This window comes from Bacillus sp. SD075 (genome assembly GCF_017355165.1).
In the GTDB taxonomy this organism is placed as follows: Bacteria; Bacillota; Bacilli; order Bacillales; family DSM-1321; genus Peribacillus.
Genome location: NZ_JADILK010000003.1, coordinates 57,672 through 115,342 on the forward strand (window position 1 = coordinate 57,672; position 57,671 = coordinate 115,342).

Genomic DNA, 57,671 nt, shown 5'->3' on the forward strand with positions numbered 1-57,671 from the left:
TGGAGGTGCGAACCATTTCATTTTCAAACCTGTCACCGCTTCAATGACTTCGTTCGTTTTTCGAATTTCCTCACGTGTAGCTTGGGCGGATATGTTTTTCATATCGGGATGTGAATAGGAATGATTTCCAATTTCATGCCCGCCACCCTTAATCATCTTGGCCAAATCAGGGTTTTTTTTGGTCCAATTACCTTCAAGGAAAAAAGTGGCCTTGACATTATTCTTTTTTAACACAGCCAACATATCTTGTAAGTATTCATTCCCCCAGGCCACATTGATTAAAAATGAAACCACTGGCTTTTCGGGATGGGCCCGGTAAATCGGAGCCGGATCCAGATCCTCCATATGTATCTTTGCAGGTACTTGCTGAAATACCAGTTTATCCTTATCGAATACGCCCTCCTTCTTCATGGCTTTATACGAATCATCAATATTTACCTTCAGGCCGTTATACGCAGGAACGGTTTTCCAAACAGAGTCTATTCGTGCATCCTGTGGTGCAATCTCATATTTTTTTGTTGAATCTTTTATTTGTAAAAGAAGCTCGTCTTCTTGCTTCATTGAAGCAACTGAATCATCGATTAATTGGGTCAAATAAATTTGTGTATATGGATTTTGCACTAATAACCATGATATACCTGCAATGGCACTTATCGCAACTATCTGCTTCCATTTATTATTCATTTTTTACGCCCCCTTCATACCAAAATGTATGAAGAAAACGGACAAGGTAGAACATGACATCCTTTTAATGCCATTCACACTATGGTTATTCCAATACTTAAAACAAAAAAAGCATGCAGATTCACAAGGAATCGCATGCCGGAATTTCATTTTTATTACGATTGAGAAGGATTAGCTGCCTCTTTTTGCTCTTTCAGGACCGCTTTACGAGAAAGGTTTACCCTTCCTTGCTTATCAATCTCAGTAACTTTGACCAATAATTCATCGCCAAGTGAAACGACATCTTCCACTTTTCCAACTCTTTCTTCAGCCAGTTCAGAAATATGTACCAAACCGTCTTTACCATTGAAGATTTCAACGAAGGCACCGAACTTTTCAATACGTTTAACTTTACCTAAGTATAGTTCGCCCACCACGACTTCACGTACGATATCCTCAATGATTTTCTTCGCTTTTTGAATCATTGGTTCGTCAGTGGAAGATATGAATACCGTTCCATCTTGTTCAATGTCAATTTTCACGCCAGTTTCTTCAATGATCTTGTTGATATGTTTTCCGCTCGGTCCAATGACATCACGGATCTTATCCGGATTTATGGACATTGTAACGATTTTTGGAGCATATTGGGATAACTGCTCACGCGGTTGATTGATTGTTGACATCATTGATTCCAAAATATGCATCCGGCCATGTTTGGCTTGAAGTAATGCTTCTTCAAGAATCTCTCTAGAAAGACCCTCAATCTTAATATCCATTTGCAGGGCAGTAACTCCTTTTGAAGTACCTGCGACTTTAAAGTCCATGTCTCCCAGATGATCTTCCATACCTTGAATATCCGTTAAGATCGTATAGTGCTCACCTGTTTTGACAAGACCCATAGCAATACCTGCAACTGGAGCTTTCAATGGAACACCGGCATCCATCATTGCCAAAGTGCTTGCACAGATACTTGCTTGTGATGTTGAACCGTTTGATTCAAGCACTTCAGAAACAAGCCTGATTGTATATGGGAAGTCCTTATCGTTAGGAATGACAGGCTCCAGTGCTCTTTCACCGAGTGCACCATGACCGATTTCACGACGTCCTGCTCCACGGATAGGGCCAGTTTCCCCAACACTGAAATGCGGGAAATTATAGTGGTGCATAAAACGTTTTGACTCTTCGGTTCCAAGTCCATCCAGAATCTGCACATCACCGAGTGCACCCAATGTACAGATGGATAGCGCTTGGGTTTGACCGCGCGTGAACAAACCGGAACCATGTGTACGGGGCAAAATGGTAACTTCTGATGATAATGGTCTGATTTCGTCAGGATTACGGCCATCCGGACGCACTTTTTCTTCAGTGATTAAACGGCGGACTTCGGATTTGACCAATTTATTCAGGATTTCTTTGATTTGCTTTAATTTTTCTTCATCCGTCTCTTCTTCATAATGAACCAACACACGATCTTTTACTTCTTTGATCGCGTCTTCACGAGCATGCTTTTCCTGAACTTGTACAGCTTTGTTCAAGTCTGCTCCACATAGGCCTTTCACTTCTGCTTCCAGTTCAGCATCCACTTGATATAAAGTGACCTGCATTTTTTGCTTGCCGATTTCAGCAACGATTTTCTCTTGGAAGGCAATGATCTTCTTGATTTCATCATGTCCAAACATGATTGCTTCAAGCATGGTTTCCTCTGGTACTTCATTGGCCCCTGCTTCAACCATGTTGATAGCATCTTTAGTGCCGGCAACCGTCAGATTGATGTCACTTTCAGCTAGTTGGTCAACAGTAGGGTTAATAATGAATTCATTATTGATTCTCCCCACTACAACACCAGCAATTGGACCTTCGAAAGGTATATCGGAAACTGAAAGTGCAAGGGAAGAGCCTAGCATAGCTGCCATTTCCGTAGAACAATCTTGATCGACACTCATGACCATGCTGATGATCTGAACATCGTTCCTGAAGCCATCGGCGAAAAGCGGACGGATTGGACGATCAATTAAACGGCTTGCAAGAATGGCCCTTTCACTTGGCCGGCCTTCACGTTTGATGAAGCCTCCCGGAATTTTACCGACTGCGTAAAGTCTTTCTTCGTAGTTCACTGTCAAAGGGAAGAAGTCGACATTTCTAGGTTCCTTCGAAGCTGTTGCTGTACTTAATACGGCAGTTTCTCCATAACGGACTAAAACTGCTCCGTTTGCTTGTTTGGCCAATTGCCCTATCTCTACCGTTACATTACGGCCGGCCCAGTCAAATGAATACGTATGTTTTTCCTGTCCCATTTATTAAACCCCTCTCTGAATCTTCACTTAGAGGCTTAGTTTACCTAAACCTGTATTGGATTAAATCATTTATATGTGAAAGTAACTGAACTCGAGTTAAAACCAAACTATTCCTATTATGCACGAAAAAAACAAGCATTAACAGTAAAATGAATAAAAATTTCATTCATTTGATTATGTATATCCTGATCATTTATAAACGGAAAAGGACCCGGCTCCTGCCGAGTCCCAAGGACGAAGGCTCAGCCTTATGTAGAATACGTCCAAATCATTTGATTAACATCAAAAAAGCGGGAAATTTCCCGCCTTCCTGAAAAAATTATCTACGTAGACCTAATTTGTTAATTAGTGTACGGTAACGAGTAACGTCTTTGTTACGTAGGTAAGTCAAAAGATTACGACGTTTACCTACCATTTTAAGAAGACCGCGACGTGAATGGTGGTCTTTTTTGTGTGTACGTAAGTGACCGTTCAAGTTGTTGATTTCTTCTGTTAATACTGCGATTTGAACTTCTGGAGACCCAGTGTCAGTATCGTGAGTTCTGAACTCAGCGATAAGTTCGTTTTTGCGTACTTGTGTAATTGCCATGTTATTATTCCTCCTAAAATTCTGTAAAATCACCTATTACCGAGCCAGCGTCGGAGTCTCGACTAGCCAAGCAATGGTTATTTTCATACATACAATAGAATACATGTTTTTTATTAAAATTGCAAGTCTTGTCTTTTATGCTTCAAGCTTTTCAAAATAGGCGATTGCATGTTGCTTATCCGTTTCAATCTGGGCGACCAATGCTTCAAGACCGGAAAATTTCTGCTCACTCCTCAGTCTTGTATGCCACTCTACCGAAACCTGGCTGCCATATATATCTCCCGAGAACTCCAAGGCATGAACCTCTACAGTGGGATATTTAGGTTTTTCTTCGTGGAACGTAGGTTTGTAACCGACATTGCAAACTCCATTATACCATTTACCTCTTATTTTGATCCTGACGGCATATACGCCTGCAGCAGGAAAGATATAATCGTCACTTACTTCAATATTAGCAGTGGGGAATCCCAACTTCCTGCCCCGTTTTTCACCGTGAATGACATGACCTTTCGTTAAAAAACGTCTGCCGGCCAAATGATAAAAGTCGGAAAAGTTACCATTACCGAGAGTTTCCCTGATTCTGGTCGAGCTAACCTTTTCATCTTCAAGTGTCTGTTTTGCAACGACTGTCTGCGAAAACCTGCCCTTTGCGTAAATAGGCAAATCTTCCATCGATCCTTGACCATAGCGACCGTATGAATAATCAAAGCCTGCAACTACGTGGCGGACATTCAGCCCGGCAATGTACTCGTCAACGAATTGTTCCGGCAGCACAGAAGCGAATTCCTTGCTGAAATTGACAATGAATAAATAATCTATCTCCATCGCCCCTATGATATCCACCTTATCTTCAAGTGGAGTGATATAGCGGATATTTTCCGTTTTCCTACCCAGTACTGCAGATGGATGCGGATCAAATGTCATGACTGCTGACTTAAGATTCATTTCACCGGCTTTTTGCTTGGCTGTTTGGATAACAATCTGATGACCTTTATGTATTCCATCAAAAAATCCAAGCGCCATTACAAGCTCGGGAAAATCCTCCGAATTAAATTGATGAGGATGCTCTATTGCGATCACTTTCACCTTTCAATCTCCTCTTTCCGGCGGTAAAACAGTCTATAATTCTTGTGCCAATACTTTTACAGGTTTAATTAATCCCTCTTTTGTCGGATGTATTTGATAGATGGCAATAGCCTTATCTGTTGGGTCGACCATCACAAAAGGCTTCCCTTTTTCAACAACAACATCCTTTGTTTGTTCCAATACCGCACCGTTAAGTACTTTCTTTGCTACTTTATCACTAATCTGAAATTTGGGCAAATGAAATAATCCCCGCTCCAAAGGCAACAGAAATTCATCCGTTTGTCCACTTTCCATGAACTCTTCCACTTCAGAAAATGTGAAACAGTCCTCCTGCTTAAAACCTGCTGATTCAATGCGAGTCAAATCAGACATATGGGCAGGAAACCCCAGTTCTTCACCCATCATGACTGCAAGCGTCCGAATGTATGTTCCTTTGCTGCATTTGACTCGAAAACGGAATGAAATGGTTTCCCCTTTAAATTCAGAACGATCATCGAGAAGGGTAATATCATAGATGGTGATCTCTCTCGTCGGCCTCTCCACTTCTATCCCTGCACGGGCATATTCATATAACTTCTTTCCGTTTACCTTTACCGCTGAAAACATCGGCGGCGTCTGTTCGATTTTTCCAGTCAATGATTCCAACACTTCCAGAATCCGTTCACGCTGAATAACTTGATCAATCTTTTTCTCTTCCACTTTTTCACCGCTTGCGTCTTCAGTTGTCGTTGAAAAACCAAGGGTCACTTCCCCTTCATACGCTTTGCCGGCTTCTGTCAAATATTCGGCTATCTTAGTTGCCCTGCCAATACAAATAGGTAAGACCCCTGTTACATCAGGATCTAAAGTACCTGTGTGCCCTACTTTTTTTGTCTTTAAAATCTTTCTTAATTTAAAAACACAATCATGGGATGTCAATCCCTTGGGTTTCCATAATGGAAGAATACCGTTCACGCTTTCACCTCATCATTTATAAAACACCTAAACTACTCTCATAAAGCAAAATGAATTTCAATTCCGAAAGGTGTTTTTCGTTTTTTTACATATTCTTTTTTCAAAAAAAAAGAGACCGACTTCAAGAAGTGCAAAGCACTTATTGAGTCGGCCTCCTTTTACTGCTTGCTTATTCCTCGTCTTTTTCAGCCGGTTTATCCTCTGAATTGATTTGGGAAATCAACGACTCGATACGATTACCATAATCGACCGATTCATCAAATTCAAAAAACAGTTCAGGAGTTTTACGCAGGCGGATTCGCTGCCCAATTTCTGAACGCATGAATCCTTTCGCCTTAGCTAGACCTTGAAGGGTTTTCTCCCTTTGTTCCTGGTCACCCAAAACGGAAATATAAACTGTTGCCTGTTGTAAATCGCCTGTAACCGCGACATCAGTCACTGTAACAAACCCGATTCTTGGATCTTTAATTTTTCGGCCGATAATTTCACTCAGCTCTTTTTTCATTTGTTCGCCAACACGATTTGAACGAAGGCTCATAATATCACCTCGATAGCCTAAAGCCAGTCTATATCTGTTATTGTTCGCTCTAGTTCCGGAAAAGAATCTAGAAATTTAAGGGCATTTTGAAGTTCCCGTTCAGTAGCCTTCCTTGAGGATGTTACAGTTACGATAGTAATTTTTGTCCGCTGCCATAAATCCTGAAAATCGGTCTCTGCTACAGAAATATTGAACTTTTGCTTAAGCCGTGTCATGACACGCTGAAGCACGGCCCTTTTTTCTTTCAAAGAATGGGTGTCATGGATGATGCATTCACATTGGACAGAGCCAACGATCATTTACGCTCGATCTCTTCCATTACATACGCTTCAATTACATCGCCTTCTTTAAGGTCGTTGTAATTTTTAATCGTAATACCGCACTCATAGTTCGTTGCCACTTCTTTTACATCATCTTTAAAACGTTTCAATGCATCAATTTCACCTTCGTAAATGACGACACCTTCACGAATTAAGCGAATTCCGCTATCACGTGTAATTTTTCCTTCTGTAACGTAAGAACCGGCAATCGTACCTACCTTGGATACTTTGAAAGTCGTACGAACTTCAGCCTGACCGATAATTTTTTCTTCGAATTCAGGGTCAAGCATCCCTTTCATTGCCGACTCGATCTCTTCGATCGCTTTATAGATGATGCGGTGAAGGCGGACATCAACATTTTCTGATTCAGCTGCACGCTTTGCATTCACGTCAGGACGGACGTTAAATCCGATGACGATTGCATTAGAAGCTGTAGCAAGGATGATATCAGACTCTGTAATGGCACCGACGCCAATGTGTATGATTTTCACTTTAGCGCCTTCCACTTCTATTTTATTCAGGGAGGCGGCTACTGCTTCCGCAGAACCTTGAACATCAGCTTTTAAAATGATGTTCAATTCTTTAATTTCCCCTTCTTTCATTTGCTCGAACAATGTATCCAGGGTTACACGGGATTTTTCATTACGTTGTGAAGCAAGTTGTCTCTGTGCACGCACTTCCCCAACTTGACGAGCTGTTTTCTCATCTTCAAAGACGATGAAACGATCACCGGCCTGTGGCACTTCGTTCAATCCAGTGATTTCAACCGGTGTTGAAGGACCTGCATCCTTAACACGGCGTCCAAGATCGTTAACCATAGCACGAACACGTCCGAATGTATTACCGATAACAATCGGATCACCGATTTTCAACGTTCCGTTTTGAACAAGCAAAGTGGCAACCGATCCGCGCCCTTTATCCAAACGTGCTTCGATAACCGTTCCATTCGCTTTACGAGTTGGATTCGCTTTATACTCCTCCACTTCACTGACAAGAAGTATCATTTCAAGCAAGCTATCGATACCCTCACCGTTTTTAGCTGAAATTGGTACGAAAATTGTGTCTCCGCCCCATGCTTCAGAAACTAAACCATGTTCTGTCAATTCTTGCATGACACGATCCGGATTGGCAGCTTCTTTATCCATCTTATTGACAGCGACGATAATTGGAACTTCTGCCGCTTTAGCATGGTTGATCGCTTCAATCGTTTGAGGCATAACGCCATCATCCGCAGCGACGACTAGAATGGTGATATCGGTAACTTGTGCACCGCGGGCACGCATTGTTGTAAACGCAGCATGGCCTGGTGTATCCAGGAATGTTATTTTCTTATCATTAACTTTAACTTGATAAGCGCCGATATGCTGCGTGATTCCACCCGCTTCGCCTTCAGTAACTTTTGTATGGCGTATAGAATCAAGCAATGTCGTTTTACCATGGTCAACGTGTCCCATGATCGTCACGACAGCCGGACGTTCAATCAAATCTTCAGAAGCGTCCTCAGTGACAAGTGATTCAAGGTCTGTTAGGTCGACACGAATCTCTTCTTCAGCCACTACACCGTATTCCGCACAAATCAATTCAATTGCATCTTTATCCAAAGTCTGGTTGATTGTTGCCATAACACCAAGCATAAAGAGCTTTTTAATGATTTCAGAAGGTTCACGGTGAAGTTTTTTTCCAAGTTCCATAACCGTCAAAGACTCATAAAACGTAATTTTCTCTGGAAGTTCTCTTTCTTTACGTTTTGTAACAGGTGCCTGAGGCGCTTGTTGTCTTTGTTTATTATTTTTATTCTTGTTATTGCGACCCTTGTTGAACTGACCTGTTGGTTTTTTTGTCCCTACAGGTTTAACTGGTGGTTTCTTCTTCAGTTTTTCTTTATTGACTGTGCTCTTTTCATCCGCTTCCGCTTCGTACTTCGCGACCGTAGCGTTAGCTTTTGGTTCAGTAGCTTGGCTTTTATCTTCGTTTTTAGGTTTGATTGAATCGTTTAATTTATTTACAGTTGAATCGTCTAATGCTGTCATATGGTTTGTTACCTCTATATTCATTTCTTTAAGTTTATTTATTACATCCTTGCTTGAAACGTTCTTCTGTTTTGCATATTCATATACACGCAATTTTGTCATACGTTCACCCCCGTAAAATTTAATCGAGCAGCGTTCGGAGTTTTTGTGCAAAACCTTCATCCAGAACTGCGACGGCAACTCTAGCATCCTTACCTATCGCATGGCCGAGCATTGACCTGCTTTCGACTCTTTTTAAAGGAACCTGATAAAATGCGCACTTATCAGATATTTTTTTTTCAGTGTTTTTTGAAGCGTCCGCGGATAAAATAACAACTTTGGCATTACCGCTTCTAATCTCTTTAACCACTAATTCTTCACCCGAAATTAGCTTGCGTGCTCGATTGGCCAAACCTAATAGAGACATCCATTGTTGTTGTTGGGTCATGTTGTTAGTTTTTCTCCTTATTCACTAATTCAAGCAATTGTTCATAAAGGGAAGAGTCGATTTGGGTACTAAGGTGATTAGCCAGCACATTTTTCTTTTTGGCCAGCTCGATAACATCCCGATCAAGAGTCAAATAAGCTCCCCTTCCCGATTTCTTTCCGGTCGGATCAAGGCTGACTTCCCCTTCTTTAGATCGAACGATGCGAATGAGTTCTTTCTTCGGCTTCATCTCGCCTGTTGCCACACATTTACGCATCGGGATTTTTTTTCGGCTATTCATCTTTTTTCACCTCGAATTACTCGTTATCCTCTTCGAATTCTGCTTCCTCTTCAGTAACATAACTATCTCTGCTCAAAAGGAATTCCTGTTCTTCCACAGGATAAATACCAGCTTCGCGGGCTTCCGTTTCACTCTTGATATCAATTTTCCAGCCTGTAAGCTTGGCAGCTAAACGGGCATTTTGTCCACGCTTACCAATTGCCAGGGAAAGTTGATAATCCGGAACGATTACAGTCGTCGCCTTTTCTTCTTCTTTTACAATAACTTCAAGTACTTTGGAAGGGCTTAAAGCATTCGCAACGAAAATGACCGGATTCTCCGACCATTTAACGATATCGATCTTTTCACCTTTCAATTCATTGACGATGGCCTGAACACGCTGTCCTTTTTGGCCTACACAGGAACCGACAGGATCTACTTCTTCGTTATCGGAGTGCACTGAGATTTTTGAACGGTCGCCTGCTTCGCGGGCAACTGACTTAATTTCCACTGTTCCATCAAAAATTTCAGGCACTTCAATTTCGAATAAACGTTTTAAAAGGCCAGGATGTGAACGAGATACAAAAATTTGCGGGCCCTTGGAAGTCTTTTCAACTTTAGTGATGAAAACTTTAATGCGGTCATGAGGTTTATACTGTTCATTCGGCATTTGCTCATTCACCGGGAGCAAAGCTTCAATTTTACCTAGGCTCACATAAATGAATCGGGAATCCTGACGTTGAACGATACCAGTCATGATATCCTCTTCACGATCGATGAATTCGGCATAAATGATGCCTCGTTCCGCTTCACGCACCCTTTGAGTCACGACTTGTTTTGCTGTTTGTGCAGCAATGCGGCCGAAATCCTTAGGTGTTACTTCCATTTCGACAATATCCTCTAACTGATAGTTGGGATCAATTGCTCTTGCTTCTTCAACAGAAATTTCCAGACGCGAATCGAATACTTCGTCAACGACGTCTTTTCTGGCAAATACACGCATTGTTCCTTTACCAAGATTCAAGTCGATACGTACATTTTGTGCTTGGTTAAAGTTACGGCGATATGCCGATATAAGGGCAGATTCAATCGCATCGATCAAAACCTCCCTGGAAATTCCTTTTTCGTTTTCTAAAATATAGAGAGCATCCAATAACTCATTGCCCATGGTGATCCCCCTTACGGATATTTAAATTAATGATTTGCTTGACTTAAGAGAAGGTAATCGCCAATCTTGCTTTGGCTACCTTTTCGAATGGTATGACAATCGTTTTCTTTCTTGTCTTGATTCTGACTTCGAGTGTCACTTCTTCACCATCGAAACTGGTTAGGATACCTTCGAATTCTTTTTCATCTAAAATGGGCTCGTATGTTTTTATGTAAACATTTTTACCGATAGCATTAAGGAAATCCTTCTCTTTTTTCAGAGGCCTTTCAGCTCCGGGTGATGAAACTTCGAGAAAATAATTTTGTGGAATCGGATCAACCTCATCAAGCTTTTCACTGAGTTTTTCACTCACATTTCCGCAATCATCAATATCTACGCCTGTTTCTTTATCAATGTACACTCGAAGGAACCAGCTTTTACCTTCCTTCACATACTCCACTTCGACTAATTCAAGCTGCAATTCTTCAAGAATTGGTAGTGCTAATTCCTCTACGACTTCCGTTACCTTTTTACTCATTTGTTTCCTCCATACGTGCGTTGTATGCGCTTGGTTTCGGATTCAAAATTAAATGGTCAATACAACACGAAAGAGTGGGTTTCCCCACTCTTGCCATTGGTTCCTCTTAGTATTTCCAATAAAAATATACCATAATCAAGATTTTTATGCAAATACCATGTCTGTTTCTTCCTTTTTGAAATCAGTTTCTTCTTTAAAATAAAGATAACTGATTTTGTTCAGGCAATGACTCCAGACAGCCTTGTTTATCAAGGTATTCAAGGATGGTCTTCGAAACTTTCCCCCGTTGTTGAAGATCTTCTTTGGAGAGGAATTCACCATTTTTCCGCGCGTTAACAATATTGATCGCTGCATTCGTTCCTAGCCCAGGTATCGAATTGAAAGGCGGTATCAACGTATTTCCTTCAATCAAGAATTGATCTGCACTGGATTTGTACAAGTCCACTTTAGCGAATGCATATCCGCGTTCACACATTTCCAAAGCTAGTTCAAGAACCGTCAATGTATTCTTTTCCTTTGTGGATGCATCCAATCCCTTTACCATGATTTCTTCCATTTTTGATTTGATCGCTTGCGATCCCCGAGTCATTGCGTCGATTTCAAAGTCATCGGCACGTACTGTGAAATAGGCTGCATAATACAATAAAGGCAGATGCACTTTAAAATAAGCAATCCGGACAGCCATCAAGACGTAAGCTGCAGCATGGGCTTTCGGGAACATGTATTTAATCTTCTTACACGAATCGATATACCATTCCGGAACCTCATTCTTCCTCATTTCCTCTTCGAATTCCTCCGAGAGCCCTTTCCCTTTACGTACAGATTCCATAATTTTAAATGCTAGGGAAGGATCGAGGCCTTGATAAATCAGATAGACCATAATATCATCCCGACAGCCTATAACCTCACTTAGTGTACATATCCGGTTGTGGATCAGTTCCTGTGCATTGCTCAGCCATACATCCGTACCGTGAGAAAGCCCTGAGATCTGAACAAGCTCCGAAAATGTCGTAGGTTTCGTATCTTCAAGCATCTGCCGGACAAAACGAGTACCAAATTCCGGGATGCCAAGCGTACCCGTTTTACACATGATCTGTTCTTCGGTAACACCTAAGGATTCAGTACTGCTGAATATTTTCATCACTTCAGGATCATCGGTAGGAACGGTCTTAGGATCGATGCCACTTAAGTCTTGAAGCATCCGGATAACAGTCGGATCATCGTGTCCAAGTATATCAAGTTTCAAAATATTATCGTGAATGGAATGGAAATCAAAGTGAGTTGTTTTCCACTCGGAATTCCTGTCATCCGCTGGGAACTGAATAGGTGTGAAATCATAGATATCCATATAATCCGGAACAACGATGATTCCGCCCGGATGCTGTCCTGTCGTCCGTTTCACACCAGTACAACCGGCAACAAGGCGATCAGTCTCAGCTCCACGCATATGGATATTATTATCAGAGGAATACCCTTTAACATATCCATAAGCCGTTTTTTCCGCGACCGTACCAATCGTTCCGGCACGATATACATATTCTTCACCGAATAAGACCTTCGTATAGTTATGGGCCTTCGGCTGATATTCACCGGAGAAGTTCAAGTCGATATCGGGAACCTTATCCCCTTTAAATCCAAGGAAAGTTTCAAACGGGATATCATGCCCGTCTTTTGTATACGCAATGCCACAATCGGGACAGTCTTTATCGGGCAGGTCAAAACCGGAACCTACAGAACCGTCATTGAAGAATTCGGATTTCTTGCATTCCGGACATACATAATGCGGCGGAAGCGGATTCACCTCTGTAATTTCAGTCATGGTGGCAACGAAAGATGACCCAACCGATCCCCTTGAGCCAACCAAGTAACCATCATTCAATGATTTTTTAACAAGTTTGTGTGAAATTAAATAAATAACGGCAAAACCGTGCCCTATGATGCTTTTCAATTCTTTCTCAAGACGTGCTTCCACGATTTCCGGCAGGTTCTCTCCATAAATCTTCCTTGCCATGCCATAACTCATTTCACGCATCTCTTCTTCTGCACCTTCAATTTTAGGTGTGTATAACTCATCCTTGATTGGCTTGATTTCTTCAATCATATCAGCGATTTTATTCGTGTTGGTTACCACGACCTCCTTGGCTTTCTCAGATCCGAGGAAGGAGAATTCCCGTAGCATTTCATCAGTTGTCCGAAAATGCACATCAGGAAGTTTATGACGATTCAGCGGATTTGCACCACCTTGTGAATTCACAAGGATTTTACGGTAAATTTTATCATTCGGATCCAAATAATGCACATTTCCCGTGGCTACGACTGGCTTATCCAATTTTTCACCAAGCTTGACGATATTGGAGATGATCGTTTCCAATGATTTATCATCCCGTACATATTCAAGCTCAACCAAATGCTGATACACTTCCTTCGGATGGATTTCAAGATAATCGTAGAATTCGGCAATATCGACGACTTCCTCAAAACCCTTCTGCATCATCCCTTCAAACACTTCCCCTTTATCGCATCCCGATCCGACCAAAATTCCTTCACGATACTTTTTAAGTTGTGAGCGCGGTAATCGGGGCACACGATAGTAATAATCGATGTGTGCTATTGAAATTAATTTGAAAAGGTTTTTTAAGCCAGCCTGTGTTTGCGCGATCAACGTACAATGGGAGGGCCGGGAACGCTGATAAGCATTTCCTTTACCCATATTGTCATTAAGTTGATCATGATGGGTAATCTCCTTTTCCATTGCATCCTTCAGCATCTTCAGCATAAGGTAACCTGTGGCTTCTGCGTCATAGATGGCCCTATGATGCTGGGTCAAATCAATATCGAACTTTTTACATAATGTATTTAACCGGTGATTTTTAAACTCCGGATATAAGAAACGGGCAAGTTCCAATGTATCTAGAACTGGATTGGAAGCTTTAGGATAACCCATGTTTTTATAACCTATATTCAAAAAGCCCATATCGAAGGCTGCGTTGTGGGCAACCAGAATCGCATCGCCCGCCCAGTCCTTGAACTTTTCTAGTACTTCCGAGACTTCTGGAGCATTTTCAACAAGATCATCAGTTATTCCAGTCAACTCTATCGTCGTATTGGATAGTGGGTGATGCGGATTCGCAAATGACTCGAATCGATCAATGATGTCACCGTCACGAATTTTCACTGCAGCAAATTCAATGATCGTATCATAAACGGCTGACAGGCCTGTCGTCTCTACGTCAAACACAACATAGGTGGCATCTGACAAAGCGATATGCGCCTCATTATAAACAATTGGTACACCATCATCTACAAGATTCACTTCTACGCCATAAAGGATCTTGATACCATTCTTTTTCCCGGCACTATAAGCTTCAGGGAATGATTGTGCTCCCGCATGATCTGTAATGGCCACAGCTTTATGTCCCCACTTTGCAGCCTGGGCAACAAGCGCGGAAGTAGGTGTCACTGCATCCATCTGGCTCATTGGGGTATGCATATGCAGTTCGACACGCTTTTCCCCTTCTGGAGCCTTATCCTGCCGTCCTTGTTTAGAAATTTCATTTATATCATTTGCGATCATCACAAGGTCACGTACGAATGTATCATTTTGGATGCTGCCTTGGGCACGTACCCACATCCCTTTTTTCACTCGGGCAAGTATGGCAGCATCTTCTTTATCACGCGAAAACATTTTGACCAAGATCGAGCTGGTATAATCGGTGACTTTAAAAGTCAACAGGCTTCGTCCGCTGCGCAGCTCACGCACTTCTGCATCAAAAACGAAGCCTTCGATAGCAATCCTGCGCTCTTCATCGATAATCTGTTCAATTCTGCGGAAATCCGCATCTTCTTTAATCGTATAGCCAATTTTAACCGGTCCTTCGTAGACGCCGTCATCGCTGCCTTTTTCCGATTCTTTTTTCTGCATTTCCACTAGGGCAGCAAGTCCCTTTTCTGCGTCTTCCTTTTGTTTCTCTTCTAAAAACTTCTGGTAATCAGGATTCGAAACCGTTTCCTTCACTTCCGCTTCAAGAGTCAGTGGAGGAAAACCGAATGTTTGGTAGATATTCGAAATGATGCCGGAGTATTTTCGTTTCAACTGACCAGCCTCCGTATCATTACGGGCGCTTACGATAAGCTTATATCCATTCACCGCTGGCACTTGTTCATTCAGAAGTGATAACAGTGCTGGAGACATGCCTTCAAGCTCGCCAATGCAATTTTTCCAATATTCCTTCACCAATTGTTCGGTCACTTGCGGATTGGCCACATTCAAGTTGAATGTAACCTTTGCAATATGGGAAAACGTACTTGCTAGATGAGTAGCAAGTCTTGTATGAACACTGCAAGGAATTAATGCAGGTATATTAAAGGCAAAATGCCATGTTTTGGACTCCCTCTCGATTGAGAGTTTATCAATTTCGGCGCCTATGAAATAATTCACAAAGGCATCCTCAGTCAAGTCCATTTGCTGGAGCAAGAGTTGAAATCTCTCTCTACCGCTATTTGGTTTTTGATCCATTCCCTCTCTCCCCTATCTACTATCTTTTTAGATATTATTCACTATCATTTTCTTTTTGATATCAGAGGCTATTATAACATATCATGAATGTTTCACTAGTATCCAGATCCATGAAAAGGAAAGGCATCATCCAATTGAATGATGCCTGATTCCCCTATTTTATATTACCCAATTGTTTCGTGAAGCTTTTGAATCAGTTCAGCTCTTTCAATTTCAAGAACCTCACCCGTTTTACGAATTTTCACTTCGACAATTCCGTCGGATGCCTTTTTACCTACAGTCACCCTGACAGGAAGACCGATCAAGTCAGAGTCTGCGAATTTTACGCCAGCACGTTCTTGTCGATCATCCATAAGAACTTCCATGCCCTGTGCCTTTAAATCATTATATAAATCTTCTGCCAGGGCTGCCTGAGCCTCATCCTTCATATTGATTGGTATCAAATGGACTTGGTACGGCGCTAAATTCGCTGGCCAGACCAATCCTTTTTCATCGTTGAATTGTTCAGCAACAGCTGCAAGTGTACGGGAAACACCAATGCCATAACAGCCCATAATCATAGGCTGCGACCGCCCATTCTCATCCAGGAATGTCGCATTCATAGCTTCGGAATATTTAATTCCTAATTTGAATACGTGACCTACCTCAATCCCTTTGGCAAATTTAATTTTTCCGTTTCCATCCGGTGATGGGTCACCCTCTTGGATGAAACGAAGATCTATATAATTGGCCACGTTAAAATCACGAGCCGGGTTTACGTTCACATAATGGTGGTCTTCCTCATTTGCACCACAAATTCCATTAACCATGGCTTCGACGGCAGCATCCGCAATCACTTCCACTTCAGAAGTGACATTGATTGGTCCAAGAGATCCAATTGTACATCCTAAGACTTCTTTCGTCTCATTTGGTTCGACCAAATCAACAATTGAAGCATTATAGAAATTCTTCAGCTTGATATCATTTACTTCATGATCTCCTCGTACCAAGACAAGCACATACTTTTCATCCACTTTAAACAATAACGATTTTATTAGTTTCTCTGCCTCAGTATTCAAGAATGAAGCAACTTCTACAATCGATCTTTGATCTGGTGTATGAACTTTTTCAAGTGCAATTTGTTCTTCGGAGCTTTTTTCATATTTCACACTCACCGGTGCCATTTCAATATTAGCTGCATAATCGGAAGTATCCGAATATGCGATAGTATCTTCCCCTATTTCAGAAAGTACCATGAATTCATGTGTATCCTTACCACCCATTGCACCCGAATCGGCAATGACTGCACGGAAGTTCAATCCACAACGGCTAAAAATATTCGAGTATGCCGCATATAGATTTTTATAAACAGCATCCAGGCTTTCTTGATTAGCATGGAAAGAATAAGCATCCTTCATGATGAACTCTCGTCCGCGCAACAATCCGAAACGCGGTCTTTTTTCATCCCGGAATTTGGTTTGGATTTGGTAAACCGTTAATGGAAGACGCTTATAGGATTTCACCTCATCGCGAACTAAGCTGGTGATCACTTCCTCATGAGTGGCACCAAGCGCAAATTCACGGTTGTTGCGATCCTTAAGCCGCATCAACTCTGGACCATAGGTATACCAGCGACCAGATTCCTGCCAAAATTCGGCCTGTTGTAAAGCCGGCATCAACAGTTCTACTGCGCCAGCATTTTCCATTTCTTCCCGAACGATCGCCTCAACCTTTTGAAGTACCTTTTTTCCAAGCGGCATATAACTATAAACCCCGCTGGAGTTTTGTCTCATAAATCCTGCACGTAATAGCAGCTGATGACTTTTGATTTCAGCATCTGCAGGCACTTCCCTCAATGTAGGGATCAACGTCATACTTTGTTTCATATCTGCACCTCTTCAATATTTCCTATAAATTACTTGCAGCTACGGTAAAATTCATACCGCAACATTAATACGGTCATTTCATACAAAAAAGACTTTCCGTTTATTCAGAAAAGCTAATTTAATATACTCATTCTCGATTATACTTACGATTTCACTAGAAAACAAACAATTTCCCCAAAATGGGTAAAAAACTAGGAAATCCCTTCGAATAAGAAAACGACCAACAGATAAATCTGCTGGCCTGTGAATTATCCAAACATGTCTTACAGGAAGAATCGCTGGATATCATTCCATGTAACGACAATCATCAATAACATCAACAAAGCAAAGCCTATGAAATGGACCATTCCTTCTTTTTGACGGTCAATTGGTTTCCCTCTTAAGAATTCGACCACAAAGAATAACAGTCTTCCACCATCCAATGCCGGTAACGGAAGCAAGTTCATGATTCCCAGGTTAATGCTGAGAAGCCCTGCCCATTTCATTAACGTGAATAAACCTTGTTTCGCTACTTCCTCAGTTGATTTATATATTCCTACTGGGCCAGATAAACTGTCAATCGTAAATCCACCGGTTACGAGGTCACCAAGGATGATAAAGATTTGTTTTGTCCAAAAATACGTTTCTGTAAAACCATATTGTATAGCTTTAATCGGTGCTTTTTCAACCGGAGGGTAAACACCGATAATCCCGATTTTCTTCCCTTCCCTCTCCACTTCTTGTGGTACAACCGGAACTTCTAAAGTTTTCCCGTCCCTATCAACGACAAACTCGATCTCTTGTCCAGGGTTCTTTTGAATGCTTTCCTGAACATCTCCCCAAGTGGAGACTTCCGTCCCTTCTATTGATTGAATGACATCCCCCGATTTTAAACCGGCATTTACTGCCGCACCCTCTGGAGTCAACTCACCAAGTTTCGCTTCATCCACCACGACTCCTTGAAACAGGCCTATCAATACAAAAATGACAAAAGCCAAAACAAAATTCATTGCCGGACCCGCTACAATCGTTAGGAAACGATGCCCAAGCGACTTTGAGGCAAATTGCCGGTCAAAAGGAGCAATCTGGTTTTCTACACCATTTTCAACGATCACCGCTTCTTTATGGATGGCAAACGTTTTTAGTGTATCTTCCTCGCCCTCTTCATAACCAGTAAGGATCAGTTTATGATCAAGGTCGATCACTTCAACTTCCACAAGACGAATATCAGGATATTTATCTTTATTGTTCAAAATGATTTTTGTAACATTCTCTTCATTATCAAACATTAATCCCACGCGATAGCCTGGTTTCAATTCTATATTCTCTGCGTCTTCACCAGCCATGCGCACATACCCGCCAAGAGGAAGCAATCGAATGGTATAAACGGTTTCCTTCTTTTTATATGTGAATACTTTTGGCCCGAAACCGATTGCGAACTCACGGCATAAAATCCCTGCACGCTTTGCAAACACTAAGTGCCCAAGCTCATGGAAAAATACAAGAGCGCCAAAAATGATGATGAACGCTATAATCGTTTCTAAAGTCTGCATGTTCCGGTCACCTATCTTTCACTAAAGATTCTATATACTGCCTTGTCATATGATCCACTTCCTGAATCGTTTCTAAATCTGGAAGGGCTATGACAGAATGCTGATTCAGTGCCTTTTCAATTAACGTTTCAATTTCAAGGAAGGTTACCTTTCCAGATAAGAAAGCAGAAACTGCGGCTTCATTGGCTGCATTCAACACAGTAGTCATCGTTCCGCCCATTTTACCCGCTTTATAGGCGAATTGCAAACAAGGATATCTGGTGAAATCCATATCGTTAAAATGCAGTTTGCCTGCTTCAGCAAGGTTAAGTCGTTTGCGACCCGCTAGCGGAATACGGTCTGGATAAGTAAGTGCATATTGTATCGGCACCCGCATATCCGGTGTCCCCAGCTGCGCTATAACGCTGGAGTCATGAAACTCAACCATGGAATGGATGATGCTCTCCTTATGTAGCAATACATCAATTTTATCGTAGGGAAGATCGAATAGCCAGTGGGCCTCAATTACTTCCAACCCTTTATTCATCATTGATGCTGAATCGATCGTGATTTTAGCTCCCATGGACCAGTTCGGATGGTTCAGAGCCTCTTCCACCGTTACATCCTTCAATTCTTCCCTGTTCCGATCTCGAAAACTGCCTCCTGAAGCAGTAATGACAAGACGTTCTATATTTTTGTCCTTTTCACCTTGCAATGCCTGAAAAATAGCGGAATGCTCACTGTCAACCGGCAGCAACCTGACCCCTGCTTTTTTTGCTTCACTTATGACCAAATGACCTGCCGTCACCAAGGTCTCCTTGTTGGCAATAGCAATATCTTTTTTAGCCTTTATTGCTTGAAGTGTCGGAAATAGACCCACGCTTCCGATGACGGCATTGACCAATATCGTCGCTTGATCATAAACAGCAACAGCAGTCAATCCTTCATCTCCATACATGAACTCGATATCTTTGCTGCCGGAGAATTCACTCTTCAAAACATGATAATCTTCTTCCGTCTGGACTGAAACCAGTTTCGGTTCAAACTCTTGTATATAAGTCCTGACCAATTCTATATTCTTTCCAGCAGAAAGCGCCACGATCTTGAATTGATCTGGATGGGACCTAACTACATCCGCTGTTTGTTGACCAATCGATCCTGTCGCGCCCAAAAGGCTGATATTTTTCAAATTGTTCATCTCCTAATTCATATAACGCTTGCCTATATTTATATTATAAAACATGCAATAAATGCAAAATCGGTAAAATGAATATCACGCTATCGAGCCTGTCCAAAATTCCACCATGTCCGGGGAGAAGCTTGCCTGAATCCTTAACGCCATAATGACGTTTATACGCCGATTGGACGAGATCACCCAATTGGCCGAATACCCCAATGATTAATGAAATCAATAATAATTGTACTAACGTGTAGTCAAGGCTGGAGAAGGCGTAAAATAGAACACCCACTATCATCGCGGAAAATAACCCGCCAATAAATCCTTCCACCGTCTTGTTTGGACTTATTTCTGGCCATAGCTTTCTTTTACCAAATGATTTACCTATGAAGTAGGCTCCGGAATCGGTCGCCCAGATCGTAAATAGGGTAAGCAGAATATAGATCAGCCCCAACCCCAAAGAGTCACGTGTTTCAAATAGGTAGTAGAAACCTATCCCTAAGTATAGGATTGAAATCACTAGAAAGCCTGCGTCATCAAAAGTAAAACGGTTTTTTGAAACGACTGTATAAAGCAACAGCAGCAAAACCCCGATTAAAAAGACTTGAACTTTATCGTAATTCATTTCTGCTAAAAAAGCGGTATGTTCATTAGGCAATAAAAGCACCCACAATAATATGTGAGAAAGAAATGCTTCAAAAGATAGTACACGTAACTTTTTCATTTTCATCAGTTCATACAAACCAATTGACCCTAACAGATAAACCGTCAGTAAAAAGGGAATGCCCCCTAAAATGACTAGTGGAATGAATATAGCGGCAACTACGACCGCCGTAATAATTCGTTGTTTCATTATTCCAATTTCCTCGCCTTCTACATTAAACGCCACCGAATCTTCGTGAACGCTTTTGATACTCCTCAACTGCCTGCAATAAATGCTCTTCACTAAAATCCGGCCATAGCACCTCAGTAAACCACAGCTCAGTATAAGCCGCCTGCCAAAGCATGAAATTACTCAATCGGATTTCACCGCTTGTACGGATCAGTAAATCTGGATCCGACAAATGTTTGGTCATAAGGTAACTGGATAGGGTTTCCTCAGTTACATTTTCCTTTATTATACCATTCTTGGCATCTTGAATGATGCTATTCACTGCAGATACAATCTCTCCGCGGCTTCCATAGTTCAGGGCAAAATTCAGAATCATCCCATCATTGTCTTTCGTGTCTTCCATCGCCCGTATAACGGCGCTTTGAGTATGTGAAGGAATGAGTGATAAGTCCCCTATCGTTTCAACCCTTACATTTTCGGAAATGAGCTCGGGTAAAAATGTCCCAAGAAATTCCTGGGGAAGCTTCATCAAAAAGTCGACTTCACTTTTCGGACGTTTCCAATTTTCAGTGGAAAACGCATAGACAGTCAAAGTTTTGACCCCTAATTTATTGGCAACTTTCGTAATTCTACGAACGGTTTTCATTCCTTCATGATGACCCGCCACACGAGGCAATGCACGCTTTTTGGCCCAACGGCCATTCCCATCCATAATGATGGCGATATGCTGAGGAACTTCAAACTGTTTAATATGCTGAATCCTATTTGTTACATCGGAAGAAGCATCTTTTTTAACGAAACGCTTCCAAAGTGAATACATATGTTAGTCCCCCATCAGGTTGTACTTATCTCTCTACAAAGGCAAAGTTTTCGTGCACTATGTATATCAAGCTTTCTGCCGCTTAAAAAGAATCTATATTATAATATCAAAAAAAAACTGGTTCTCATATTATTATTATGAAAATTATTTCTTCATTAGAAGCTAGAAAGGGTGAAATCATTACTTCTTTTTTTCTAAAATCGGTTATGATTACCGTGAAAAATGCAAAAAAAGGACCACCTCCAACGTTTGCATGCAACATACTAACTCAAGGAGCAATCATTATCGGAGAAACCTTATTATAACAGTTTTCTCCTTTAAGCACACCTATATGTTAGAACCAAGACATGACCCAGTATGGATTCGGCCCTCTTTATTTAATCAATTCTTCAATGGTAATTATACTTCCAAAATTTCTTTTTCTTTATCTTTTGTAATTTCGTCGATTTTCGTGATATTGCCATCTGTCATCTTTTGGATGTCATCAGCATAGCCTCGTAAATCATCTTCCGTGATTTCACCACTTTTTTCAAGCTTTTTCAAATCATCATTAGCATCGCGACGCACATTACGGACAGCTATTTTTGCTTCTTCCGCTTCTTTTTTCACAACTTTCACTAGCTCTTTTCTGCGCTCTTCAGTTAACGCAGGAATGGCTATCCTGATGATCGATCCATCATTAGAAGGATTTAAGCCTAAGTCTGATTTCAAAATCGCCTTTTCGATTTCACCCAATACCGTTTTATCATATGGTTGAATTACTAAAAGTCTAGCTTCTGGGACAGAAATACCAGCCACCTGATTAACCGGTGTCGGCGAACCATAATAATCAATCGAGATTCTATCAAGCAATGAGGCATTTGCCCTTCCGGCACGGATGCTTGCTAATTCACGTGTGTACGCTCCAATAGCTTTTTCCATTTTCGTTTTCGCATTCGAAATAACTTGTTTCGGCATCGTTTATTTCCCCCTTACAATCGTTCCAAGCGTTTCACCTAAAACGGCCCGTTTAATATTACCTTTTTCCATGATCGAGAAGACGATCAATGGAATATCATTGTCCATGCATAGTGAGGACGCAGTTGAATCCATTACTTCTAACCCTTCTTTGATCACATCAAGATAGGAAAGTTTATCATACTTCACTGCATTTTTGTCCTTAACCGGATCTGCATTGTAAACGCCATCCACATTATTCTTCGCCATCAAGATGACATCGGCTTCAATTTCAGCAGCACGCAGGGCGGCAGTGGTATCCGTTGAAAAGTATGGATTACCTGTACCAGCAGCAAAAATCACCACTCTCTTTTTCTCTAGATGCCTGATTGCACGGCGTCTAATGTAAGGTTCTGCGACTTGTCTCATCTCAATGGAAGTCTGCACGCGCGTTTCAATACCAAGCTGATCAAGACTGTCTTGTAATGCCAATGAGTTCATGACTGTAGCCAGCATCCCCATATAATCGGCATTAGCACGATCCATGCCCATTTCACTGCCTATTTTCCCGCGCCAAATGTTTCCGCCGCCGACAACAACAGCTACTTCCACATCAAGCTCAGCCACTTCCTTGACTTGTTCAGCAATAGATTTAATTACTGCAGGGTTAATTCCAAATCCTTCTTCACCGGCTAATGCTTCGCCACTTAGTTTTAGAACGACACGTTTATATTTAGCGTTACTCATGAGAACCTCCAACTATGTAATCTTTTCATTCGTTCATCATGCTTTCTTGCAATACTACCAAAAATTCATGATATTTCAAAAAATAGGGAACACAAGAGTGTTCCCCATTATTAATTATCTGACAATTAGTCTTTTTTAACTTGGTTCATTACTTCTTCAGCAAAGTTTTCTTGACGTTTTTCAAGACCTTCCCCTACTTCATAACGAACGAATGATTGGATTTTTCCGCCTTTTGATTCAACGAATTGTCCCACTTTTTGATCAGGGTTCTTAACGAAAGCTTGTTCGTTAACACAGATTTCTTCGTAGAATTTATTGATACGTCCTTCAACCATTTTCGCAACGATTTTTTCTGGTTTTCCTTCATTAAGCGCTTGCTGTGTAAGGACTTCGCGTTCGCGTTCTAATTCACTAGCATCCACTTGGTCGCGAGAGATATATTTAGGGTTAATTGCAGCGATATGCATTGAAACGCCTTTAGCTGCCTCTTCGTCAGTTGTACCTTCAAGAACTGATAGTACGCTGATACGTCCACCCATATGAAGGTATGCACCAAATGCGTCGTTATCTGTTTTAGAAACGACTTGGAAACGGCGAAGAGTTAATTTTTCCCCGATTTTAGCAACAGCCGCATTGATATGATCTGCAACTTTTGCTCCATTTTCCATTGTTTGCTCAAGAGCCGCTTCAACGCTTTCAGGTTTGTTAGAAAGAAGGAATGCAGCCAATTCTTTAACAAGAGTTTGGAAGCCTTCGTTTTTAGCAACGAAATCAGTTTCTGAGTTCACTTCAAGAATAACCGCTTGGTTTCCTTCTACCACGATTGAAGTTAAACCTTCAGCAGCAATACGGTCGCCTTTATTAGCAGCTTTTGCAATTCCTTTTTCACGTAGGAAATCAATTGCCTTTTCCATATCGCCTTCTGTTTGTACAAGTGCCTTTTTACAGTCCATCATACCGGCACCCGTTTTTTCACGCAATTCTTTAACTAATTGTGCAGTGATTGCCATAATATATATCCTCCTCAAATTAAATGCAGTTTATTCAATCTTTACCCATTATTGCCAAAAAATACTTGTTATCGCCAAAGAAAATAACGGCCCTTGACAATATTTCAGGAAAAGCATCCACTTTTTCAGTCATTTTGACGGAACTAAACTAGCTGATGGTTTTCTTCCCTTAAAAATCACCCATACCTTTTTTTATAAAAAGCGTACAGTGATTTTATGTATGTTTATTTAGTGCAAAAAAAAGGGATAAAAGGCATTATCCTCTTATCACCTTTTTTCTTACTGAATAAGCAACCTTTTTTTACTTATTAAGCAGTAGTTGTTTCAGTTGCTGTTTCTTCGCCTTGTTTAGCTTCTAAGATAGCATCTGCCATTTTACCTGTTAATAATTTAACAGCACGGATTGCATCGTCATTCGCAGGAATAACTACATCGATTTCATCAGGATCACAGTTTGTATCTACGATACCAACAAGTGGAATGTGTAATTTGTGTGCTTCCGCAACAGCAATACGCTCTTTGCGAGGGTCGATAACGAAGATCGCATCTGGAAGAGTCTTCATATCTTTAATACCGCCTAGGAATTTCTCTAAGCGATCCCATTCTTTTTTAAGTTGGATAACTTCTTTTTTAGGAAGCACTTCGAAAGTTCCGTTTTCTTCCATTTTTTCGATATCTTTAAGACGAGCGATACGTTTTTGGATTGTTTCAAAGTTTGTTAAAGTTCCACCTAACCAACGTTGGTTTACATAGTACATACCAGAACGGATAGCTTCCTCTTTAACAGATTCTTGAGCTTGTTTTTTAGTTCCGACGAAAAGAACAGTACCACCGTTAGCAGCTAGTTCTTTCACGAAGTTATAAGCTTCTTCAACCTTTTTAACTGTTTTTTGAAGGTCGATGATGTAGATGCCGTTACGCTCAGTGAAGATATATTTCTTCATTTTCGGGTTCCAGCGACGTGTTTGGTGTCCGAAATGCACACCAGCTTCAAGCAATTGTTTCATAGAAATGACTGACATTTTAGTTCCTCCTAAATGGTTTTGTTTTTCCTCCGCACCGATCATTTTCATACAGAAACTGTCGTAACAGCACCATCTGCAAGAATCACGGGACGTGTGTATTAACACCATTTCATAATATATCATAATGGCTCCGCACAATCAAGAGATATCTTTATCTATTCATGCGAAACTTTAGTAATAACTCTATCTCCGTTTGACCGCAACCTAACTTTTTGGCGATTTCCTCTACTGAATGTCCTTGATCCGCTAACTCATTCACTTTTTCATTTAATGACTGTCCATTTAACGAAGCCTTCAACATATCCGAAAATTTCACGCCAGCCGGCTTCCCCTCGTTTTGAGGGGAAGTGGCAGCCGATGAAAGCTCCAATGTGTCCTCGACTGTTACGGGTAATGCATTGGCCCCATATTCTTCAGGCATTATTTTATAGGAATTAATCACTTGCTTTTGGGCCGCATGGCTTCCCTCTTTATACTCTAACAGCATGTTTTGTTCTTTATCGTTCATTGTTTCTTTGATGAAACCATGTTCTTGTCCTTTTTGCCCTTTCATAGGATCCATTGCCACCGAATTAGTGAATGCCTTTACCAATGTCTCGTTGTCCTCTTTCATCTCCATTATATACCCAGACAAAAGTTGTTCCATTTCACCAATGATGGCTTTTTGATCTTTTTCCAATTTACTTAAACGATTTTGACGAAGATATAAAATGATGATGGCAAAAATGGTGAATATGTTTAATACAAACAACAGAAATATAAAAAATGCTGACATGTTGCCTCCTAATTAACCGGAATAGTCCATCCTGTTACCTTTATACGGATGGGGATCTTTTTTCACTGTTGTTTTATTCTTGGTTACTTTCTCTTTGCTCTTATTAACAAAGTACAGTTCGAACATTCTGTGATTTCGAAACATTTTTTGAAGCGGGTAGCCGTAAGAATTCTTTGAAGTTGGCATATAGTGGCTCTATTCGTTCAATCTTTATACTTCCCAGACTCCCTAGCCCTCTTCAAATCTTTAGATCTTGCATCGTGTTTCTTAATTTATATATCGCTTTCGAGTGAATTTGGGATATCCTGGACGTGGATAGGCTCATCACTTGTCCGATTTCGGTTAATGTCAGTTCTTCTTTATAAAAAAGCTGTAAAACCAGCTGTTCTTTTTCATTAAGGGTTTCTATGACTTTGGCTAATTCCACATACAGTTCTTCCCTTAACACATGTTCCTCAGGTAAATCCGCCTTTTCATCTTTAATATGAAAATTCGCGCTTTCTTTATCGTCATCTTGAGGATTTTCATCCATTGATAGTACATTGGCAAAGAAATTCTCATTCAATGCAGCATACACTTCATCTTCCGGGATATTCAATTCGGCGGCAATCTCATTGAGTGAAAGGTTCCTCATGTATTCCTGCTCCAGCTTTTCTATTGCAGATTCAATTTTCTTGGCTTTATCTCTTGCACTCCGTGGAAGCCAATCCTCTTTTCTTAGTCCATCTAAAATAGCACCCCGAATTCTAAATGAAGCATATGTGTCAAACTTCAGGTCACGCTTCGTATCAAAACGTTCCAGGGCATCGAATAACCCCATCATCCCTAAACTCCTTATATCATCCCGGCTCACATTTTTAGGAAGACTTACTGAAATACGTTGAACATGGTACGATACGAGAGGTATGTATTTCTTTACCAAAATGTCCCCGGCTAGCGGATCTCTGCAATCCACCCAATTTTTCCAACATAACTGCTCTTCTTCGATGGTCAGATGAGACATTGGACATCCTCCTAACATTGTTATACAATTTGTAATCAAAACGGCCCCAAAGCCATAAATGCAATAATAATACGGTTGCAAGTGTCCCTGTCATATTTTTGGCTTTTCAAAAGCCAAATCCGATCCTATATGTTTTTAGTCCCTTTTGTAACAGTCCGTATATTTAGCAAACAATCATTTAAATTGAATTCAATCGTTCTTCCGCAATTCCCGCCAACATCTTCGGCAACGACTTTAATGCGCAAGTCAGATAACTCTTTCCGGACAGCTTCCACATTCCGGGGCCCTATTCTCATTAAATCCCCTCCGGAGGCAAATTGAAACATTTGCGCTCCGCCAGCCAACTTCGCTTTTAGGAATGGCATTCTTGCACCTCCTTTTACTAAGCTCTGCACTAATTCCCTTATCGCCGTATCTGCAAATTTGGCAGCGTTTATCTGCCCCGATTTAGCTAGTGAAGAGTCAGGCAGCATGATATGGGCCAAACCTGCAATTTCTTTTTTTTCATCATAAATCACAACACCAACACACGACCCCAGCCCGGTGGTACGAATCGTATAAGGAGGTTTTATTATATTCATTCCCGCTATTCCAACCTTAACAACCTGTACCTTTAACAATTCAGTCATTAGGTGACACTCCCAAAGCGGAAAAAATAATATCAAAAAATCCGGGATCAGGTAATAGAAAGAAATGACCATAAATGGAGTCAGCAAAAAGCTGGTCTTTTTCAAGTACAGTATCAATGACGATGGCTGCGTCACTTACTTGAGATAATTCCATTAATCCGTAACTAATCAATGCCCCTGCCATATCGATGCTCAAGGATGGCACGGATGGATAGATATTCAATCGGGTGAAATCAGAAAGGGAAGAGAGATAGGATCCCGATAAGATATTCCCTAATTCCTGAAGGCAAGAGAGTGCCAATTCAGTATAAGGTGCGGAATCTATCAAAAAGGTTTCATCACCAATCATCTTACGAATCAAGTATTCAGCTACAGGTAGCGAAAGGATAAAAAACATACTCCCTGAAGCATCACCTTCTATTCTAAGGAAAACGCTGGCAACGATGTGATCGGACCCGCCAGCCATTTCCATCATTTCATCAAAGGAAACGATTCGGACGTTAGGAACATTCATATCAATTTTCCTATCAAGGATGGCAGAAAGCGCAGTTGCTGCGTTCCCGGCACCTATATTTCCGATTTCCTTCAAAATATCGAGTTGAAGAGGGTTGATTTTCTCAATGAACGACATATCATTATCCTTCTATTAACATATTTTCAGTCATTTCTAGACGTAAGGCCTTCTCCAAATTAATTAGGACGAGCAGCCGCTTTTCAATTTTAGCCACTCCGCTAATGTATTCTGAAGCCATATGTCCCACAACTTCAGGCTGAGGTTCGATACTCTCCATTGGAATATCCAAAACATCATTGGCTGAGTCAACTATTAACCCAACTTCCATATCATCCAGAATGACGATGATAACCCTTGTTGATTCATCGTATTCCACCTCTTCGAAACCAAAACGAACCCGTAAATCAATAATTGGAGTGATTACACCCCTTAAATTTATGACACCCTTAACAAATTTAACAGCCTTTGGAACTCTGGTAATATGCAGTAGCTTTTCGATACCACTTACCTTATCCACAGGAATCGCATATTCTTTATCCTTAATTTGAAATACGATTACTTTCATATCCTGCGACATCTATTCCCCTCCTTTTAAAAATCTCATGATGATTGCGAAGTCTTGATGAAATCTGAAGCGACACGTTCGAACCAACGTCCCATCATCCTGCCCCATTTATCTATCATTCAATGAATCAATGTGTTGCAATCTATGATTAAAGCAACTTGACCATCACCAAGTATCGTTGCCCCCGATATTGCAAATGCACTGGTTAAATAATTCCCTAGTGATTTCAGCACGATTTCCAGCTGCCCGATAAATGAATCAACGACTAATCCTGCTAACTTATCCCCTTTTCGTACAATGACCACAGAGAAGGACTCTTCTTCTTCCTGACTGATAGGCACTTCAAATATATCTTTCAAGAACAGAAGCGGTAGAACCTTCCCCCTGAAGTCAATAACTTGTTGATTATGGGCATTCATGATATCTGCTTTTTTTATGATTGCTGTTTCTATGATGGAAGAAAGCGGTATGGCATATTTTTCGTTTTGGATTGCAACCAGCATGACAGAAATAATGGACAATGTAAGCGGAAGCTGAATAAGGAAGATGGATCCTTCATTCTCTTTGGAATCGATCGTGACAGATCCACCGAGGGACTCAATAGTATTTTTAACCACATCAAGCCCCACACCGCGTCCAGATACATCTGAAATGGTTTCCGCTGTTGAGAAACCAGAAGCGAATATCAGTTCATAGATTTGCTTATCCGTTAGGGTAACGGCAGTTTCCTTAGTTAATATCCCATTGGATAGCGCCTTGTTCAGGACTCGGTCTTTATTGATGCCTGCACCGTCATCCTCGATTTCAATGAAAACATGATTGCCGCTGTGATATGCTTTTAACAGGATTTTACCTTCTTCATTCTTTCCTTTCGCCAAACGTTCTTCAGGTGTTTCAATTCCATGATCCATGGCGTTTCTTAATAAATGGACGAGCGGATCACCGATTTCATCAATGACTGTTCGATCAAGTTCCGTTTCAGCACCCTTGATTTCCAAATTGACTTTCTTGTTTAAATCCCTTGCCAATTGACGAACCATTTTAGGAAAACGGTTGAATACAGTTTCCACGGGCACCATCCGCATGTTCAATACGATTGTTTGTAAATCACTTGTTATACGGGACATTCTTTCAACTGTTTCATGCAATTCTTGATTATCCAAATCACTAGAAATTTGGTCAAGCCTGCCTCTATCGATTACTAGTTCCTCGAATAAGTTCATTAATATATCAAGACGCTCAATGTTCACCCGAATGGTTTTGCTGGATGCCAGCTTAACGGGTGCCTGTTTTCTCTTTTCATCATTATCAGTTGGAAGCAAAGCATTATTTCTCTCTTGTTCCGGAATTTCAGCAACTTTATCCTCTGTAGAATTGGCTGCATGCCGCAAGCCTTCAAGATCTAGGGCATTTATAGCAACTTGATCCACTTCGGAAACCTTCATAATTTTTTTCTTTATCTCTTCACCCGATTCTGTAGTTACCATCGTGACCGTAAATTGCTGATCGAATTGTTCTTCTTCCAAAAGTTCGACGGGTGGGTTTGACTTGATCACTTCACCTGACTTTTCAAGCACCTCGAAAACCATAAACACCCGGGCAGCTTTTAAAAGACAGTTCTCACGCAACCTTATCGAAATTTCGAAGCTGTTAAAGCCTTGATCTTTGGACTGCTGAAGTACTGTCCATTCAAATTCATCGTACTCTCCCCCAGTCATTTCCTCTTTTTCAAGGACGGCAGAAGCTGCTGCAATCTCTGTAATGGTGGAAGAAACGGGCGACTCCCCTTTTTCAATCATTTCTAGCTTACGGACAACCCCAGTCACATTTCTTTTTCCATCTCCACCTTCAGCAATGGACATGACCATCGCCTCTAAATCATCAACCGCTAGAAATATCACGTCAAACAATTCAGGAGAAAGAGCGATTTGACTGTTTCGGATCGCATCCAACACATTCTCCATTTTATGAGTTAAATTGGCTAGATCCTCATACCCCATAGTTGCCGACATCCCTTTTAACGTATGGGCGGAACGAAAGATTTCGTTTACGATCGAGAGGTCTTCCGGGTTCTTTTCGAGTACCAGCAACTGTTCGTTGCACGTTTGAAGATGTTCTTTACTTTCTTCTATAAATACCTCTAAATACTGATTCATATCCATACAATCTCACACCTCCACGTGTTAACAATAGCTTATTATCGCTTTAGCTATTTCCTCTACATCCTCTATGCTATCTATTAACTTGGTATTGATTGCCGCCTTAGGCATACCAAAAACGATCGATGTCTCCTGTGATTCGGCTATCGCTTTTAATGGACCCTTTTGTTTAAGCTTGGTAAGTCCCATTGACCCGTCCATCCCCATTCCGGTCATGATGATGGCTATTTTCGCAAAATCATTCATTTCACTTACCGATTCAAATAAAACATCAACCGACGGACGATGTCCATTACGCAATTCGGATTGATCCAAAAGGATTGCCCAGCTCATTCCGACTTTCCTCACTTTCAAGTGAAAACCTCCAGGTGCGATGTAGGCGACACCTTTATGAATCAGTTCTCCGTCTTCAGCTTCCTTCACTTTAATCTTACATAATGAATTCAGGCGTGTTGCCAAGGATTTTGTGAAACCGGGGGGCATATGCTGAACAATGAGTATGGGAGCATCTATTCCTTCTGGGAGTCCTGTCAAAACGGTCTGCAGAGCTCTCGGTCCACCTGTTGATGCACCGACGACTATTATATTTCTATGCCCATATGACCATTTTTTTTTATTTTTTACGTTATTTAACGATTCAATTGAATCTATTTTACTATATTTTCCCCAAACGGATGGACTTCTTTCCATATTCCTCGCATTTTTTTTCAGTTTGTGAACATTTGCCCTGCTGGCAGCCATAACTTTTTCATTGAGTTCTATCTTTATTTTATGTAAATCCAAAGAAATGGCACCCGAAGGTTTAGCGACAAAGTCAAAGGCTCCACTGTTCATGGCGGCAAATGTATTTTCCGTTCCTTTTTTCGTTGTGCTTGATAACATAACTACAGCGGTTGGACATTCATTCATGATCCGTTTTAATGCTTCCAATCCGTCCATAATCGGCATTTCCACATCCAAAGTCACGACATCGGGTTTTAAAGCCTTTATTTTGTCTATGGCATCTCTTCCATTCCTGGCAGTCCCGATTACTTCCACCCTGCTATCTTCTGCTAAAAACTCTGAAATCAACTTTCTCATAAACGCAGAATCGTCCACTATCAGCACTTTTACTTTACCCATATTAGGAGACCTACTTTCCAAAAAAATATCTCTTCATATTTTGGAGGAAATGGCTTTTTTGCAAAGTCAATTCTTCACCAAATGAATGATTTGCATATCTCGAGGCGATATCCATAATGGCTTTGGATACATCAGCTTCAGAATCAAAAAGGAGAAAGGGCATTTGTCTAGTAACAGCTTTGAGTACGGTTCTATCATCTGGCAAATACCCTAGTGCTACAGTTTCCAAACCCAAAAATTTCACCAGTGCATTTTGGAGCCGCTTAATCGATTCTTTGCCGTCCTTACTCGTTAAAACACGATTGCAAACTAGAAACAATGGAATCTCGTTATTTACTGAATGAATATATTTCATTGCGGAATATGCATCCATTATAGAAGTAGGCTCAGGCGTCGTGATAACGACTAATTCATCCACACATAACAAAAATTTCATAGAATCCTGACTGATGCCTGCACCCATATCAAATAAGATATAATCGTAATTCGCCAATAATAAACTGAATTCCTCATTAAAACGAGTATACTTATCTTCATCAAGTGAAAAGAGATTCGCCACCCCTGTTCCACCTGTAATGATTGAAATATTTCCTGGTCCTGCCATGATGATATCCTTCAAACTACAATCTTTTTCAAAAAAATCAATAATACTGCAGGGCGAGTGCTCCCCGATCAAAATATCAATATTCCCCATACCGATATCCATGTCGAACAACAGTACTTTTTTGCCTCTTTGGGATAAGGCAATGGAAAAATTCAAAGAAAAGTTTGATTTTCCCACCCCACCTTTACCGCTTAAAATGGCAATCGTTTTGGCCATTGATTGATTTTGGCGGGCTTCCAATCTTCTTCGTAAATTCTCAGCTTGATCTTTCATATTTTTTAGCCCCAAAAGCCGTTTCCAATAGCAATGATGATGTGGCTATTTCAATATCGTCCGGCACATTCTGTCCATCTGTTATATAGGCGACTCCTAATTTATGAGTGTGTATAAAATTGAATACCGACCCAAAAGTGGAAGTTTCGTCCGCTTTTGTAAAAATGACCTGTTTAATCGGTATGGTAGCAAACTGTCGATAAATATCTTCCATATCCTTTTGTTTAGAAGTCAATGACAAAACTAAATAGGTTTCCATCTCATCTGTAAAATGGATGATTTCATTAAGATCCTTAACATATTGCGGGTTACGGAAATTCCTTCCGGCCGTATCAATAAAAACAAAATCATAATGGGAGAACCGTTCAGCCGCCCTTTTGAAGTCTTCCAAATTATATGCGACTTCAATTGGAACGTTTAAGATCTTGGCATATGTCTTAAGTTGATCTATTGCAGCAATCCTGTACGTATCCGTCGTAATGAAAGCCACCTTTTTATCATGCTTAAGCATGGTTTCCGCAGCTACTTTTGCCAGGGTCGTTGTCTTTCCCACACCTGTTGGGCCAACAATATTAATATACTTTTTTCGCAGCCCGGGTTTTCCATTTTCAACCTTTTCCAAAATAGCAAGCATGGTTTCTTCCAACCAAACTTGAACCTCTTCATCAGTGGCTTTTTGTTTAAAAACGAACCATTTTTCAAGTAATTCATCCATGATTTGAGACCTAAGTGATATTTCCACTTCCTGATCGGTTAGGTATTCGTGGATTTTCTGCAGTTTCCCCGGAAATTTTATATCAGGTGAATAGATTTGCAAACTACTTAGCATACCCTTCAAACCTTCGATTTCCTTTAATAAGTCTGTACTTTCCCTATTGCCTTTATCAGGTCCAGGGGCATGTCTTGCGATTTCCAGCTTGGATGGCAACTTCTTCGATTTTTGTTTGGTTACGTTTTGGATAGGCTGGGACACGGGGTCTATGGCTGCAATGATTTCAATATTCCTCTTTTTGAATAATCCTAAGAAACCACCAGTATATACAGCCTTTGAGCTTAAGATTATAGCATCACTGCCTAGTTCCTCCCTTATTCGCTTCATTGCCTCGTTCATTGATGGTGCCAAATATTTCTTTATCTTCAATTGAAATTCACCACCCCTACACTTTGTACTTCTACATTAGATTCAAGTTCATTGTATGAAAGAATCGGTACATTAGGAAAATAACGTTCAGTTAATTGCCGGGCATACATCCTCACTGCTGGAGAGCAGAGTAAGATCGGTTGGTGATCCATTAGGGTCAGCTCTTCCAATTTGGCTGCAATAGCCTCCAATATGGATTGAGATATAGTTGGATCCAATGATAAAAAATTACCATGTTCGGTTTGCTGTACACTATCCGCGATGGTCTTTTCCACTTTCCCCGATAATGTTATGACTTTAATTCTATTTTCATCCGAAATAAAAGAATTCGTTATTTGTCTGGCTAAATTCTGCCTTACATATTCAGTAAGCAAATCTGTGTCAGTCGATAACTTGCCATAATCAGCAAGTGTTTCGAAAATGATAGGTAAGTTCCTTATTGAAACTTTTTCCTTCAATAATTTTGCCAATACCTTTTGTACATCTCCTATAGACAAAGGATTCGGAGTGACTTCCTCTACTAATATAGGTGCCGATTCGTGGAGATGGTCAATCAATTGTTTCGTTTCCTGCCTGCCCAATAATTCGTGCGCATTGGCCTTTATGACTTCCGTCAAGTGAGTGGAAACAACACTTGGCGGGTCTACAACTGTATAATCCAACATCTCTGCATGTTCTTTCATATCATCCGTGATCCACTTGGCCGGTAAACCGAAAGAAGGTTCTATCGTATCGATTCCTTCTATTGAATCATCCTCCATCCCTGGACTCATGGCCAAGAAATGATTAAGGAGCAATTCCCCCTTTGCCATGACACTTCCTTTAATCTTCAGGCGATACTCATTGGGATTCAACTGAATGTTATCACGTATTCTGACGACAGGGATCACGAGCCCCAATTCAATTGCAAGCTGCCTGCGGATCATGACGACCCTGTCCAGCAGGTCTCCCCCTTGATTGGGATCCGCAAGCGGAATCAATCCATATCCAAACTCAAATTCGATAGGGTCGACACTTAAAAGGTTAACGACGCTTTCTGGACTTTTCATTTCATCAGTTTCCAGCACTTCTTCCATTTCTTGTATTTCACTTTCGTCCTGCTTCGGTATCCTTGAAATTGTATACCCTCCAATGACTAATAAAGCAGCAATCGGAATGGTGAATAAGTCGGCAATGGGAGTGAATAACCCTAAAAGGAAAATGGTTGCTGCTGTTAGGTAAAGCATTTTGGGAAATTGAAATAACTGTTCAACAATATCCGCTCCGAGATTTCCATTCGAGGCTGCCCGGGTTACGACTATTCCCGTAGCTGTAGAAATCAATAAAGCAGGAACCTGACTCACGATACCGTCACCAACCGATAACATGGAAAAATGGACAGCTGATTCTCCAAAGCTCATGTCCAATTGCATGACGCCAATGATCATACCGAAAATCAAGTTAATGATGACAATGATGATGCCGGCTATCGCATCCCCTTTAACAAACTTACTCGCTCCATCCATGGATCCATAAAAGTCTGCTTCGTTACTAATTTTTTCCCTTCTGGCACGTGCTTCGTTTTCGGAGATCATTCCAGCATTTAAATCTGCATCTATGGCCATCTGTTTCCCTGGCATCGCATCGAGCGTAAACCTCGCCGCTACCTCGGAGACCCGTTCGGAACCTTTCGTGATGACGATGAAATTGATGATGACCAATATGATGAATACAACTAATCCTACAAGCACGTTGCCGCCGACTACAAACGACCCAAAGGTTTCTACAACTCCTCCAGCATCACCGTAGGTCAAAATGGCACGAGTCGTCGAAACATTCAACCCCAGTCTGAACAATGTCAGTAAAAGGAGCAGGGAAGGAAAGATTGAAAATTCGAGGGGTTCTTTCATATTCATCGTAGTCAATAGAACCAGCAATGCAAGAGAGATATTTAAAAGGAGTAAAATACTTAACAACCATGTTGGCAATGGAATGACCAACATGGCAACGATCATGATGACGCTCGATATAACGATTAAATCCCTTGCCCGCATGTTTTTTCTCTCCTAACTAGCCTGTTGCCTTATTACTTCTTTACAGTTTACCTTTGGTTTTATATACAAAGGCCAGTATTTCAGCGACCGCCTTAAAGAACTCTTCAGGTATCGCTTCGCCTAATTCAGCTTGATCATATAAAGACCTTGCCAAAGGCCGATTTTCCACCATGATCACATCGTTTTCTTTAGCAATATATTTAATTTTCTGAGCAACAAAATCAACGCCTTTTGCCACTACATACGGAGCCTCAGCTTTTTCTTCATCATATTTTAAAGCAATGGCAAAATGCGTCGGGTTAGTGATGACGACATCCGCATTGGGAATTTCCTGCATCATTCTTTGAGCGGCCATCTGCCTTTGCTTTTGCTTTATCTTGGATTTGATGAGCGGGTCCCCTTCTGAATTTTTATACTCATCCTTGATATCCTGTTTGGACATCCGGATGTTTTTTTCAAAGTCATATTTTTGGTACAAATAGTCTAAAAGAGCAATGAACAATAAAGCCACGGCCGCATAAAACCCTACTTTAATCGTAATATCCGCCAATGTTGCCATCGCTTCTTCCACAGAGATCTGTGATAAAACCATAATCTCGTCCATGCGCTGCCATAGTACATAAAAGGCAACAAAACCAACAAATGATATTTTAAGAATGGATTTCAATAATTCAACAATGGCCCTCATTGAAAAAATACGTTTGAATCCTTTAATAGGATCCAATTTATCAAGTTTGAACTGAATGGATTCAGTCGAAAACAATAAACCGATTTGCATGACATTTGCCAATACCCCAGCCACTACCGCTGCTGCGAAAATGGGCCCTAGGATAAGACCCATCTCCTTTAACACCTCAATCATGATAATTTGCATATTCTCCTCGTTGAAACCAGTCAAGGTAAAATGTTGCAAGTATTCTTTCATGAGACCGAGCAGATGATTATACATGTATGGCCCCATAAGCAATAGCACTGAAAACACTGCAATTAAGTTCACAGAGGTATTTACATCCTGACTCTTTGCCACCTGACCTTTTTTCTTCGAATCCTGACGTTTTTTTGGAGTCGCCTTTTCGGTCTTCTCACCAGCGAAAAACTGTAAATCCAGCTGAAAACTCTCCATTTCAAACGCCTCCAATCAACTGCATTAGTTGACGCATAGTCAAAAGCAAGAAATTGAAGAGTTGGGTTACGACCGTCATCATCAACCCCATTACCAGAATGATAACCGCTAAGCCGGCTATGATTTTCACTGGAATCCCGACAACGAACACATTTAATTGAGGGACTGTCCTGGCAAGGATCCCTAGCGTGACATCCACTAAAAAAATACTTCCCACTACAGGTATGGACATTTGAAAAGCAATCATGAAAGCTTTGCTGAAAGTTTTGGCCAAATATTCTATCAGTGTATGATCCCCGAATGGTACAAATAATTGGTCAATTGGAATGAACTGATAACTATAAAAAATTCCATCCAAAAGTAAATGATGGCCGTTAGTACTCAATAGGAATAATAAAGCAATTGTATAAAGATATTGTCCCATCAATGGGCTTTGTGCCCCCGTTTGGGGATCGATGACATTCGCTATTGAAAAACCCATTTGAAAATCAATCAATCCGCCAGCGATTTGAATGGCCGATAAGATCATATAAGCGGCAAACCCGATAAAAAGCCCAACCAGCGCTTCCTTCATGATCAATAAATAAAATGTGACATCCAATTCCAGAACCGGAGCATCGATGGTGTAGTACATGATCCAGGCCAGGAGGATCCCAAGCCCTACCCGATGTTGTACCGGTATTGAACGGTACGAAAAAATCGGCATGGCCACGAAAAACGTAGTGACCCGGACTACAATTAATAAAAAGGCGGGAAAATGCGGAAATAATTCCTCCATACCCTACCCTACAAATCGATTCAGATTACCGAATATTTCATTTGCATATGATAATAGGTGGCTCAGCATCCATGGAGCCAATAAAATGAGTCCCAATAAGACCGCGACAATTTTTGGAACAAATGCCAGGGTTTGTTCCTGAATCTGTGTAGTCGCCTGAAAGATGCTTACTAATAGTCCTACAATAAGAGCGATTACCATCAATGGGCCAGCTATAATCAATACCATATAAATTCCTTTTTCTGCTATATCAATAACAATCTCTGCACTCATTTTTTCTCACCTGCTTAAAAACTCTGTAATAAAGACTTCACTACTAAATACCATCCGTCAACAAGAATGAAAAGGAGGATTTTAAATGGCAGGGAAATCATGACTGGCGGCAACATCATCATACCCATCGACATCAGGACACTTGCAATGACCATATCAATAACCAAAAATGGAATAAAAATCATAAAACCTATTTGAAAAGCTGTTTTGATTTCACTGATAGCAAAAGCTGGTACAAAGGCAGTCAAGGGTATGTCCTGTATCGTTTCCGGCTTATCCACCTTGGCATACTCCAAGAATAACGCCAGATCCTTTTGCCTTGTATGGGCACTCATGAATTCCTTAAAAGGTATCGAAGCCTGTACATATGCCTCTTCTAAATCTATCTCTTCATTAAATAACGGGGTTAATGCCTTTTCATTCACTTCCTGAAAAGTCGGTGCCATTATGAAGAATGTCATGAAGAGTGCCAGGCCGACCAACACCTGATTCGGGGGCATCTGCTGGGTAGCTAGCGACGTTCTCACAAAGCTTAGAACAATGATGATTCTTGTAAAACAGGTCATCAAGATCAATATGCTTGGAGCCAACGATAAGACAGTCATTAGAAGAACGATTTTGACAGAGGTAGAGACATTCGTGGGATCACTGTTATTAAAAAACTCCATGAACTCATTCATTCCTTGTCTCTTCCTTTCCTACCAAGCTCCTTTAACAGATTTTTCCTGCTATTAGACATTTGATCAAGTTGATTTTTGAACTCTGCAGAGAAACTAGCGGTTTCTGTTTCGGATCCGCTTTCCTTCAACCACTTATTTTTCAACTTCATAGCAAATTCCCCAGGCTGGATCATTTGATCGATCTTATTGTTGTGGTCTTTCAAAAGCTGTTCATATTCCTCGGGGTCATCTATTTCTTTCAAGAGCTGAATATTTTCGCCAACCCCGATCACCAATATTCGCCCGCCGACTTTAACAAGCTGCACAGAACGATTTGCACCAAGGCTCGTACCGCCTAAATTCTCCACTGAATTTGCCCTTTGATACGATTTACTTTTTTTATTGATGAATTTTAATAGGATATATAGAAGCGCCACTACAAAAATAGTAGCAACTATCATCCTCAGGAACTCCCAAACAGTTATCCCCACTTTGTCAGTATTCGAAGCCTGTTTGACAGATTTCGAGTCTTTTGATTCATCATTATCCACCTTTAAATCAACTGGCTGTTCATATACATCCCTCACTGTTTTTTCAAGATCTTCAGCATGGGCCTGTATAGCCCCAGCTAAGAATACTGCTATCATCAGTGAGACCTGAAGCCATTTTTTAATTAAAAACAATATGAAGACACCCTCTTAACTTAATGCTTTATTTATGGCTTCCAATACCCGGTCTGCCTGGAATGGCTTCACGATAAAGTCTTTTGCACCAGCCTGGATCGCATCAATGACCATGGCTTGCTGCCCCATCGCTGAACACATAATGACCTTGGCTTGAGGATTCACCTTTTTAATTTCCTTTAATGCCGTAATTCCATCCATTTCAGGCATGGTAATATCCATCGTTACAAGATCAGGAAGGGTTTCCTTATATTTATCCACTGCTTGGGCGCCATCTGCTGCTTCCCCGACTATTTCAAAACCATTTTTAGAAAGGATATCCTTTATCATCATTCTCATAAATGCTGCATCGTCCACAATTAATATTCTATTAGCCATTATTTTCGTCCCCCAAATTATCTTATTTTATTTAATCGGTCACTTTGACTCATGATATCCGTAACACGCACTCCAAAGTTTTCATCAATCACCACTACCTCACCTTTTGCTATCAAGCGGCTGTTTACCATGATATCAACTGGCTCTCCTGCTAATTTATCCAATTCGATGATCGATCCGGAGGAAAGCTCCAAAATATCCTTGACGGAACGTTTCGTTCTTCCAAGCTCCACAGTTACTTGCAAAGGGATATCCATCAGCATACTGAGATTTTTTGTTTCAGACTCCTGAAGCTGATAAGGCTGAAAACTAGTGAAACTGGCAGGCTGAACATTTACTGGTTGTCCTGTTGGTACGGATGAAACCCCAATATGTTGTGGTACATTCGGTATTTGGTTCGCAGGCTGGGTTTGGTGGCCACCTTGCCCATAAGTTTCATTAGCCGATCGATCAGACCGGGCGTCCTGGAAAGGTGCCGGCTCCTGAGTTGGAACGCTTGTTACTGTATCACTAAATACTTTTTGCGATTTCATATCGGTAGGTCCACTTTCGCTTGTCCCCTTTAATAATTCAGAAACTAACCCTTTAGCAAACTCTAATGGCAACAATTGCATAATACTGGAATCAATTAAGTTGCCGACACGGAGACGGAATGAGATTTTTGCAAATAAATCCTCGTCCGGTATCGCATTTTCCCCTTCACCATTTAGAAAGTTAAGTAAATCTATGCTAGGAGGAGAAATATCCACTTTTTTATTGAAAATGGTCGACATGGATGTAGCAGCAGAACCCATCATTTGGTTCATGGCTTCCTGGACAGCACTCAATTGAATTTCTCCAAGCAGGTCAGAAGGGTTCTCACCATCCCCTCCAAGCATCAAATCTGCAATGATAGCAGCATCACTCTGCTTGATGACCAGCATATTTATACCTGAAAAACCTTCTGTATATTGCACTTGAATCGCTACATATGGATGCGGGAATTCTTCCGCGACCTGTCCCCGTTCTATTAAGGTAACCGTCGGGGTGGTGATTTCCACTTTCTGATTCAACAAAGTGGATAAGGCAGTGGCCGAACTTCCGAAGGAGATATTACCAATTTCACCGAGGGCATCGAGTTCCATCATTGATAAATAATCGTCAATCGAGAGTGGGATCACCTCATCTTCTATATCACTTGTACCTTTTAAAAGGGCATCTATCTCGTCTTGCGAAAGCATTCCATCACTTACCATCTTCGTCTCCCCCTTTCAAAATATCAAGAATCTGGACAGCATGTTTTTTTCCCACTTTTCCTGGCTGCCCGCTGTATTTTGGAATCCCTCCAATTGTAATCGTCAAAGGTTCATCGATTGCCTTATTTAAATCGATGACATCGCCAACATCAAGCAGCAAAAAATCCTGGATGGTGATGTCAGTAGAACCAAGCTCAGAAATAATGGGAAGGTCTGCGTTTCGGATACGCTTTTCCAAAATCATGATTTCCTCTGGGATTTTTTCCTTTTGGGAATTTTCCATCCAATAATGAGCAGATAACTTTGGTATGATCGGTTCCAATACGACGTGAGGAATGCAAACATTAATCATTCCGCTCGTTTCGCCGATTTGTGTATTCAAGGAAATGACCACAACAGTATCGTTGGGCGAAACCAGTTGTAAAAATTGCGGATTCACCTCGAACTCTGTCATCACCGGTTCGATTTCAACAATCGTTCCCCAAGCATCCTGTAAATTTTCAAAAGCCTTCTCGAATAAGTTCGACATGATTTTCGTTTCTATTTCCGTTAAACTATCAACCTTATTCACGCTTATGCCCCGTCCGCCCAAAACACGATCCATCATGGAATAAGCTATATTCGGGTTGACCTCAAGAATGATTCGGCCATCCAAGGGCGGTACCTCAAAAACATTCAGGATGGTCATTTTCGGAATCGATCGGATGAACTCTTCGTATGGTATTTGGTCTGCCGAAGCAACGGATATTTGGACATATGTTCTAAGCTGAGCAGAGAAGTATGTGGTCAGCAGTCTTGCAAAGTTCTCGTGTATCCTAGTCAAACTGCGTATTTGATCCTTTGAAAACCGAAGCGCCCTTTTAAAGTCGTATACTTTCACTCTTTTTTCTACTTCTTCTTTTTTTAAATCATCTGCATCCATTTCGCCTGTGGAAATGGCCGATAACAAAGCGTCGATTTCATTTTGCGATAATATTTCCCCGGACATTAACACTCACCTCCAAAACTTCCCCTTCTTATTTAATGAAGCAAGGATGTTCTTATTGCAGAATCGAGGAGGTTATATAAACCTTTTCTACTTTTCCTTCTTCCATTAATTCATTCACTCTAGCCTTTAACGTTCCTTGAAGCTTTTCCTTGCCCTTTTTACCGGTTAACTCTTCCGCTTTCAGTTCGGATAGTTCGGTAATGATGATATTTTTCACTTGGAAATTTCTTTTTTCCAACTCTTCTTTTGCTTTTTTATTTTCTGTTTGGACCATAAATGAGATTTTGATATAATCATTGCCGGCAAGATTCGTAGTAATTTCAGGGATCTCAACTGATGATTCAACAATTTCGTCAATGCTTGGTTTATCTTCGGCAGATGTGGGATCAGATAACTTTGTCACAACCATGACCGCTATGACACCTACAAGCGTTATAGCCACGAGTATAATCAACATAATAGTCAATAGATTTTTTTTCATGAACTTTCCTCCACATCCTTACGAAAACCAAGAATATTTACGGTACGATAAAATTGTATAATAGCTTCAACCAGTTCTTCTTCCTTCTCTAGCACAACGATTTTCTTACCATTTGTAAAAGTGATGGTCGTATCTGGCAATGACTCGACTGTTTCTATGTACAATGCATTGATATGAAAGCATTTTCCATTGAGCCTTGTGACTTTGATAATGATATTTAGGAGCCAGAGCAAAAAGCACCCGGCTCCTCCCTCCCTTAACCTATCGTTTTAAGTTAACCAATTCCTGTAAAATTTCATCCGACGTCGTGATGATTCTGGAATTCGACTGGAAACCACGTTGCGCCACGATCATTTCAGTAAACTCTTCAGATAAATCCACATTGGACATTTCCAAAGAACTTGATGCAATCACACCTCGTCCCTCCCCTGCGATATTGATGTTTGCAGTACCTGAATTGATGGATTCCTGAAAAGTATTACCACCCGTTTTCGTCAAACCTGATGCATTGGAAAACTTAGCAACAGCAAGTTGGCCTAAGGTTGTGATCAAACCGTTGGAATAAACGCCATTTATTTCCCCTGAAGAACCAATATTAAAGCTTTCCAGTTTACCTTCTTTATTACCATTCGGATTGACAAGAGCAGTGGTGGAACCTTTAACTTGAGTAAGGTTCGAGAAATCAAAATCCAATTTAACTTTTTGAACGCTTTCATCGACTGGTGTATCAGAGTCATCCTCTTTGCCGCTTGAGATATTAATGGTTTGACCTGCCTGGGTTTTATCAGCTGCCACTATCTGACCATTATCATCGAAATTCACCGAAGTGAACGGTTTAGGTTTAGTAGTTGATGTATCTCCCAAAGCAGCAGGTTCTTCATCAAAAAGCTCCCATTTATCATCACCTGTTTTTTGGAAATAAATAGTTGCCGTTTGTTCTTTCCCCTTTTCATCCACAACTTTCATTTGCTGGCTAAATACGGTACCATCAATTGCGTCAGCAGACAGATTCCCACTTACTGGTATTTTAGTAGTGGATATGGCAGGTAAAATAGCATTGACATTAACAGCGACGTCGCCAATCGTTTTTGATCGTTTCCCGTTTTCATCAACCTTGTAAGCCTGTACTTTCAAACCATTCGCGTTAACTAGCGTACCATTATCATCCAAATAAAAGTTTCCTGCCCGTGTATATGAAAGAGAATCGCCTTGTTTGACGACGAAATAGCCATCACCAGATAGGCCTAAATCAAGATCACGGCCGGTGGTTTGCAGGCTTGACTGTGTATGGATCGTATCGATTGTAGCAATTGTGGAGCCCAATCCAATTTGTTTAGAATTGGTTCCGCCTTTATTGGCTGTGGCTGCACTTGCGCCAGATACCGTTTGGTTCATCGCATCGCTGAATGTCACACGGCTTTTTTTAAAACCATATGTATTGACATTGGCGACGTTATTACCGATAACATCCAATTTTGTTTGTAAGTTTTTTAATCCGCTTATTCCCGAATACATTGAACGAAGCATATAAAAGCTCCCCTTTCATATAACGACTGCTTCCGTCATTCCGCAGTCTAGGCTTCCTGTTTCAGGTCCAGCCTATTTATCTAAAATTATGGTTCCATTGATGTTCGTGAAAATTTGTGATGTTGCTTCATCCCTGTCCATGACCGTGATGACCTTGTTGTTTTTCGTGCTTACTATGAGTGCCGCATTATCTATAATGATAAGAGATTCGGTTACCCCCATCTTTTTGGCCTCATTGGTTTTATCAGCTATTTTCCCCCAGGTTTGTGGTCCTATTTCTATATTCCTCTGACTCATCCGCAATTGAGTATGTTTACTAATGGTCAATTTTTCATTTATGGAGACAGCAGTTTGAAAATGCTGTTGAAAGCCTTGTTGGATCATCTGCCTTTGCCGCATGTGTAATTTTGTTTGTGACATCAGCTGAGCGGAATTTGCTTGAAAACCAAGTTGATTCATATTCCAGCCCCTTAAGCTTCAGCGATTTTTATCAATTGCTCTGATGATAGCTTGGTGTTGTCTTCATCATCCACTTCAATTTGCAGCTTGCCTTTACTCATGGATACCGAGATTACGACAGCGGACGACTCTTCACTTTTTTCATCCATCCAGGAAACGCGCTTGCCTATTAATTCACTTGCCGCCGTCAAGCTGTTCGACGTAGAACTGGTTTGTTTCATTGCTGAAATATTTGCGGGTTCAAGTTTCGTGCCATCTTCTAAAAGAAAATAAACACCATCACCCTTATATTGGATCGACTTAACGATGCCTGTCCCTTCTTCTATCGCAATGTCATCATCACCCTCATCCAATTTGTGCCAAGTGACTTCCTTTCCGACAAAAGAGTTATAGTTCATTAAACTATTTTGTTGATTGATCCCGATTATTTCTTCCATTTGGGTGCCCATATTCATCATCTGCTCCAGAGAAGAAAAAGTGGCCATTTGGGCGATGAATTCCGTGTTGTCCATCGGACTTGACGGATCTTGGTTTTGAAGCTGGGTAAGCAATAATTTCAAGAAATCATCTTTTCCCAATGCATCCCCGGTTTTTCTATTTTCAGTTTGAGAATTTGATAATAATAGTGACGGATCGATAGTCGTCATTTTTTCACCTACACTTCCAGATTTAACAGAGCATCGGCAAGGGATCCCGTAAACTCGATTTCCGTCTCATCCTTGCTTTCTTCCTTACTCTCCTGTTGCTCCTTATGTTCATCCGCATCTTTATGGCTGAATTTCTCAGAGTTGAAGGCATTGAAGGCCGTTGATATTTCAATTCTTTCAATTTGAATGTTTTGACCGCTAAAGGCTTGTTTTAAGCCACAAACCTGATTCTCCAGCATATCTTTGGCCTGAGCAGTAGTAGCCATAATTTTTGCTGACATCATACCATCCTTTTGAATCAACTCGATTCTAAGGGAGCCTAAATGTTCAGGATTCAGTCTGATCATCAGTTTATTTACACCGTTAGTTCCGCTAAAATTCGCCTTACTCAAAATATTTTCAAATTGTTTAACAAACTTTTCTTGACTGACAGTTTGCTCACCTCTGGGAGCCACCAAAACGAATTGCTCCAGCTTTGTCATGAGAAAAGGCATACCAGACCCTTGATGTTTACTGCTATCCAGGCTTTGCAAAGTCACATCGCTGCTGAATGTTCCGTTTTTAATTACCTTGTCACTACCTGATAATTGTGAGAATGGGCTTTTCCATGTTTCCATTGTTTTAGTTTGCCCTTTCTCCAACGTGTTGGATTGATTTGATTCCGATGTTGATTTTGACTGATTGGACAGCCATTTCTCCAGCCTCCCCGTTAACCCTTCAAGCAGGTTTTTCATTTGTTTCTGGATGGCCGCTCCATCTTGTGACATATCCTTATTCTCCGAGAGAAGATCTTGAATTTTCACCAGTTTCAAAAGATTCACCACACCAGATAATGGGAGCTCATGCCATTTTTCTTCACTCAATCCAGTAACTTTTTTTAGGATGGTGAACAGTTCCATGACATTGGCTGATAACAAACTTTGTGAATTCAGGCTGAAGTCATCCGCTTCTTGTTCTATATCCAGTTCCTCGATGCTCGTAAAAAAATCAGCAAGGGTACCCTCATCATTGCCGGCTACATTTTTTAGGACCTGTAAAATAAGGTTGTTGTCTTGGTGGTTTACTGAAGGGGCTTCGGCAACACTCTTTTCCCCAGTATCGCTTAATCTTTCAAGTTTCAAAAAAACTAGCAAATCTTCTAATACAGACATTCGTCCTTCAGTTAGGCCAGCTATATCCGATGGATTGTGCGGTTCTGCGCCTATTGCTGATTGAAGGACTGAACCAAACCCTGAATTAGTTTGCTGATTTGGCTTAATTGGTACCTTTAAACTTAATGATGCCATAGGAAGTAAAGAATTAATGGCTGAATTCATATATTCACCTCCCCACTCTTTCCACTTAAGAACTTTGTTCCGTTAGTTTCTTCGTAAGCCTTGCAGCATCAGCCGTTGTCATTTGCTCCAAAACCTTAGCTAAAGTAGCTGTTTTCATACTTGAGAGAATCTCCACTGCATCTTCATCATTCATTTCTGTAATGATAGGTGCAGCCTTCTTGGGAGCCATGGTTTCATAAGTACGGATTATATCTTTGAACGCTTGTTTACTATTATTCTGACTATCCTTAAGTTGGTTCATTTCTGTTTGAAGCTGCTGTTTTTCCGCTTCTGCCTTTTCAATGGCGTTGTCACGTGTGTCAATGATGTTCTCAAGCTTATCTATCTCTTTATCCTTGTTTACAATCTCGATTTCCAATTTTTCGAGCTTCATGGAAACTTTCTCATCATTCATGGCCAGTTTACCTTTCTCTTCATCCCTTTCCTTTTGATCCGATTCAACGAAGGGTATTTTCGCAGACATTTCCTTTGCTTTTTCCACTACATTCACCCCTGCAACTGTAAAAACAATCAACGCTACGGATACCGCAAAGACTAATGGGATGAAGATGACAAGAAACCATTGAAACTTACTTATCTTACTTTCTTCCAATTCTTCCAATCCATTATATTCACTTTTTTTACGCATTCCCTCACCTTACGCCTTTGCTTAAGAATTGCCGGATTGATATTTCATCCATTTGTTTGTTCTCAGCTTCCTTTATGACATCGAGGAATTTAAGAAAATCATTTTCTTTCATCTTCTCGTACTTTTTAACCTCAATATTTTTTTCCATTAATATATCCCGTTGAATATTCATCTTGTATCGGGCTTCAATGACTTCCTGTTGACAGTGGCTTAAGAGTTTTTCCAAGTTGTCCATAAATAATTGATGATGCCTTATTTCCTGAACGGATAATCCATTTCGCAGTTTTTCCTGTTGAAACTCAAGCAACTCTTCTTTTTTCTTTAAAAGCTTATATAACTTTTCTGCCACTTCTTCAAATTTTTTTAAAGCAGCATTATATTTAGTAAGTGCATCGGTTTTTTCTTTTTCTTTGATGGTCAGGATCTTCCCGAATTTATATTGATAAATCATTATTAATCACCTTTCTCCATCAAATCGACAAGGGAGTTGATACTATTATCTTTGGAAGCTTTCTCATGGGTTCCTTGCTTCAAAAATGAAATGATTTCCGGATAGCGAGTAATCGAGTTATCAATTTGGTCGGAAGTACCCTTCTTATAAGCTCCTATATTAATCAAATCTTCCGACTCCATATAGGTTGATAAACTTGCCCGCAATTTTTCTGCGGCGTTTTTATGCTTATCACCAACAATACTATTCATGACACGACTAATGCTCTTTAATACATTGAGCGCTGGAAACTGTCCTTTATTGGCCAAGTTACGGTCTAGTATGAAGTGGCCATCCAAAATTCCCCTGACAGCATCAGCAATCGGTTCATTCATATCATCACCGTCGACGAGAACCGTATAAAAAGCTGTAATGGTACCCAGCTGATTTGTTCCCGTTCTTTCGAGTAACCTTGGAAGGATGGCAAAAACGGATGGTGTATACCCTTTGGTTGTCGGCGGTTCCCCGATAGCAAGCCCGATTTCCCTCTGGGCCATCGCAACCCTTGTGACCGAATCCATCATCAGCATTACATTCAATCCCTTATCACGAAAATATTCCGCGATGGCGGTTGCCGTCAAAGCACCCTTTATCCTCATCAACGCTGGCTGGTCAGATGTCGCCACTACAACGATTGATCGGGCCAGCCCTTCTGGTCCAAGGTCCTTCTCAATGAATTCACGGACTTCACGGCCACGTTCTCCAATAAGACCAATTACGTTTAAGTCAGCCTTCGTATTTCTCGCTACCATCCCAAGCAACGTGCTTTTCCCGACACCGCTCCCTGCAAAGATACCAACACGTTGTCCTTTTCCAACTGTTAATAAACTATCAATCACCCGCACTCCTACATCTATCGGTTCATTAATGGGAGGTCGTTTCATCGGATTTGGCGGATCTTGATCCACAGATATTGTCGCGAGTCCTTTTGGAAGCAGTGATTCATCAATGGAATGTCCCAATGGATCGACTACTTTGCCAATAAGCCCACTTCCCACCTTTATCTCAAGGCTCCTTCCGCTTCCTTCCACGATACAACCCGGTGCAATAGCACTAACTGCTGTAAACGGCATTAAAATAACCATTTCATCACGGAAACCGACAACTTCAGCTAAGATTCGATTTTTCTTTTTTTGTATACCTGTATAGATATAACAAACATCACCTACAGAGCTTTCAGGACCTTGAGATTCTATCATTAACCCCACGACACGTTTGACCCGTCCATAATGTTTGAATGGATCAACTTCATCAACTAAGGGCAATAGGTCTCTAGTTTTCATCTTTATTCCCCTTCCAGCAATTCACTCAGTTTCACTTTTATTTCCTGCAGCTGACTGTCGACACTGGCGTCCATCCTTCCGTTTTCGGATTCGATGATACAGCCGCATTCTTCAAGCTCATCATCCGGAAAAATATACAACTCAGTATCTTTCGGAAAAATGGCCATTAACTCATCTTTATGGGAAAGAATCGATTGATATTGGAGCGGATGGATATGCAATTGCACTTCACGGTAATCCCTCACTTCTTTGATGGCCCTTTTGACTATAGATAAAAAAGATTCTTCATCTTTTTCAAGCTGTTGCCCGATAATTTTCTCTGCCACCTTCAGGGCAAGATTCAAAATAACGGTCTCAGATGATTCGATATGGTGCCGATAATCTTTTTTAGATGAATCTACCACTTCTTTTGCGAAAGCTATTTCCGCTGCAATCTCGTTATAACCCTTTTGGATCCCATCTTCGACTCCCTGCTGATACCCTTCTTTTTGAGCTTGTTCCATAAACAACGCTTTTTCTTGATTCTCCCATTGTTCTCTGTCTTGCTGGATTTCAGCAACAATCGCTTGGGCTTTTTGTTTAGCATCGAGCAATAACTTTTCCGCTTCCTGTTTAGCATCATTGAGAAATTCATCAGATTGAATGCAATGAAGGGGTTTCCGATCATCTGCATCATCATTTTGAAGAAAATCAAAAGGACGAACTTTTATCGCAATCTTTTTGCTTTTCTCCTGGTTAGCCTGCAGGGATTTGATAATCCTAGACAATGATATCATCCCCTCCGCCGCGGGCAATCACGATATCTCCAGTCTCTTCCAACCTTCGAATGATGGCAACAATTCTAGATTGTGCTTCTTCTACATCACGCAATCTTACTGGCCCCATAAATTCCATTTCTTCCTGGAACGTTTCGACCATGCGTTTTGACATGTTTCGGAATACGATTTCCTTCACTTCATCACTAGCCACTTTAAGAGAAAGTTTAAGGTCTTCGTTATCTGATTCCCTGACTACCCGCTGAATCGCTCTGCCATCAAGGGTCACGATATCTTCAAAAACAAACATTCGTTTCTTGATTTCCTCAGCAAGCTCCGGATCTTGGATTTCAAGTGCATCCAAGATCGTTCTTTCCGTTGAGCGGTCAACACCATTCAACACATCTACAACGGCTTCCACTCCACCAGTCTGTGTATAATCTTGGGTTACTGTTGCAGAAAGTTTCCTTTCGAGTATTTGCTCCACTTCATTGATGATTTCCGGAGAAGTGCTATCCATTAATGCAATCCTTCTTGCAATATCGGCCTGCACCTCTTGCGGAAGTTCCGACAATATTTGTCCAGCCTGTGTGGGATCAAGATAGGACAAGATTAATGCAATGGTCTGCGGATGCTCGTTCTGGATGAAATTCAAGATCTGTCCAGGATCTGCCTTTCTTGCAAAGTCGAAAGGACGAACCTGTAAGGATGATGTTAAACGGTTAATGATGGCGGTTGCCTGGTCAATACCTAATGCCTTTTCGAGTACCTGCTTCGCATATCCTATCCCGCCTTGCGAAATGTAATCCTGTGCTAAAGCAATGTTATGGAATTCTTCCAGAATTTCTTCTTTATCATGGGAGTCCACTTTCTTCACTCCCGAAATTTCAAGGGTCAATCTTTCAATTTCCTCTTCAGAAAGATGCTTATACACGGATGCAGAAACATCCGGGCCTAAGGAAATAAGGAGGATGGCAGCTTTCTGTTTGCCAGTCAATCCGGCCTTTTTTTTTCTTTCTGTCACTTTCCCAGCCTCCTAATCTTCTGCTATCCAGCTTCTTAATAATTTTGCAAATTCATCAGGCTTTTCTTTTGCAAGCTTCTCCAATTGTTTTCTTTTTAAAGATGCTTCCGTTTCTTTCTCTTTGTTCAAATCCGGAACATCAAATACGACTTCTTCCTCTTCAACCACATACTCCTCTTCCATATCAGCCTGTTTTCGGGATCGGAGAAATAAGATTAAGAGAATGATAATGACTAGTAAAAGCACTCCACCGACGATGTATGCCCATATTGGTAACGAAGGACTCATTTCACCTTTTTGCAATGTCATTTTTCCGTTGAACGGCTGAACGGAAATTGCAATTTTATTATTAAGTTCCTCGTCCGTCAGTTCCTCCCCTTCAGCTTTTTTCTCAATTGTCGTGCGTATTATCGTACCAAGGATTTGTGTAATATCATCCACACTTTGTTGAGATAAAGACTCCGGATCGTCAGCAGTGGGCGGTTCGACCATGACTTGAATACCTAAATCTTTAACTTTATATGGGCTTCCGACTATTTCTTTCTTGATTCGGTTCACTTCACTATTTATCGTTTCATCGACTTTTTCATATTCACCAGATCCGTTTATGCCTTCAGCGTAACTGGATCCCAATGAATCTGAGGAATCCTCACTTTGCGGAACGCCTCCTGCACCTGCTGCGTCCCCACTATACGATTCATTGATCCTTTGCGCTGAAATCTCAATTCCAGCCATATTTTCTTCATCGACCGGTTCAACTAAATTCTCTTCCCGGTTTTCTTGAGTGAAATCAATGTCTGTCGTGACAGAAACGACCACTTTGTCTCTCCCCATTATCGTTCCAAGCATATTTTGTACCTGTCTTTGAATATCTCGTTCTATTTCTTTTTTAATATCGTTTTGGGTAGCAAATGCGGACGCGAAAGAAGAATTTTCATTTTCAAGATCAAAGTACTCAAACTCTTGATTCATGATGACGATATTATCTGTAGGGAGATTCGGAACACTTTTTGAGACCAGATGATAAAGGGAATTGATTTGACTTTCTTCAAATTTATAACCGGGTTTCGTATTCAATACAATGGACGCTGACGCTTCCCCAGCTGAATCACTGACAAAAACTCCTTTATCAGGAAGAGTGATCATTACACTGGCATCTTCTACACCATCAATCTTTTTTATCAAACTGGCCAATTCCGTTTGCATCGAGTCCAGTTTAATGACATTGAATTCATTTTCAGTCATTCCGATACCAGCACTTTGACTAAAAAAGGAGTAATCGATACTGCCTGATTCCGGAATTCCCTCAGCTGCCAGTTCCACTTTAAGTGAATCCAGTTTTTCTTCAGGAACTTTTATGGTCGTACCATTTTCAGAAATTTCATTCATAATCCCTTGACTGTCTAAATTTTCTTTAATGCTGCCCGTTTCCGATGGAGTTAAATTGGAATATAAGGGAACCAGCGTCGTACGCATGGTTAAAATTGAAATTGCCGTAATGATGATGATGATCAATGTTGCTGAACCAATCGTCATGAATTTTTGTTTTTTACTTCGGCTCGTCCAATAACCAGTTATTTTGTTTTTAAAATGCACAAGTACTTCATTCATTTAAATCCCCCGGTCAGTCTATGAATTTATGATTGGGGGATTTCTTTCCCCCTTGTCATTTTTCTCTATATAATGAGGTTAAAAATTGAATGTTATATGCTCATTCTCATCATTTCCTGGTAGGCTTCCACAACCTTATTCCGAACCTCTAATGTAGCCTGCATGGTAACGCTGGCTTTTTGTGAAGCTATCATCACCGAATGAAGCTCAACATCCTCTCTATTAACCAATCTGGTTGTAAGGTCATCAGATGCCATTTGTGTTTCGTTAACTTTATTCATTGATTCTTTTAATACCGACGCAAAACTTTGCTGCGCCTCGTATGGTGTATGAGTATTGCTTTGATCTTTTTTCAGTACATTACTTGCATTGTTCACTGCAGAAAGAGAAATCCCTTCCATATCAACTATCTCCTTTCAACTTTTATTTCCCAATTTCCAAAGCTTTCATCATCATTCCCTTTGATGCATTTAAAACCGTCACATTTGCTTCGTATGAACGTGTAACACTCATTAAATCAACCATTTCCCGGAGCGGGTCGACATTTGGCATTTCCACATACCCCTCTTCATTGGCATCAGGGTGTTCGGGATTGTAATCCAGTTCAAAAGGTGTTTTATCTTTTACTATGCCCGTCACCTTCACTCCATTTCCTACCTCGCTTGTTTTTCCGGATGCTGCGTTTAAGAAACTCGAAAAATCGTTTTCCTTACTTTGCAGCACAACCGATTTTCTTGTGTATGGCTTCCATGTTTTCGATTCGGGATCATATACCGCCCTTGTCGTATCGGCATTAGCCATATTGGCAGAGATTACATCCATCCTTACCCTTTGACTTGTCAGGCTAGATCCGCTCATGTTTATGCTTTGGAAAATTCCCATCACTTACCTCCTCTAATTACATTCTGTAATGATTGAAACTTACCTGAAAGCCTGTCGGTTATTGCATTATAATAAATCTGATTGGCAGCTAGATCCGTCATTTCCTTATCAACATCCACGCTATTTCCATTATTGTTATACCGGACATTTTTCTGAGTCACAATGTAAGAAGCATGACTCCCCTCTGATTTGAAGGAGAAATGTCGTTCATCGGTACGATATGACTCCAGGGAAGATAGCAGCTCTTCCTTAAAGGATTGTGTTTTGTCGACCTCTTTAGCTTTATAATTTGGTGTATCCGAATTGGCTATGTTCTGTGAAATGACTTTTTGTTTTGCATTAGAATAATTAAGGGCATTTTCTAATGTTTGAAAAGTATTTGAAAATAATTCCACATCGATCACCTCTTTCTACAATTAACAGATAATGACTTTATCAATAAATTAATCCAGTCCATTTACGTTTTAATTTTAAAGAAACATTATACCTATGTCCATATACAATACACAGACTTTAGACCTATTATTGTCGAAAAATGTCATAAATTGCTCAAATTCGTCGTTTTTATCGGTATGATTACAGGATTAATATTACGTTATATGACATTTTATTATGTTATTCTACATATTAACCAAATTTTACTTCTATTAGCTTTTATATCATATCGAAAAACGAATCTATATACCTGATACTTTAGAACTAATTTTTGCATTTACTTTCAATTAATCATTTCATTTTAGTTGATTTCACCCTTTAAAATAGAGGGATCATGCATTCTTTCTTTTTAAAAAAAAACGTTTTTTAAAAGTGTTGATCCATTCGATAAATTTCCCTAAGACTGAAACCTGTTATCCATAGACTTTTAAAACTCAAAAAGTTGTAACGTCGTTAATTTTCATCATTTCGACAGTTATAATAATATAATTACCCATTCTAAGGAATATTTAACTATTTTTTCTGCTTTTATGGAAAACATGCCTATATTCTCATTTTCATTTAATCCGAAATACCTCTTTTTCCTATCTCCCCCATTCATTCACCCGCATTTGCCTGTTAGTCCCAGACAGCAACACATCCAAATATCACAAAAAAAGGCAACCCTTTTTCAAGGGCTGCCTTTCCATTTGTTAGTTATTTTTGAGTTTCTCTAATTCAAGAAGGAATTTATCATTCAATACTTTGATATAAGTACCTTTCATTCCAAGAGAGCGTGATTCAATGACTCCTGCGCTTTCCAGTTTCCTTAGTGCATTTACGATAACGGAACGGGTGATACCAACACGGTCTGCAATTTTGGACGCTACCAGCAGACCTTCGTTACCTTTAAGCTCCTCAAAAATGTGCTCAATTGCTTCCAATTCGCTGTAAGATAACGAGGAAATTGCCATTTGAACGACAGCTTTACTACGGGCTTCTTCTTCTATCTCTTCTGATTTTTCACGTAGGATTTCCATACCGACTACAGTCGCACCATATTCAGCCAAAATTAAATCATCATCGTGAAATTTTTCTTGTAATCGGGCAAGAACCAATGTTCCTAAACGTTCTCCCCCACCCATAATCGGTACAATCGTTGTTAATCCAGTTGCGAAAAGCTCTTTGTTTTCGACTGGGAAAGCAGTATATTCGCTTTCGATATCAAGATTCGAAGAAGTTTCAGGAATATTGAATAGGTTTTTTGTGTACTCTTCAGGGAATTGTTTATCTTCCAACATTTTGTACATGCGTTCGTTTTCAATTTGCTGACTAACCGCTATGCCAAGTAATTTTCCACGGCGGCTGACAACGAATACATTCGCTTCGATAACTTCACTTAAACTTTCAGCCATTTCCTTGAAGTTAACTGCTTTACCTGCTGCTTTTTGGAGCATTGCATTGATTTTTCTTGTTTTTGCTAATAAGTTCATTTGATTTGTTCCTCCTAAAAATACCATGGTTCACAATAACTATGAAGTTGTATTTCCGTAATTTTATGTTCATTGCGTAGGCTAATCATTGCCCAAATTGTTTCTTTATTAAAGGATAAACTGGCTTAAATCTTTATTCCGGGCGATAGAACCAAGCTTACCTTCGACATATTGGGGAGTAATTGTAATCTTCTCCATTGTTATTTCCGGAGCTTCAAAAGATAAGTCTTCAAGCAACCGTTCCAAAATGGTATGAAGTCTTCTTGCACCAATATTGTCTGTGTTTTGATTTACTTCGAAGGCCACTTCAGCTATCTTACGAACAGCATCGTCAGAAAATTCAATTTCTATACCTTCAGTTTCTAATAAAGCAACATATTGTTTTAACAAGGCATTATCCGGTTCATGAAGAATCCGTACAAAGTCGTCTACAGTCAGTTTGTTCAATTCTACACGAATTGGGAATCTACCTTGTAATTCAGGGATGAGGTCGGATGGCTTAGCCATATGAAAGGCCCCTGCAGCAATGAATAGGACATGATCCGTTTTAACTGAACCATATTTAGTCACTACTGTCGAACCTTCAACAATCGGCAGGATATCCCTTTGGACACCCTCTCTTGATACATCCGCTGATGAACTTCCAGATTGCTTACTGGCAATTTTGTCGATTTCATCTATGAAGATAATCCCATTTTGCTCAGCCCCGTATACGGCATCGGAAGTGACTTCATCCATATCAATCAATTTTGCCGCTTCTTCATTTGTTAAAACGGTTCTCGCTTCACTTACCTTTAATTTGCGCTTCTTGCTTTTTTTCGGCATTAAGCTTCCTAAGGCATCCTGCATGTTCATCCCCATTTGTTCCATTCCCGAACCTTGGAGCATATCAAACATCGAAGCAGCCTGTTCTTCCACTTCGACCGTTATCATTTCACTTTCTAACTCACCATTAGCCAGCTTTTCAGCGACAATTTTTCTTTTTTCCTGCAAACTTAAATCTTCGGAATTTTCTTCCGAATCCTGTTCTTCTTGATTGTTATTGCCTCCAAAAAAGACTTCAAGAGGATTCTTGAAATTACTCTGTTTTTTAGTTGATGGCACCAATAGCTCTATTAAACGGCGATTTGCATTTTCTTCTGCCCGTTCCTTAACGCTGGCCATCTTTTCTTCCTTCACGAGGCGGACGGAAGTCTCAACCAAATCACGAACCATGGACTCTACATCCCGGCCGACATATCCGACTTCCGTAAATTTCGTTGCTTCAACTTTTACAAAAGGAGCACCTACCAATTTAGCCATTCTCCGAGCTATTTCTGTTTTCCCAACTCCTGTTGGTCCAATCATTAATATATTCTTCGGAACGACTTCATCACGAAGCTGATCCGAGAGAAGGGAACGTCGGTAGCGATTCCGAAGAGCCACTGCCACTGCCCGTTTTGCCTCACGCTGCCCTACGATATACTGATCCAGTTTTTCAACGATTTGCCTCGGTGTTAAATTAGCTTTTTTTGACATATGCGCTCCTCCTTACAACTCTTCCACGATTATATTCGTATTCGTAAATACACAAATTTCCGCTGCAATTTGTAAAGATGATTGAGCGATTTCCTTTGCCGATAAATGGTCACTGGAAAATCGCATTAATGCCCTGCCGGCAGCCAGAGCATAATTCCCTCCCGATCCTATGGCGAGAATACCATCATCCGGTTCAATTACTTCCCCGGTACCAGAAACGAGCAACAAATGGTTCTTATCCATTACGACTAGCATGGCTTCCAGCTTTCTCAATACATTGTCACTTCTCCATTGCTTTGCCATTTCGACGGCAGCACGCTGAAGATTGCCATTATACTCTTCAAGTTTAGCTTCGAACATCTCAAATAAAGTGAATGCATCTGCAACGGAACCTGCAAAACCTGCAAGGACATTACCATTAAAGATTTTTCTTACTTTCCTCGCTGTATGCTTCATCACTACTGAATTTCCTAAAGTAACCTGCCCATCACCGGACATGGCACATTCACCTTTATGATGCACTGCAAATATCGTTGTCATAAAGTGTCCCCTTTCAACATTTAAGGCCGCGGATGTGATGCATTATAGACTTTTTTTAATTGGTCTTTTGTAACATGCGTATACACTTGCGTTGATGAAATTTTAGAATGACCAAGCAATTCCTGAACCGTGCGAATGTCCGCCCCATTATTCAACAGGTGTGTAGCAAACGAATGCCTTAGCATATGGGGATGAAGACTTCCATCTGCGGCTGACTTTTTAATCAATTCATTCAATATATAGCGAACTCCCCTAGGTGTCAGAGGGTCTCCACGAAAATTAACAAATAAATAAACATGCGCCTTGGCGTCAGACGAAGTCAATTCCGTCCTGGCTGTACGTATGTATAAATCTATCGCTTCC

General features: G+C 40.6%; 59 protein-coding genes (2 of these 59 cut by a window edge). All 59 read right to left on the bottom strand.

Annotation, left to right across the window (positions count from 1 at the left end):
- Positions 1 to 684 carry the 5' portion of a polysaccharide deacetylase family protein gene (locus IOC57_RS03545; RefSeq protein ID WP_207437440.1) on the bottom strand. Its footprint begins 276 nt before the window's first position, so only the first 684 of its 960 coding nucleotides appear in the window; its start codon is at positions 682 to 684; its stop codon lies beyond the left edge, outside the window.
- Between the two features lie 155 nt (positions 685 to 839).
- Positions 840 to 2,957 carry a polyribonucleotide nucleotidyltransferase gene (gene pnp, locus IOC57_RS03550; protein WP_207437441.1) on the bottom strand — a complete coding sequence of 706 codons (2,118 nt, stop codon included), beginning with the start codon at positions 2,955 to 2,957 and terminating at the stop codon, positions 840 to 842.
- Between the two features lie 319 nt (positions 2,958 to 3,276).
- Positions 3,277 to 3,546, bottom strand: coding sequence for a 30S ribosomal protein S15 (rpsO, locus tag IOC57_RS03555; RefSeq protein ID WP_053345367.1), 270 nt, complete (start codon positions 3,544 to 3,546; stop codon positions 3,277 to 3,279).
- Positions 3,547 to 3,681: 135 nt separating this feature from the next.
- Positions 3,682 to 4,632 (bottom strand): bifunctional riboflavin kinase/FAD synthetase, encoded by a 951-nt coding sequence (ribF, locus tag IOC57_RS03560; protein WP_207437442.1) that lies wholly within the window; start codon positions 4,630 to 4,632, stop codon positions 3,682 to 3,684.
- A 33-nt stretch (positions 4,633 to 4,665) separates the two neighbouring features.
- The gene (gene truB / locus IOC57_RS03565; protein ID WP_207437443.1) at positions 4,666 to 5,586 is read right to left on the bottom strand and encodes a tRNA pseudouridine(55) synthase TruB; all 921 of its coding nucleotides are present in this window, start codon (positions 5,584 to 5,586) and stop codon (positions 4,666 to 4,668) included.
- A gap of 169 nt (positions 5,587 to 5,755) precedes the next feature.
- Positions 5,756 to 6,124, bottom strand: coding sequence for a 30S ribosome-binding factor RbfA (gene rbfA / locus IOC57_RS03570; RefSeq protein ID WP_034313607.1), 369 nt, complete (start codon positions 6,122 to 6,124; stop codon positions 5,756 to 5,758).
- 17 nt (positions 6,125 to 6,141) lie between these two features.
- Positions 6,142 to 6,423: a DUF503 domain-containing protein gene (locus IOC57_RS03575; RefSeq protein ID WP_057913375.1), complete on the bottom strand. Its 282-nt coding sequence runs from the start codon at positions 6,421 to 6,423 to the stop codon at positions 6,142 to 6,144.
- Positions 6,420 to 8,576 carry a translation initiation factor IF-2 gene (gene infB, locus IOC57_RS03580; RefSeq protein ID WP_207437444.1) on the bottom strand — a complete coding sequence of 719 codons (2,157 nt, stop codon included), beginning with the start codon at positions 8,574 to 8,576 and terminating at the stop codon, positions 6,420 to 6,422. Before infB ends, IOC57_RS03575 begins: the two co-directional genes overlap by 4 nt.
- Before the next feature lie 19 nt (positions 8,577 to 8,595).
- Positions 8,596 to 8,901, bottom strand: coding sequence for a YlxQ family RNA-binding protein (locus IOC57_RS03585; RefSeq protein ID WP_061144653.1), 306 nt, complete (start codon positions 8,899 to 8,901; stop codon positions 8,596 to 8,598).
- Positions 8,902 to 8,905: 4 nt separating this feature from the next.
- A complete protein-coding gene (rnpM, locus tag IOC57_RS03590) occupies positions 8,906 to 9,181 on the bottom strand; it encodes an RNase P modulator RnpM (protein ID WP_061462443.1) in 276 nt (91 codons plus the stop codon).
- A 16-nt stretch (positions 9,182 to 9,197) separates the two neighbouring features.
- Entirely contained in the window at positions 9,198 to 10,328 is a 1,131-nt protein-coding gene (gene nusA, locus IOC57_RS03595) for a transcription termination factor NusA (protein WP_207437445.1), read from the bottom strand.
- 43 nt (positions 10,329 to 10,371) lie between these two features.
- Positions 10,372 to 10,845, bottom strand: a complete 474-nt coding sequence (gene rimP / locus IOC57_RS03600) for a ribosome maturation factor RimP (RefSeq protein WP_063231836.1) — start codon at positions 10,843 to 10,845, stop codon at positions 10,372 to 10,374.
- A 193-nt stretch (positions 10,846 to 11,038) separates the two neighbouring features.
- On the bottom strand, positions 11,039 to 15,361 hold the full coding sequence (locus IOC57_RS03605; protein ID WP_207437446.1) for a PolC-type DNA polymerase III: 4,323 nt from the start codon (positions 15,359 to 15,361) through the stop codon (positions 11,039 to 11,041).
- Positions 15,362 to 15,525: 164 nt separating this feature from the next.
- Positions 15,526 to 17,226 carry a proline--tRNA ligase gene (locus tag IOC57_RS03610; RefSeq protein WP_207437447.1) on the bottom strand — a complete coding sequence of 567 codons (1,701 nt, stop codon included), beginning with the start codon at positions 17,224 to 17,226 and terminating at the stop codon, positions 15,526 to 15,528.
- Between the two features lie 263 nt (positions 17,227 to 17,489).
- On the bottom strand, positions 17,490 to 18,758 hold the full coding sequence (gene rseP, locus IOC57_RS03615; RefSeq protein WP_207437448.1) for an RIP metalloprotease RseP: 1,269 nt from the start codon (positions 18,756 to 18,758) through the stop codon (positions 17,490 to 17,492).
- A gap of 7 nt (positions 18,759 to 18,765) precedes the next feature.
- A complete protein-coding gene (gene dxr / locus IOC57_RS03620; protein ID WP_207437449.1) occupies positions 18,766 to 19,926 on the bottom strand; it encodes a 1-deoxy-D-xylulose-5-phosphate reductoisomerase in 1,161 nt (386 codons plus the stop codon).
- A gap of 43 nt (positions 19,927 to 19,969) precedes the next feature.
- Positions 19,970 to 20,767: a phosphatidate cytidylyltransferase gene (locus IOC57_RS03625; protein ID WP_207437450.1), complete on the bottom strand. Its 798-nt coding sequence runs from the start codon at positions 20,765 to 20,767 to the stop codon at positions 19,970 to 19,972.
- A 25-nt stretch (positions 20,768 to 20,792) separates the two neighbouring features.
- Positions 20,793 to 21,566 (bottom strand): undecaprenyl pyrophosphate synthase, encoded by a 774-nt coding sequence (locus IOC57_RS03630; protein ID WP_207437451.1) that lies wholly within the window; start codon positions 21,564 to 21,566, stop codon positions 20,793 to 20,795.
- A 399-nt stretch (positions 21,567 to 21,965) separates the two neighbouring features.
- Positions 21,966 to 22,523, bottom strand: a complete 558-nt coding sequence (gene frr, locus IOC57_RS03635; RefSeq protein WP_034313637.1) for a ribosome recycling factor — start codon at positions 22,521 to 22,523, stop codon at positions 21,966 to 21,968.
- Positions 22,524 to 22,526: 3 nt separating this feature from the next.
- Entirely contained in the window at positions 22,527 to 23,249 is a 723-nt protein-coding gene (pyrH, locus tag IOC57_RS03640) for a UMP kinase (protein ID WP_034313639.1), read from the bottom strand.
- A 125-nt stretch (positions 23,250 to 23,374) separates the two neighbouring features.
- A complete protein-coding gene (gene tsf / locus IOC57_RS03645; protein ID WP_207437452.1) occupies positions 23,375 to 24,259 on the bottom strand; it encodes a translation elongation factor Ts in 885 nt (294 codons plus the stop codon).
- A gap of 308 nt (positions 24,260 to 24,567) precedes the next feature.
- Positions 24,568 to 25,281 carry a 30S ribosomal protein S2 gene (gene rpsB, locus IOC57_RS03650; RefSeq protein ID WP_034313644.1) on the bottom strand — a complete coding sequence of 238 codons (714 nt, stop codon included), beginning with the start codon at positions 25,279 to 25,281 and terminating at the stop codon, positions 24,568 to 24,570.
- Positions 25,282 to 25,435: 154 nt separating this feature from the next.
- Positions 25,436 to 26,059, bottom strand: a complete 624-nt coding sequence (locus IOC57_RS03655; RefSeq protein WP_207437453.1) for a DUF6115 domain-containing protein — start codon at positions 26,057 to 26,059, stop codon at positions 25,436 to 25,438.
- 238 nt (positions 26,060 to 26,297) lie between these two features.
- Positions 26,298 to 27,062, bottom strand: a complete 765-nt coding sequence (locus IOC57_RS03660) for a FliA/WhiG family RNA polymerase sigma factor (RefSeq protein WP_207437454.1) — start codon at positions 27,060 to 27,062, stop codon at positions 26,298 to 26,300.
- Between the two features lie 125 nt (positions 27,063 to 27,187).
- Positions 27,188 to 27,691 carry a chemotaxis protein CheD gene (locus tag IOC57_RS03665; RefSeq protein ID WP_207437455.1) on the bottom strand — a complete coding sequence of 168 codons (504 nt, stop codon included), beginning with the start codon at positions 27,689 to 27,691 and terminating at the stop codon, positions 27,188 to 27,190.
- Positions 27,684 to 28,322, bottom strand: a complete 639-nt coding sequence (locus IOC57_RS03670; RefSeq protein ID WP_207437456.1) for a chemotaxis protein CheC — start codon at positions 28,320 to 28,322, stop codon at positions 27,684 to 27,686. Before IOC57_RS03670 ends, IOC57_RS03665 begins: the two co-directional genes overlap by 8 nt.
- A gap of 4 nt (positions 28,323 to 28,326) precedes the next feature.
- A complete protein-coding gene (locus tag IOC57_RS03675; protein WP_207437457.1) occupies positions 28,327 to 28,782 on the bottom strand; it encodes a chemotaxis protein CheW in 456 nt (151 codons plus the stop codon).
- A 107-nt stretch (positions 28,783 to 28,889) separates the two neighbouring features.
- Complete coding sequence (locus IOC57_RS03680) at positions 28,890 to 30,932, bottom strand: chemotaxis protein CheA (RefSeq protein ID WP_207437458.1); 2,043 nt, start codon at positions 30,930 to 30,932, stop codon at positions 28,890 to 28,892.
- A gap of 21 nt (positions 30,933 to 30,953) precedes the next feature.
- Positions 30,954 to 32,051, bottom strand: coding sequence for a protein-glutamate methylesterase/protein-glutamine glutaminase (locus tag IOC57_RS03685; protein WP_207437459.1), 1,098 nt, complete (start codon positions 32,049 to 32,051; stop codon positions 30,954 to 30,956).
- 10 nt (positions 32,052 to 32,061) lie between these two features.
- A complete protein-coding gene (locus IOC57_RS03690) occupies positions 32,062 to 32,928 on the bottom strand; it encodes a MinD/ParA family protein (RefSeq protein ID WP_207437460.1) in 867 nt (288 codons plus the stop codon).
- Entirely contained in the window at positions 32,912 to 34,069 is a 1,158-nt protein-coding gene (gene flhF / locus IOC57_RS03695) for a flagellar biosynthesis GTPase FlhF (protein WP_207437461.1), read from the bottom strand. The genes IOC57_RS03690 and flhF overlap by 17 nt, the downstream gene beginning before the upstream one ends.
- Positions 34,066 to 36,102: a flagellar biosynthesis protein FlhA gene (gene flhA, locus IOC57_RS03700; protein ID WP_207437462.1), complete on the bottom strand. Its 2,037-nt coding sequence runs from the start codon at positions 36,100 to 36,102 to the stop codon at positions 34,066 to 34,068. The genes flhF and flhA overlap by 4 nt, the downstream gene beginning before the upstream one ends.
- 40 nt (positions 36,103 to 36,142) lie before the next feature.
- Complete coding sequence (gene flhB, locus IOC57_RS03705; RefSeq protein ID WP_207437463.1) at positions 36,143 to 37,225, bottom strand: flagellar biosynthesis protein FlhB; 1,083 nt, start codon at positions 37,223 to 37,225, stop codon at positions 36,143 to 36,145.
- Position 37,226: 1 nt separating this feature from the next.
- Entirely contained in the window at positions 37,227 to 38,003 is a 777-nt protein-coding gene (gene fliR / locus IOC57_RS03710; protein ID WP_207437464.1) for a flagellar biosynthetic protein FliR, read from the bottom strand.
- Between the two features lie 3 nt (positions 38,004 to 38,006).
- Complete coding sequence (gene fliQ, locus IOC57_RS03715; RefSeq protein WP_207437465.1) at positions 38,007 to 38,276, bottom strand: flagellar biosynthesis protein FliQ; 270 nt, start codon at positions 38,274 to 38,276, stop codon at positions 38,007 to 38,009.
- Between the two features lie 14 nt (positions 38,277 to 38,290).
- Positions 38,291 to 38,956, bottom strand: a complete 666-nt coding sequence (fliP, locus tag IOC57_RS03720; protein ID WP_207437466.1) for a flagellar type III secretion system pore protein FliP — start codon at positions 38,954 to 38,956, stop codon at positions 38,291 to 38,293.
- Positions 38,953 to 39,618 carry a flagellar biosynthetic protein FliO gene (locus IOC57_RS03725; RefSeq protein WP_207437467.1) on the bottom strand — a complete coding sequence of 222 codons (666 nt, stop codon included), beginning with the start codon at positions 39,616 to 39,618 and terminating at the stop codon, positions 38,953 to 38,955. The genes fliP and IOC57_RS03725 overlap by 4 nt, the downstream gene beginning before the upstream one ends.
- 15 nt (positions 39,619 to 39,633) lie before the next feature.
- A complete protein-coding gene (gene cheY, locus IOC57_RS03730) occupies positions 39,634 to 39,996 on the bottom strand; it encodes a chemotaxis protein CheY (RefSeq protein WP_125161940.1) in 363 nt (120 codons plus the stop codon).
- Between the two features lie 17 nt (positions 39,997 to 40,013).
- Entirely contained in the window at positions 40,014 to 41,231 is a 1,218-nt protein-coding gene (gene fliY / locus IOC57_RS03735; RefSeq protein WP_207437468.1) for a flagellar motor switch phosphatase FliY, read from the bottom strand.
- Positions 41,221 to 42,219 carry a flagellar motor switch protein FliM gene (gene fliM, locus IOC57_RS03740; RefSeq protein WP_207437469.1) on the bottom strand — a complete coding sequence of 333 codons (999 nt, stop codon included), beginning with the start codon at positions 42,217 to 42,219 and terminating at the stop codon, positions 41,221 to 41,223. Before fliM ends, fliY begins: the two co-directional genes overlap by 11 nt.
- A gap of 52 nt (positions 42,220 to 42,271) precedes the next feature.
- A complete protein-coding gene (gene fliL / locus IOC57_RS03745) occupies positions 42,272 to 42,700 on the bottom strand; it encodes a flagellar basal body-associated protein FliL (RefSeq protein ID WP_207437470.1) in 429 nt (142 codons plus the stop codon).
- Positions 42,697 to 42,912, bottom strand: a complete 216-nt coding sequence (locus tag IOC57_RS03750) for a flagellar FlbD family protein (protein WP_207437588.1) — start codon at positions 42,910 to 42,912, stop codon at positions 42,697 to 42,699. Before IOC57_RS03750 ends, fliL begins: the two co-directional genes overlap by 4 nt.
- A gap of 49 nt (positions 42,913 to 42,961) precedes the next feature.
- Positions 42,962 to 44,227, bottom strand: coding sequence for a flagellar hook protein FlgE (locus IOC57_RS03755; RefSeq protein WP_207437471.1), 1,266 nt, complete (start codon positions 44,225 to 44,227; stop codon positions 42,962 to 42,964).
- Positions 44,228 to 44,299: 72 nt separating this feature from the next.
- Positions 44,300 to 44,686: a TIGR02530 family flagellar biosynthesis protein gene (locus IOC57_RS03760; RefSeq protein WP_207437472.1), complete on the bottom strand. Its 387-nt coding sequence runs from the start codon at positions 44,684 to 44,686 to the stop codon at positions 44,300 to 44,302.
- Between the two features lie 11 nt (positions 44,687 to 44,697).
- On the bottom strand, positions 44,698 to 45,333 hold the full coding sequence (gene flgD / locus IOC57_RS03765; RefSeq protein ID WP_207437473.1) for a flagellar hook assembly protein FlgD: 636 nt from the start codon (positions 45,331 to 45,333) through the stop codon (positions 44,698 to 44,700).
- Between the two features lie 8 nt (positions 45,334 to 45,341).
- Positions 45,342 to 46,649 (bottom strand): flagellar hook-length control protein FliK, encoded by a 1,308-nt coding sequence (locus tag IOC57_RS03770; protein WP_207437474.1) that lies wholly within the window; start codon positions 46,647 to 46,649, stop codon positions 45,342 to 45,344.
- 25 nt (positions 46,650 to 46,674) lie between these two features.
- Positions 46,675 to 47,298, bottom strand: coding sequence for a MotE family protein (locus IOC57_RS03775; protein ID WP_207437475.1), 624 nt, complete (start codon positions 47,296 to 47,298; stop codon positions 46,675 to 46,677).
- Between the two features lie 4 nt (positions 47,299 to 47,302).
- Positions 47,303 to 47,749 (bottom strand): flagellar export protein FliJ, encoded by a 447-nt coding sequence (fliJ, locus tag IOC57_RS03780; RefSeq protein WP_207437476.1) that lies wholly within the window; start codon positions 47,747 to 47,749, stop codon positions 47,303 to 47,305.
- Positions 47,750 to 47,751: 2 nt separating this feature from the next.
- The gene (gene fliI / locus IOC57_RS03785) at positions 47,752 to 49,071 is read right to left on the bottom strand and encodes a flagellar protein export ATPase FliI (protein WP_207437477.1); all 1,320 of its coding nucleotides are present in this window, start codon (positions 49,069 to 49,071) and stop codon (positions 47,752 to 47,754) included.
- A 2-nt stretch (positions 49,072 to 49,073) separates the two neighbouring features.
- On the bottom strand, positions 49,074 to 49,847 hold the full coding sequence (gene fliH, locus IOC57_RS03790; RefSeq protein ID WP_286184508.1) for a flagellar assembly protein FliH: 774 nt from the start codon (positions 49,845 to 49,847) through the stop codon (positions 49,074 to 49,076).
- Positions 49,831 to 50,850, bottom strand: coding sequence for a flagellar motor switch protein FliG (fliG, locus tag IOC57_RS03795; RefSeq protein WP_207437479.1), 1,020 nt, complete (start codon positions 50,848 to 50,850; stop codon positions 49,831 to 49,833). Before fliG ends, fliH begins: the two co-directional genes overlap by 17 nt.
- Positions 50,851 to 50,862: 12 nt before the next feature.
- Positions 50,863 to 52,461, bottom strand: a complete 1,599-nt coding sequence (gene fliF / locus IOC57_RS03800) for a flagellar basal-body MS-ring/collar protein FliF (protein ID WP_207437480.1) — start codon at positions 52,459 to 52,461, stop codon at positions 50,863 to 50,865.
- A gap of 92 nt (positions 52,462 to 52,553) precedes the next feature.
- A complete protein-coding gene (fliE, locus tag IOC57_RS03805; protein ID WP_207437481.1) occupies positions 52,554 to 52,862 on the bottom strand; it encodes a flagellar hook-basal body complex protein FliE in 309 nt (102 codons plus the stop codon).
- Positions 52,863 to 52,884: 22 nt separating this feature from the next.
- Entirely contained in the window at positions 52,885 to 53,343 is a 459-nt protein-coding gene (flgC, locus tag IOC57_RS03810; protein WP_207437482.1) for a flagellar basal body rod protein FlgC, read from the bottom strand.
- On the bottom strand, positions 53,343 to 53,738 hold the full coding sequence (flgB, locus tag IOC57_RS03815; RefSeq protein ID WP_207437483.1) for a flagellar basal body rod protein FlgB: 396 nt from the start codon (positions 53,736 to 53,738) through the stop codon (positions 53,343 to 53,345). Before flgB ends, flgC begins: the two co-directional genes overlap by 1 nt.
- Before the next feature lie 732 nt (positions 53,739 to 54,470).
- Positions 54,471 to 55,250, bottom strand: coding sequence for a GTP-sensing pleiotropic transcriptional regulator CodY (codY, locus tag IOC57_RS03820; protein ID WP_057278408.1), 780 nt, complete (start codon positions 55,248 to 55,250; stop codon positions 54,471 to 54,473).
- Between the two features lie 108 nt (positions 55,251 to 55,358).
- On the bottom strand, positions 55,359 to 56,768 hold the full coding sequence (hslU, locus tag IOC57_RS03825) for an ATP-dependent protease ATPase subunit HslU (protein WP_207437484.1): 1,410 nt from the start codon (positions 56,766 to 56,768) through the stop codon (positions 55,359 to 55,361).
- Between the two features lie 12 nt (positions 56,769 to 56,780).
- Positions 56,781 to 57,308 carry an HslVU peptidase proteolytic subunit gene (gene hslV, locus IOC57_RS03830; RefSeq protein WP_048684874.1) on the bottom strand — a complete coding sequence of 176 codons (528 nt, stop codon included), beginning with the start codon at positions 57,306 to 57,308 and terminating at the stop codon, positions 56,781 to 56,783.
- 20 nt (positions 57,309 to 57,328) lie between these two features.
- Positions 57,329 to 57,671, bottom strand: the end of a protein-coding gene (gene xerC / locus IOC57_RS03835) for a tyrosine recombinase XerC (protein WP_207437485.1). The gene runs 560 nt beyond the window's last position; the window shows 343 of its 903 coding nt (coding positions 561-903); its start codon lies beyond the right edge, outside the window — the gene reads right to left on this strand; the stop codon is at positions 57,329 to 57,331.

What these genes read in the sequence shown, in the direction of transcription:
- flhA (WP_207437462.1), bottom strand. Translation starts at nt 36,102, where the DNA reads ATGCGGGCAAGGGATTTAATCGTTATATCGAGCGTCATCATGATCGTT.
- fliE (WP_207437481.1), bottom strand. Translation starts at nt 52,862, where the DNA reads ATGGAAGGGATTTCTCTTTCTGCAGTGAACAATGCAAGTAATGTACTG.
- IOC57_RS03675 (WP_207437457.1), bottom strand. Translation starts at nt 28,782, where the DNA reads ATGTCGCAGGATATGAAAGTAATCGTATTTCAAATTAAGGATAAAGAA.
- IOC57_RS03685 (WP_207437459.1), bottom strand. Translation starts at nt 32,051, where the DNA reads ATGGGTAAAGTAAAAGTGCTGATAGTGGACGATTCTGCGTTTATGAGA.
- fliR (WP_207437464.1), bottom strand. Translation starts at nt 38,003, where the DNA reads ATGGAGGAATTATTTCCGCATTTTCCCGCCTTTTTATTAATTGTAGTC.
- IOC57_RS03585 (WP_061144653.1), bottom strand. Translation starts at nt 8,901, where the DNA reads ATGACCCAACAACAACAATGGATGTCTCTATTAGGTTTGGCCAATCGA.
- rimP (WP_063231836.1), bottom strand. Translation starts at nt 10,845, where the DNA reads ATGAGTAAAAAGGTAACGGAAGTCGTAGAGGAATTAGCACTACCAATT.
- IOC57_RS03775 (WP_207437475.1), bottom strand. Translation starts at nt 47,298, where the DNA reads ATGCGTAAAAAAAGTGAATATAATGGATTGGAAGAATTGGAAGAAAGT.
- IOC57_RS03755 (WP_207437471.1), bottom strand. Translation starts at nt 44,227, where the DNA reads ATGCTTCGTTCAATGTATTCGGGAATAAGCGGATTAAAAAACTTACAA.
- rpsO (WP_053345367.1), bottom strand. Translation starts at nt 3,546, where the DNA reads ATGGCAATTACACAAGTACGCAAAAACGAACTTATCGCTGAGTTCAGA.
- IOC57_RS03760 (WP_207437472.1), bottom strand. Translation starts at nt 44,686, where the DNA reads ATGAATCAACTTGGTTTTCAAGCAAATTCCGCTCAGCTGATGTCACAA.
- infB (WP_207437444.1), bottom strand. Translation starts at nt 8,576, where the DNA reads ATGACAAAATTGCGTGTATATGAATATGCAAAACAGAAGAACGTTTCA.
- nusA (WP_207437445.1), bottom strand. Translation starts at nt 10,328, where the DNA reads ATGGGCAATGAGTTATTGGATGCTCTCTATATTTTAGAAAACGAAAAA.
- fliJ (WP_207437476.1), bottom strand. Translation starts at nt 47,749, where the DNA reads ATGATTTATCAATATAAATTCGGGAAGATCCTGACCATCAAAGAAAAA.
- fliY (WP_207437468.1), bottom strand. Translation starts at nt 41,231, where the DNA reads ATGGTAAGTGATGGAATGCTTTCGCAAGACGAGATAGATGCCCTTTTA.
- fliH (WP_286184508.1), bottom strand. Translation starts at nt 49,847, where the DNA reads ATGATATCATTGTCTAGGATTATCAAATCCCTGCAGGCTAACCAGGAG.
- codY (WP_057278408.1), bottom strand. Translation starts at nt 55,250, where the DNA reads ATGAACTTATTAGCAAAAACAAGAAAAATCAATGCAATGCTCCAAAAA.
- flhB (WP_207437463.1), bottom strand. Translation starts at nt 37,225, where the DNA reads ATGGAGAGTTTTCAGCTGGATTTACAGTTTTTCGCTGGTGAGAAGACC.
- frr (WP_034313637.1), bottom strand. Translation starts at nt 22,523, where the DNA reads ATGCCGAAACAAGTTATTTCGAATGCGAAAACGAAAATGGAAAAAGCT.
- rnpM (WP_061462443.1), bottom strand. Translation starts at nt 9,181, where the DNA reads ATGAATAGCCGAAAAAAAATCCCGATGCGTAAATGTGTGGCAACAGGC.
- IOC57_RS03655 (WP_207437453.1), bottom strand. Translation starts at nt 26,059, where the DNA reads ATGTCAGCATTTTTTATATTTCTGTTGTTTGTATTAAACATATTCACC.
- fliM (WP_207437469.1), bottom strand. Translation starts at nt 42,219, where the DNA reads ATGTCCGGGGAAATATTATCGCAAAATGAAATCGACGCTTTGTTATCG.
- tsf (WP_207437452.1), bottom strand. Translation starts at nt 24,259, where the DNA reads ATGGCAATCACTGCACAATTAGTTAAAGAATTGCGTGAAAAAACGGGT.
- IOC57_RS03625 (WP_207437450.1), bottom strand. Translation starts at nt 20,767, where the DNA reads ATGAAACAACGAATTATTACGGCGGTCGTAGTTGCCGCTATATTCATT.
- IOC57_RS03670 (WP_207437456.1), bottom strand. Translation starts at nt 28,322, where the DNA reads ATGTCGTTCATTGAGAAAATCAACCCTCTTCAACTCGATATTTTGAAG.
- IOC57_RS03665 (WP_207437455.1), bottom strand. Translation starts at nt 27,691, where the DNA reads ATGACTGAATTGTTAAAGGTACAGGTTGTTAAGGTTGGAATAGCGGGA.
- IOC57_RS03630 (WP_207437451.1), bottom strand. Translation starts at nt 21,566, where the DNA reads ATGTATTCACTTTGGAAGCGTTTCGTTAAAAAAGATGCTTCTTCCGAT.
- IOC57_RS03575 (WP_057913375.1), bottom strand. Translation starts at nt 6,423, where the DNA reads ATGATCGTTGGCTCTGTCCAATGTGAATGCATCATCCATGACACCCAT.
- IOC57_RS03680 (WP_207437458.1), bottom strand. Translation starts at nt 30,932, where the DNA reads ATGGATATGAATCAGTATTTAGAGGTATTTATAGAAGAAAGTAAAGAA.
- pyrH (WP_034313639.1), bottom strand. Translation starts at nt 23,249, where the DNA reads ATGAGTAACGCTAAATATAAACGTGTCGTTCTAAAACTAAGTGGCGAA.
- fliF (WP_207437480.1), bottom strand. Translation starts at nt 52,461, where the DNA reads ATGAATGAAGTACTTGTGCATTTTAAAAACAAAATAACTGGTTATTGG.
- IOC57_RS03690 (WP_207437460.1), bottom strand. Translation starts at nt 32,928, where the DNA reads ATGAAAGATCAAGCTGAGAATTTACGAAGAAGATTGGAAGCCCGCCAA.
- pnp (WP_207437441.1), bottom strand. Translation starts at nt 2,957, where the DNA reads ATGGGACAGGAAAAACATACGTATTCATTTGACTGGGCCGGCCGTAAT.
- IOC57_RS03660 (WP_207437454.1), bottom strand. Translation starts at nt 27,062, where the DNA reads ATGTCTCATCTGACCATCGAAGAAGAGCAGTTATGTTGGAAAAATTGG.
- rseP (WP_207437448.1), bottom strand. Translation starts at nt 18,758, where the DNA reads ATGCAGACTTTAGAAACGATTATAGCGTTCATCATCATTTTTGGCGCT.
- hslU (WP_207437484.1), bottom strand. Translation starts at nt 56,768, where the DNA reads ATGTCAAAAAAAGCTAATTTAACACCGAGGCAAATCGTTGAAAAACTG.
- rbfA (WP_034313607.1), bottom strand. Translation starts at nt 6,124, where the DNA reads ATGAGCCTTCGTTCAAATCGTGTTGGCGAACAAATGAAAAAAGAGCTG.
- fliQ (WP_207437465.1), bottom strand. Translation starts at nt 38,276, where the DNA reads ATGAGTGCAGAGATTGTTATTGATATAGCAGAAAAAGGAATTTATATG.
- flgD (WP_207437473.1), bottom strand. Translation starts at nt 45,333, where the DNA reads ATGACGACTATCGATCCGTCACTATTATTATCAAATTCTCAAACTGAA.
- flgC (WP_207437482.1), bottom strand. Translation starts at nt 53,343, where the DNA reads ATGGGAATTTTCCAAAGCATAAACATGAGCGGATCTAGCCTGACAAGT.
- cheY (WP_125161940.1), bottom strand. Translation starts at nt 39,996, where the DNA reads ATGGCTAATAGAATATTAATTGTGGACGATGCAGCATTTATGAGAATG.
- IOC57_RS03605 (WP_207437446.1), bottom strand. Translation starts at nt 15,361, where the DNA reads ATGGATCAAAAACCAAATAGCGGTAGAGAGAGATTTCAACTCTTGCTC.
- fliP (WP_207437466.1), bottom strand. Translation starts at nt 38,956, where the DNA reads ATGAATGAGTTCATGGAGTTTTTTAATAACAGTGATCCCACGAATGTC.
- fliL (WP_207437470.1), bottom strand. Translation starts at nt 42,700, where the DNA reads ATGAAAAAAAATCTATTGACTATTATGTTGATTATACTCGTGGCTATA.
- rpsB (WP_034313644.1), bottom strand. Translation starts at nt 25,281, where the DNA reads ATGTCAGTCATTTCTATGAAACAATTGCTTGAAGCTGGTGTGCATTTC.
- IOC57_RS03770 (WP_207437474.1), bottom strand. Translation starts at nt 46,649, where the DNA reads ATGAATTCAGCCATTAATTCTTTACTTCCTATGGCATCATTAAGTTTA.
- fliI (WP_207437477.1), bottom strand. Translation starts at nt 49,071, where the DNA reads ATGAAAACTAGAGACCTATTGCCCTTAGTTGATGAAGTTGATCCATTC.
- IOC57_RS03610 (WP_207437447.1), bottom strand. Translation starts at nt 17,226, where the DNA reads ATGAAACAAAGTATGACGTTGATCCCTACATTGAGGGAAGTGCCTGCA.
- hslV (WP_048684874.1), bottom strand. Translation starts at nt 57,308, where the DNA reads ATGACAACGATATTTGCAGTGCATCATAAAGGTGAATGTGCCATGTCC.